51 protein-coding genes and 1 riboswitch (1 of these 52 running past the window's edge) are annotated in these 56,360 nt (G+C 65.2%); of the genes, 34 read left to right on the top strand and 17 right to left on the bottom strand.

The window, feature by feature from the left end; translation table 11 throughout:
• The first annotated feature begins 50 nt into the window (after positions 1-50).
• From aceE to AZ34_RS10965, 6 genes are all read left to right on the top strand, one after another.
• The gene (gene aceE / locus AZ34_RS10990; protein ID WP_051509700.1) at positions 51-2,780 is read left to right on the top strand and encodes a pyruvate dehydrogenase (acetyl-transferring), homodimeric type; all 2,730 of its coding nucleotides are present in this window, start codon (positions 51-53) and stop codon (positions 2,778-2,780) included.
• Positions 2,781-2,810: 30 nt separating this feature from the next.
• Positions 2,811-4,166, top strand: a complete 1,356-nt coding sequence (gene aceF, locus AZ34_RS10985) for a dihydrolipoyllysine-residue acetyltransferase (RefSeq protein ID WP_035608025.1) — start codon at positions 2,811-2,813, stop codon at positions 4,164-4,166.
• A gap of 20 nt (positions 4,167-4,186) precedes the next feature.
• Positions 4,187-5,995: a dihydrolipoyl dehydrogenase gene (gene lpdA / locus AZ34_RS10980; RefSeq protein WP_035611521.1), complete on the top strand. Its 1,809-nt coding sequence runs from the start codon at positions 4,187-4,189 to the stop codon at positions 5,993-5,995.
• Between the two features lie 224 nt (positions 5,996-6,219).
• Entirely contained in the window at positions 6,220-6,741 is a 522-nt protein-coding gene (locus AZ34_RS10975; RefSeq protein WP_035608023.1) for a sigma-70 family RNA polymerase sigma factor, read from the top strand.
• Entirely contained in the window at positions 6,734-7,666 is a 933-nt protein-coding gene (locus tag AZ34_RS10970) for a FecR family protein (RefSeq protein WP_035608021.1), read from the top strand. The genes AZ34_RS10975 and AZ34_RS10970 overlap by 8 nt, the downstream gene beginning before the upstream one ends.
• A 246-nt stretch (positions 7,667-7,912) precedes the next feature.
• Positions 7,913-10,150: a TonB-dependent siderophore receptor gene (locus AZ34_RS10965; RefSeq protein ID WP_231495512.1), complete on the top strand. Its 2,238-nt coding sequence runs from the start codon at positions 7,913-7,915 to the stop codon at positions 10,148-10,150.
• A 27-nt stretch (positions 10,151-10,177) separates the two neighbouring features.
• On the opposite strand, the gene AZ34_RS10960 is transcribed toward AZ34_RS10965, so the two are convergent.
• The gene (locus tag AZ34_RS10960; protein ID WP_051509699.1) at positions 10,178-11,224 is read right to left on the bottom strand and encodes an alpha/beta fold hydrolase; all 1,047 of its coding nucleotides are present in this window, start codon (positions 11,222-11,224) and stop codon (positions 10,178-10,180) included.
• A gap of 120 nt (positions 11,225-11,344) precedes the next feature.
• A complete protein-coding gene (locus AZ34_RS10955; protein WP_051510149.1) occupies positions 11,345-11,884 on the bottom strand; it encodes a C40 family peptidase in 540 nt (179 codons plus the stop codon).
• 82 nt (positions 11,885-11,966) lie between these two features.
• On the opposite strand from AZ34_RS10955, the gene AZ34_RS10950 reads away from it, so the two are divergent.
• The 3 genes from AZ34_RS10950 (at position 11,967) to AZ34_RS10940 (ending at position 14,402) form a co-directional block, all read left to right on the top strand.
• Positions 11,967-12,968, top strand: coding sequence for an MDR family oxidoreductase (locus tag AZ34_RS10950; RefSeq protein ID WP_035608019.1), 1,002 nt, complete (start codon positions 11,967-11,969; stop codon positions 12,966-12,968).
• A 25-nt stretch (positions 12,969-12,993) separates the two neighbouring features.
• A complete protein-coding gene (locus AZ34_RS10945; protein WP_035608017.1) occupies positions 12,994-13,641 on the top strand; it encodes an isochorismatase family protein in 648 nt (215 codons plus the stop codon).
• A gap of 65 nt (positions 13,642-13,706) precedes the next feature.
• Positions 13,707-14,402, top strand: a complete 696-nt coding sequence (locus tag AZ34_RS10940; RefSeq protein WP_081767177.1) for a DUF1566 domain-containing protein — start codon at positions 13,707-13,709, stop codon at positions 14,400-14,402.
• Between the two features lie 82 nt (positions 14,403-14,484).
• Here AZ34_RS10940 and AZ34_RS10935 read toward each other — a convergent pair whose 3' ends face one another.
• Both AZ34_RS10935 and AZ34_RS10930 read right to left on the bottom strand, forming a co-directional pair.
• Positions 14,485-15,183, bottom strand: a complete 699-nt coding sequence (locus AZ34_RS10935) for a fumarylacetoacetate hydrolase family protein (protein WP_035608015.1) — start codon at positions 15,181-15,183, stop codon at positions 14,485-14,487.
• 13 nt (positions 15,184-15,196) lie between these two features.
• Positions 15,197-15,496 carry an antibiotic biosynthesis monooxygenase family protein gene (locus AZ34_RS10930; protein ID WP_035608013.1) on the bottom strand — a complete coding sequence of 100 codons (300 nt, stop codon included), beginning with the start codon at positions 15,494-15,496 and terminating at the stop codon, positions 15,197-15,199.
• Between the two features lie 71 nt (positions 15,497-15,567).
• On the opposite strand from AZ34_RS10930, the gene pgeF reads away from it, so the two are divergent.
• Positions 15,568-16,380: a peptidoglycan editing factor PgeF gene (gene pgeF, locus AZ34_RS10925; RefSeq protein ID WP_035608011.1), complete on the top strand. Its 813-nt coding sequence runs from the start codon at positions 15,568-15,570 to the stop codon at positions 16,378-16,380.
• On the opposite strand, the gene AZ34_RS10920 is transcribed toward pgeF, so the two are convergent.
• On the bottom strand, positions 16,312-16,626 hold the full coding sequence (locus AZ34_RS10920; RefSeq protein ID WP_035608009.1) for a hypothetical protein: 315 nt from the start codon (positions 16,624-16,626) through the stop codon (positions 16,312-16,314). The genes pgeF and AZ34_RS10920 overlap by 69 nt on opposite strands.
• Positions 16,627-16,956: 330 nt before the next feature.
• On the opposite strand from AZ34_RS10920, the gene AZ34_RS10915 reads away from it, so the two are divergent.
• From AZ34_RS10915 to phbB, 7 genes are all read left to right on the top strand, one after another.
• Entirely contained in the window at positions 16,957-18,618 is a 1,662-nt protein-coding gene (locus tag AZ34_RS10915; protein ID WP_081767330.1) for an alpha/beta fold hydrolase, read from the top strand.
• A 141-nt stretch (positions 18,619-18,759) separates the two neighbouring features.
• Positions 18,760-19,179 carry a GtrA family protein gene (locus AZ34_RS10910; RefSeq protein ID WP_051509697.1) on the top strand — a complete coding sequence of 140 codons (420 nt, stop codon included), beginning with the start codon at positions 18,760-18,762 and terminating at the stop codon, positions 19,177-19,179.
• Entirely contained in the window at positions 19,176-20,135 is a 960-nt protein-coding gene (locus AZ34_RS10905; RefSeq protein ID WP_051509696.1) for a glycosyltransferase family 2 protein, read from the top strand. Before AZ34_RS10910 ends, AZ34_RS10905 begins: the two co-directional genes overlap by 4 nt.
• On the top strand, positions 20,135-21,568 hold the full coding sequence (locus AZ34_RS10900; RefSeq protein ID WP_197026533.1) for an ArnT family glycosyltransferase: 1,434 nt from the start codon (positions 20,135-20,137) through the stop codon (positions 21,566-21,568). The genes AZ34_RS10905 and AZ34_RS10900 overlap by 1 nt, the downstream gene beginning before the upstream one ends.
• A gap of 9 nt (positions 21,569-21,577) precedes the next feature.
• The gene (locus tag AZ34_RS10895; RefSeq protein ID WP_035608007.1) at positions 21,578-22,282 is read left to right on the top strand and encodes a response regulator transcription factor; all 705 of its coding nucleotides are present in this window, start codon (positions 21,578-21,580) and stop codon (positions 22,280-22,282) included.
• On the top strand, positions 22,279-23,556 hold the full coding sequence (locus tag AZ34_RS10890) for a sensor histidine kinase (RefSeq protein WP_035608005.1): 1,278 nt from the start codon (positions 22,279-22,281) through the stop codon (positions 23,554-23,556). Before AZ34_RS10895 ends, AZ34_RS10890 begins: the two co-directional genes overlap by 4 nt.
• Before the next feature lie 221 nt (positions 23,557-23,777).
• A complete protein-coding gene (phbB, locus tag AZ34_RS10885; RefSeq protein WP_035608002.1) occupies positions 23,778-24,515 on the top strand; it encodes an acetoacetyl-CoA reductase in 738 nt (245 codons plus the stop codon).
• Positions 24,516-24,568: 53 nt separating this feature from the next.
• On the opposite strand, the gene AZ34_RS10880 is transcribed toward phbB, so the two are convergent.
• Positions 24,569-25,543: a DNA-methyltransferase gene (locus AZ34_RS10880; RefSeq protein ID WP_197026532.1), complete on the bottom strand. Its 975-nt coding sequence runs from the start codon at positions 25,541-25,543 to the stop codon at positions 24,569-24,571.
• A gap of 280 nt (positions 25,544-25,823) precedes the next feature.
• On the opposite strand from AZ34_RS10880, the gene AZ34_RS10875 reads away from it, so the two are divergent.
• Positions 25,824-26,564 (top strand): hypothetical protein, encoded by a 741-nt coding sequence (locus AZ34_RS10875; protein WP_035608000.1) that lies wholly within the window; start codon positions 25,824-25,826, stop codon positions 26,562-26,564.
• 232 nt (positions 26,565-26,796) lie between these two features.
• Complete coding sequence (locus AZ34_RS10870; RefSeq protein ID WP_035607998.1) at positions 26,797-27,129, top strand: YnfA family protein; 333 nt, start codon at positions 26,797-26,799, stop codon at positions 27,127-27,129.
• Here AZ34_RS10870 and AZ34_RS10865 read toward each other — a convergent pair.
• The 5 genes from AZ34_RS10865 to oxc all read right to left on the bottom strand — a co-directional run bounded on the left by AZ34_RS10865 (position 27,104) and on the right by oxc (position 33,433).
• Entirely contained in the window at positions 27,104-28,375 is a 1,272-nt protein-coding gene (locus AZ34_RS10865) for a multidrug effflux MFS transporter (RefSeq protein WP_035607996.1), read from the bottom strand. The genes AZ34_RS10870 and AZ34_RS10865 overlap by 26 nt on opposite strands.
• Before the next feature lie 163 nt (positions 28,376-28,538).
• Positions 28,539-28,739, bottom strand: coding sequence for a hypothetical protein (locus AZ34_RS10860; protein WP_035607995.1), 201 nt, complete (start codon positions 28,737-28,739; stop codon positions 28,539-28,541).
• 58 nt (positions 28,740-28,797) lie between these two features.
• Positions 28,798-30,045, bottom strand: coding sequence for a formyl-CoA transferase (gene frc, locus AZ34_RS10855; RefSeq protein WP_035607993.1), 1,248 nt, complete (start codon positions 30,043-30,045; stop codon positions 28,798-28,800).
• A 319-nt stretch (positions 30,046-30,364) separates the two neighbouring features.
• Positions 30,365-31,630, bottom strand: coding sequence for a formyl-CoA transferase (frc, locus tag AZ34_RS10850; RefSeq protein WP_035607992.1), 1,266 nt, complete (start codon positions 31,628-31,630; stop codon positions 30,365-30,367).
• Between the two features lie 66 nt (positions 31,631-31,696).
• Positions 31,697-33,433: an oxalyl-CoA decarboxylase gene (gene oxc / locus AZ34_RS10845; protein WP_035607990.1), complete on the bottom strand. Its 1,737-nt coding sequence runs from the start codon at positions 33,431-33,433 to the stop codon at positions 31,697-31,699.
• Positions 33,434-33,660: 227 nt separating this feature from the next.
• Here oxc and AZ34_RS10840 point away from each other — a divergent pair, with 227 nt between their 5' ends.
• Positions 33,661-34,269 (top strand): Crp/Fnr family transcriptional regulator, encoded by a 609-nt coding sequence (locus AZ34_RS10840; protein WP_035607988.1) that lies wholly within the window; start codon positions 33,661-33,663, stop codon positions 34,267-34,269.
• A 121-nt stretch (positions 34,270-34,390) separates the two neighbouring features.
• Here the strand turns inward: AZ34_RS10840 and AZ34_RS10835 are convergent, their stop codons facing one another.
• The 6 genes from AZ34_RS10835 to zapB all read right to left on the bottom strand — a co-directional run bounded on the left by AZ34_RS10835 (position 34,391) and on the right by zapB (position 39,954).
• Positions 34,391-35,920, bottom strand: coding sequence for a tripartite tricarboxylate transporter permease (locus AZ34_RS10835; protein ID WP_035607986.1), 1,530 nt, complete (start codon positions 35,918-35,920; stop codon positions 34,391-34,393).
• A gap of 33 nt (positions 35,921-35,953) precedes the next feature.
• Positions 35,954-36,484, bottom strand: a complete 531-nt coding sequence (locus tag AZ34_RS10830; protein WP_035607984.1) for a tripartite tricarboxylate transporter TctB family protein — start codon at positions 36,482-36,484, stop codon at positions 35,954-35,956.
• Between the two features lie 107 nt (positions 36,485-36,591).
• Entirely contained in the window at positions 36,592-37,614 is a 1,023-nt protein-coding gene (locus tag AZ34_RS10825; protein WP_197026531.1) for a Bug family tripartite tricarboxylate transporter substrate binding protein, read from the bottom strand.
• Positions 37,615-38,048: 434 nt separating this feature from the next.
• Positions 38,049-39,008 carry a methionyl-tRNA formyltransferase gene (locus AZ34_RS10820; RefSeq protein ID WP_035607983.1) on the bottom strand — a complete coding sequence of 320 codons (960 nt, stop codon included), beginning with the start codon at positions 39,006-39,008 and terminating at the stop codon, positions 38,049-38,051.
• A gap of 374 nt (positions 39,009-39,382) precedes the next feature.
• Positions 39,383-39,727 (bottom strand): cell division protein ZapA, encoded by a 345-nt coding sequence (locus AZ34_RS10815; RefSeq protein ID WP_035607981.1) that lies wholly within the window; start codon positions 39,725-39,727, stop codon positions 39,383-39,385.
• Positions 39,724-39,954: a cell division protein ZapB gene (gene zapB, locus AZ34_RS10810; RefSeq protein ID WP_035607979.1), complete on the bottom strand. Its 231-nt coding sequence runs from the start codon at positions 39,952-39,954 to the stop codon at positions 39,724-39,726. The genes AZ34_RS10815 and zapB overlap by 4 nt, the downstream gene beginning before the upstream one ends.
• Positions 39,955-40,004: 50 nt before the next feature.
• A riboswitch (cobalamin riboswitch) is annotated at positions 40,005-40,242 on the top strand.
• 73 nt (positions 40,243-40,315) lie between these two features.
• Between zapB and AZ34_RS10805 the strand changes: the two genes are divergently transcribed.
• The 14 genes in view from AZ34_RS10805 to AZ34_RS10740 are tightly spaced (at most 59 nt apart) and all read left to right on the top strand, a layout consistent with a single transcriptional unit that may run on beyond the window.
• Entirely contained in the window at positions 40,316-42,124 is a 1,809-nt protein-coding gene (locus tag AZ34_RS10805; protein WP_035607977.1) for a TonB-dependent receptor domain-containing protein, read from the top strand.
• A 12-nt stretch (positions 42,125-42,136) separates the two neighbouring features.
• Complete coding sequence (locus AZ34_RS10800; protein WP_035607974.1) at positions 42,137-43,495, top strand: cobyrinate a,c-diamide synthase; 1,359 nt, start codon at positions 42,137-42,139, stop codon at positions 43,493-43,495.
• On the top strand, positions 43,492-44,058 hold the full coding sequence (locus AZ34_RS10795; protein ID WP_035607971.1) for a bifunctional adenosylcobinamide kinase/adenosylcobinamide-phosphate guanylyltransferase: 567 nt from the start codon (positions 43,492-43,494) through the stop codon (positions 44,056-44,058). Before AZ34_RS10800 ends, AZ34_RS10795 begins: the two co-directional genes overlap by 4 nt.
• Positions 44,055-44,975 carry an ABC transporter substrate-binding protein gene (locus AZ34_RS10790; protein ID WP_035607969.1) on the top strand — a complete coding sequence of 307 codons (921 nt, stop codon included), beginning with the start codon at positions 44,055-44,057 and terminating at the stop codon, positions 44,973-44,975. Before AZ34_RS10795 ends, AZ34_RS10790 begins: the two co-directional genes overlap by 4 nt.
• Positions 44,972-45,982 (top strand): FecCD family ABC transporter permease, encoded by a 1,011-nt coding sequence (locus AZ34_RS10785; RefSeq protein ID WP_035607966.1) that lies wholly within the window; start codon positions 44,972-44,974, stop codon positions 45,980-45,982. Before AZ34_RS10790 ends, AZ34_RS10785 begins: the two co-directional genes overlap by 4 nt.
• On the top strand, positions 45,979-46,815 hold the full coding sequence (locus AZ34_RS10780; protein WP_051509694.1) for an ABC transporter ATP-binding protein: 837 nt from the start codon (positions 45,979-45,981) through the stop codon (positions 46,813-46,815). Before AZ34_RS10785 ends, AZ34_RS10780 begins: the two co-directional genes overlap by 4 nt.
• A 54-nt stretch (positions 46,816-46,869) precedes the next feature.
• A complete protein-coding gene (locus AZ34_RS10775; RefSeq protein ID WP_035607964.1) occupies positions 46,870-47,547 on the top strand; it encodes an energy-coupling factor ABC transporter permease in 678 nt (225 codons plus the stop codon).
• Positions 47,548-47,580: 33 nt separating this feature from the next.
• Positions 47,581-48,150 (top strand): cob(I)yrinic acid a,c-diamide adenosyltransferase, encoded by a 570-nt coding sequence (cobO, locus tag AZ34_RS10770; protein ID WP_035607963.1) that lies wholly within the window; start codon positions 47,581-47,583, stop codon positions 48,148-48,150.
• Positions 48,151-48,154: 4 nt separating this feature from the next.
• Positions 48,155-49,084: an ABC transporter substrate-binding protein gene (locus AZ34_RS10765; RefSeq protein WP_081767175.1), complete on the top strand. Its 930-nt coding sequence runs from the start codon at positions 48,155-48,157 to the stop codon at positions 49,082-49,084.
• Positions 49,085-49,135: 51 nt separating this feature from the next.
• Positions 49,136-50,209, top strand: coding sequence for a cobalamin biosynthesis protein CobW (gene cobW / locus AZ34_RS10760; RefSeq protein ID WP_035607961.1), 1,074 nt, complete (start codon positions 49,136-49,138; stop codon positions 50,207-50,209).
• Positions 50,210-50,239: 30 nt separating this feature from the next.
• The gene (gene cobN, locus AZ34_RS10755; protein WP_035607959.1) at positions 50,240-54,109 is read left to right on the top strand and encodes a cobaltochelatase subunit CobN; all 3,870 of its coding nucleotides are present in this window, start codon (positions 50,240-50,242) and stop codon (positions 54,107-54,109) included.
• Positions 54,106-55,260 carry an ATP-binding protein gene (locus AZ34_RS10750; protein ID WP_035607957.1) on the top strand — a complete coding sequence of 385 codons (1,155 nt, stop codon included), beginning with the start codon at positions 54,106-54,108 and terminating at the stop codon, positions 55,258-55,260. The genes cobN and AZ34_RS10750 overlap by 4 nt, the downstream gene beginning before the upstream one ends.
• A gap of 59 nt (positions 55,261-55,319) precedes the next feature.
• On the top strand, positions 55,320-56,003 hold the full coding sequence (locus tag AZ34_RS10745; protein ID WP_081767174.1) for a vWA domain-containing protein: 684 nt from the start codon (positions 55,320-55,322) through the stop codon (positions 56,001-56,003).
• A 39-nt stretch (positions 56,004-56,042) separates the two neighbouring features.
• Positions 56,043-56,360 carry the 5' portion of a DUF1636 family protein gene (locus AZ34_RS10740; protein WP_051509693.1) on the top strand. It continues 168 nt past the right edge of the window, so 318 of the gene's 486 nt are visible here — the first part of the coding sequence; its start codon is at positions 56,043-56,045; its stop codon lies off the right edge, out of view.

Below are 56,360 nucleotides of genomic sequence, written 5' to 3'. Positions count from 1 at the left end.
GAGCGCGCTGGTTTTTTCCCGAACGTACGACTGATGAGAGGAGCCTCGCCATGTCAGCCCTGCCCCAGAACCGTCTTGATGCTGCCGATCTCGACAGCCAGGAAACCCTTGAGTGGAAACACGCGCTGGAAGCCGTGATCGAGCAGGAGGGCGCGGAGCGCGCCCACTTCCTGCTGGAGCAATTGCTGGAGCACGCGCGCGAGCACAGCATCGACATGCCTTTCTCGGCTACCACGGGGTATGTCAACACCATTGAACCGGATCAGGAAGCCCGTAGCCCGGGCAACCTGGAGCTCGAAGGCCGCCTGCGCGCCTACATGCGCTGGAATGCCATGGCCATGGTCGTCAAGGCTAACCGCCTGGACCCGGCCGATGGCGGTGACCTGGGTGGGCACATCAGTTCCTTCCAGTCCCTGGCCCACATGTTCGCGGCCGGTTTCAACCATTTCTGGCACGCCGACAACACGGACGAGGGCGGTACCCATGGCGGTGACCTGCTCTACATCCAGGGCCACAGCGCGCCCGGCATCTATGCCCGCGCCTTTCTGGAAGGTCGCATCTCCGAGGAACAGTTGTTGAACTTCCGCCAGGAAGTGGATGGCAAAGGTCTGTCCAGCTACCCGCACCCCAAGTTGATGCCGGAGTTCTGGCAATTCCCCACGGTGTCCATGGGCCTGGGGCCCATCATGGCCATCTACCAGGCGCGTTTCCTGAAGTATTTGCACGCCCGCGGCATTGCCGACACGAGCCAGCGCAAGGTTTGGGTCTTCTGCGGCGATGGCGAGATGGACGAGCCGGAAAGCCTGGGCGCGATCGGCCTGGCCGCGCGCGAGAAGCTGGACAACCTGGTCTTCGTCGTCAACTGCAACCTGCAGCGCCTGGACGGCCCGGTGCGTGGCAACGGCAAGATCATCCAGGAGCTGGAAGGCGAATTCCGCGGCGCGGGCTGGAACGTCATCAAGCTGATCTGGGGCAAGGAGTGGGACGCGCTGCTGGCCAAGGACAAGGACGGCGTGCTGCGCAAGGTCATGATGGACACCCTGGACGGCGACTACCAGGCCTTCAAGGCGAATGACGGTGCCTACGTGCGCAAGAACTTCTTCGGTCGTGATCCGCGCACGCTGGAGATGGTGTCGCACATGAGTGACCAGGAAATCTGGAACCTGCGTCGTGGCGGACACGACGCACAGAAGGTCTACGCGGCCTTCCACAAGGCGCACACCACCACCGGCGGCCCCACCGTGCTGCTGGTCAAGACCGTCAAGGGCTACGGCATGGGCAAGGCGGGCGAGGGCAAGAACACCGCGCACCAGACCAAGAAGCTTGGCGCCGACGACGTGCGCTACATGCGCGACCGTTTCAACATCCCGATCCCCGACAGCGAACTGGACAAGGTGCCCTTCTACAAGCCGGCCGACGACACGCCGGAGATGAAGTACCTGCACGAGCGCCGCAAGGCCCTGGGCGGTTACCTGCCCAAGCGCCGCGCCAAGAGCACCGAGACCTTCGCCGTGCCATCCCTGGAGACCTTCAAGGCCGTGCTGGAGCCGACCGCCGAGGGGCGCGAGATTTCCACGACGCAAGCCTACGTGCGCTTCATCACGCAGCTGCTGCGTGACCAGGCTCTCGGCCCGCGCGTGGTGCCCATCCTGGTGGACGAGGCACGCACCTTTGGCATGGAAGGTCTGTTCCGCACCGTGGGCATCTACAACCCCGAGGGCCAGAAGTACACCCCGGTCGACAAGGACCAGGTGATGTACTACCGCGAGGACAAGGCCGGCCAGATCCTGCAGGAAGGCATCAACGAAGCGGGCGGCATCTGCTCGTGGATCGCCGCGGCGACGTCGTATTCGACGAACAACCGCATCATGGTGCCGTTCTACATCTATTACTCGATGTTCGGCCTGCAGCGCGTGGGCGACTTGGCCTGGGCAGCTGGAGACATGCAAGCGCGAGGCTTCCTGCTGGGAGGAACTTCGGGCCGCACCACGCTGAACGGCGAAGGTCTGCAGCACGAGGACGGTCACAGCCACGTCCTCGCCTCGACCATCCCGAACTGCGTCAGCTACGACCCGACCTTCGCGCACGAAGTCGCCGTGATCATCCACCACGGCTTGAAGCGCATGGTGGAGAAACAGGACAACGTGTTCTTCTACATCACGTTGCTCAACGAGAACTACGCCATGCCCGGGCTCAAGGCCGGCACGGAAGAGCAAATCATCAAGGGCATGTACCTGCTGCAGGAAGCCGACAAGAAGATCGCCGCCAAGAAGGGCGCGCCGCAGGTCAACCTGCTGGGATCTGGCACCATCCTGCGCGAGTCCATGTTCGCCAAGGAATTGCTCGAGAAGGACTGGGGCGTGGCCGCCAACGTGTGGAGCTGCCCGAGCTTCAACGAACTGGCCCGCGACGGCCAGGACGCCGAGCGCTGGAACCTGCTGCACCCGACCGAAAAGGCCCGTGTGCCTTTCGTGACGCAGCAATTGGAGCCGCACGCTGGCCCGGTGATTGCCTCCACCGACTATGTGAAGAACTACACCGAGCAGATCCGTCCCTACCTGCCCAAGGGCAGGACCTACAAGGTGCTGGGCACCGACGGCTTCGGCCGCAGCGATTTCCGCAGCAAGCTGCGCGAGCACTTCGAGGTCAACCGCCACTACATTGTGGTGGCCGCGCTCAAGACCCTGGCCGACGAAGGCACGGTGCCGGCGGCCAAGGTGGCCGAGGCCATCGCCAAGTACGGCATCAAGACGGACAAGATCAATCCGCTGCACGCCTGATCGCAAGCACCCACAGAGGAAGACGTAGACATGGCTCTCGTAGAAATCAAGGTACCCGACATCGGTGATTTCGAGTCGGTGGCGGTCATTGAACTGCTGGTCAAGCCTGGCGACACGGTCAAGGCGGAGCAGTCGTTGATCACGGTGGAGTCCGACAAGGCCTCGATGGAGATTCCGTCGAGCCACGCGGGCGTGGTGAAGGAACTGAAGGTCAAGATTGGCGACCAGGTCAAGGAAGGCTCGGTGGTGCTGATGCTGGAAGCTGCAGGTGCCGCCGCCGCGCCGACACCCGTCGCTCCGGCCCCTGCCGCATCCGCCCCCGTTGCCCCAGCGCCCGCGCCGGCCGCCGCGGCGACGCCGACGCCTGCGATCGCGGCCCCCGTGGCGGCACCCGTCGCATCGGCTCCCGCTGTTGCTGCGGCCGCGCACGACCCCTTGGCCCAACAGGCGAAGGTCGGCGCTCTGCCTCATGCCAGCCCCTCCATTCGCAAGCTGGCGCGTGAATTTGGCGTGCCCCTGGCCGAGGTCAAGGGCTCCGGCCCCAAGGGCCGCATCCTTGAGGAAGACGTCAAGAACTTCACCAAGGCCGTGATGAGCGGTGGCGTGCGCACCCAGGCCATGGGTACCGCGCCTGCGGGCGGTGATGGTGCTGGCCTGGGCCTGCTGCCTTGGCCCAAGGTGGACTTCGCCAAGTTCGGCCCGATCGAGCGCAAGGACTTGTCGCGCATCAAGAAGATCAGTGGCGCCAACCTGCACCGCAACTGGGTGATGATCCCGCACGTCACGAGTTACGAGGACGCGGACATCACCGAACTCGAAGCGCTGCGCGTGCAGCTCAACAAGGAAAACGAAAAGGCGGGCATCAAGTTCACGATGCTGGCTTTCGTGATCAAGGCAGCGGTTGCCGCGCTCAAGAAGTTCCCTGAATTCAACGCCAGCCTCGACGGTGACCAGTTGGTGATCAAGAACTACTGGAACATCGGCTTCGCGGCCGATACGCCCAATGGCCTGGTGGTGCCCGTGCTCAAGAACGCCGACCAGAAAGGCCTGGTGGAAATTTCCGCCGAGATGGCCGAGCTGTCCAAGAAGGCGCGCGACGGCAAGCTGGGCGCGGCCGACATGCAGGGCGGTACCTTCAGCATTTCCTCGCTGGGTGGCATTGGCACAACCTACTTCACGCCGCTGATCAATGCGCCGGAAGTGGCCATTCTGGGCCTGTCGCGCGGTGCCATGAAGCCGGTCTGGGACGGCAAGGCCTTCCAGCCGCGTCTGGTCCTGCCGCTCTCGCTGTCCTACGATCACCGCGTGATCGACGGCGCGGCCGGTGCCCGTTTCAACGCCTATCTGGCCCAGGTGCTCGGCGATTTCCGCCGCGTGCTGCTGTGATCACGGAGGGCGACACAACCATGGCACTCCTGGAAATCAAGGTACCCGACATCGGTGATTTCGAGTCGGTGGCGGTCATTGAACTGCTGGTCAAGCCTGGCGACACGGTCAAGGCGGAGCAATCGTTGATCACGGTGGAGTCCGACAAGGCCTCGATGGAGATTCCGTCGAGCCATGCGGGCGTGGTGAAGGAATTGAAGGTCAAGATCGGCGACCAGGTCAAGGAAGGCTCGGTGGTGCTGCTGTTGGAGGCCGCCGGTGTAGCGGCTGCCGCGCCTGCACCTACTGCTGCTGCTGCGCCGACGCCCGCTGCACCCGCCGCCGCGGCGGCGCCTGCCCCCGCACCCGTGGCGGCCAGCTTCGGCGGCAGCGCCGACCTCGACTGCGATGTGCTCGTGCTCGGTGGCGGCCCCGGCGGTTACTCGGCCGCCTTCCGCGCGGCCGACCTCGGTCTCAAGGTCGTGTTGGTTGAGCGCTATGCCACCCTGGGCGGTGTCTGCCTGAACGTGGGCTGCATTCCGTCCAAGGCCCTGCTGCACGTCGCGGCCGTGATGGACGAGGTCAGCCACATGGCCGACCTGGGCGTGGACTTCGGCAAGCCGGTGCTCAACATCGACAAGCTGCGCGGCCACAAGGAAAAGGTCATCGGCAAGCTGACCGGTGGCCTGGCTGCCATGGCCAAGATGCGCAAGGTCACGGTGCTGCGCGGGTATGGCTCTTTCGCGGGCGCCAACCACCTCGAAGTGGAAGAGACCTCGGGCACGGCCCAGCAAAAGACCGGCAAGAAGCAGGTCGTGGCCTTCAAGAAGGCCATTATTGCCGCCGGTTCCCAGGCCGTGCGTCTGCCTTTCATGCCTGAGGACCCGCGTGTGGTGGATTCCACGGGCGCGCTGGCCCTGAGCCAGGTGCCTAAGAAGATGCTGATCGTTGGCGGCGGCATCATCGGCCTGGAAATGGGCACGGTCTACAGCACCCTGGGCGCGCGCCTGGACGTGGTGGAGATGATGGACGGCCTGATGCAGGGCGCTGACCGTGACCTGGTCAAGGTCTGGGACAAGATGAACAAGCATCGCTTCGACAATGTGATGCTCAAGACCAAGACCGTGGGGGCGCAAGCCACCCCGCAAGGCATCAAGGTCCAGTTCGAAGGCCTGGACGGCTCCAAGAGCGAAGGCGTCTACGACCTGGTGTTGCAGGCCGTGGGTCGCACGCCCAATGGCAAGAAGATCGCGGCCGAAAAAGCCGGCATCGCCGTCACGGACCGGGGTTTCATCAACGTGGACGTGCAGATGCGCACCAACGTGCCGCACATCTTCGCCATCGGCGACATCGTGGGCCAGCCCATGCTGGCGCACAAGGCCGTGCACGAAGGGCATGTGGCGGCGGAAGTCATCGCCGGGGAACTGCAAGGCAACCCGGAACTGGCCAGCAGCGCCTTCGACGCCCGTGTGATCCCCAGCGTGGCCTACACCGACCCCGAAGTGGCCTGGGTGGGTCTGACCGAGGACCAGGCCAAGGCGCAGGGTGTGAAGGTCAAGAAGGGGCTTTTCCCCTGGACGGCCTCGGGCCGTGCCATCGCCAACGGGCGTGACGAGGGCTACACCAAGCTGCTGTTCGACGAGGAGACGCACCGCATCGTCGGCGGCGGCATTGTCGGCACGCACGCGGGCGACATGATTGGCGAGATTGCCCTGGCCATCGAGATGGGTGCTGACGCGGTGGACATCGGCAAGACCATCCACCCGCACCCCACGCTGGGCGAAAGCATCGGCATGGCGGCCGAGATTGCGCACGGCAGTTGCACGGACGTGCCGCCGCAGCGGAAATAGACACGATCCAAACGCGCGTTTCAAAACAAGCCCGGGCGGGTAACTGCCCGGGCTTTTTCTTTTTTCGTTCCAGCCTGCAGGGCGCACCGGCACTGTAAAACTCCTGGGAACAGCGTCATTGCTTCTCCGACGATTTTCGGGTTTAATTTGAGAATAATTCTCAATTAACATGGTGTGCTGCGGGCTCCCATACCCGTCAGCCGCCGTGATCTGAAGCGCGCATCGTGTCTGCAAGCCCTGTTGATCTCATCGCCGAGCTGTACAGCAGCCATCGCGGCTGGCTACAGGGTTGGCTGCGCAAGAAAGTGGGATGTCTGCATCAGGCGGCTGACATCGTGCAGGACACTTTCGTCAAGCTGCTGGCCCTTCCGCAACTGCCCGTTCTGCGCGAGCCACGCGCCTATCTGTTGGTGACGGCGAACCACTTGCTCATCAACCAGTTCCATCGGCGCAAGCTCGAGGAGGAGACCTTGCGCACGATGGCGATCCTCGCCGAGGACAATTGCATGCGCAGTCCCGAGGAGATCGCGTCGACACGCCAGTTGCTGAGCCAGACCTTGCTGCTGCTGGTGCGAGAGCTGGACGAGAAGCCGCGTCGCGCTTTCTTGATGGCGCGCGTCGACGGCATGTCGTACGCGGAGATCGCCGCCAAGCTGGACGTTTCCGAAAGCAGCGTCAAACAGTACCTGGCCAAGGTGCTGGTCCATTGCCATGCGCGTCTCCACGCGATGAACGCCCATGACTGAAACCGCGTTGTCTTCCGATCCGTTGGCGACCATCCGCAGCCGCGCCGCGGAATGGATCGTCCAGATCGAAGGGGCTGGCAGCGAGCAGGAGCGCGCCGCCCACTTGGAGGCTTGCCATGCATGGCGTGGCGAAGATGCGCGGCATGAGCAGGTATTCCAGCAGATGCAGCGCATGTGGAGCTCGGTGGATGCGCCGCCGCCACGCGGCAAGAAGGCATCGGCCGTGTTGGCCATCGCGATCCTGACATGCGTGACATGGGCATGGCTACCGACCGACCGTTGGCTGGCCGAGCAGCGCACGGCCCGGGGCGAAGTGCGACGTCTGACATTGGCCGATGGCAGCGTTCTGACGCTGGACAGCGCCACGGCGCTGGATGTGCGCATCGACGCGCACGGCAGGGTAATTCGCCTGCATGCTGGCAGGGTCTTGGCCGAAGTCGCCAAGGACGAGGCTGGTCGCGCCTTCGTGATCACGGGTCGTGACGGGACGGCGCATGCGCTGGGCACGCGCTACATCGTCGATCAACGCGACGCGGACACGCGCGTCGAGGTCTTGGAGTCCAGGGTCGCAGTGGCCAGTCGTCAGCGTCCGAACCAGTCCATCGTGTTGCAGGCGGGTGAAGGTGTCCAGTACACCGATCGCGCGCTCGGCCCGAAAACCTCCGTCCCGACGACGGCGGCATTGGCCTGGACGAACGCACGCCTGGTCTTCAATGAGGCGCCGCTGAAGCAGGTCATCGCGGAGCTGGCTCGCTATCGGCCTGGTGTCCTGACGATACAGGGCGATGAAAAGCTCCAGTCACTGCGGTTCACTGGGGTGCTGCCGCTGGACGACACCGACGCCGCCTTGCGCATCGTTGCCCAGAACCTGCAGCTCAAGATCAGCAAGCTCACCCCCTATATGGTGTGGGTGGAAGCGCCGTAAAAATTTTTCCCGTTGGGGACTGCCCGAATGCCGGTGTCACCGGTCATTGTTGGTGAGACAGCCGTTTTCACCAACTTTGAGGAGTTTTTTGTGCGCCCTGCATTCCGCCGTCCCCCGTTTTGGCTTGCCTGCCTGGCCTTGTGTTTGGGCCTCGCCGCGCCAACTTGGTCTCAGTCGTCAAGCACCGGGCAGGCCGTCTTCCAACTGCACCTCCCTGCCCAATCGCTGGACAGGGCCCTGACCGAGTTGGCCGCCAAAACCGGTCTGCTGATCGGCGCCGACAGCAGCCTGCTTTCCGGCAAGCAGGCGCCGATGCTGGAGGGCAGTTACACACCCGACGCCGCGCTGAGCAAACTGCTCGAAGGCAGTGGTCTGGAAGCCGTGCCCGGCGCCAACGGAAGCTATCAACTGCGCCAGGCGCCGCCGAGCAGGCCGCGTTCTCTGCCCGAAGTCCGTGTCTCAGCCACCGAGGGCGGCGTGGCGTATGTGGCGCCTCAAAGCGCCACGGGTACCAAGACGGGCGTGCCTCTGATCGAAACGCCGCAGTCGGTGTCCGTGATCACGGCGGATCGCATCGAAGCCATGGGTGCGTCCACGGTCAAGGATGTGCTGGCCTTCACTCCGGGCGTTGAGATCGCCCCCTACGGTACCGACTCACGCTACGACTGGATGGTCATCCGCGGCTTCGATGCCTATGCGCCTGGCTTCTATCAGGATGGCCTGCAACTGCGCAACACCGGCAATTGGGCCATCTGGCAGACCGAGAACTACGGGCTCGAACGCATTGAAATTCTGCGTGGCCCATCCTCCGTGCTCTACGGCCAGAATGGCCCAGGCGGCTTGGTCAACGTGGTCAGCAAGCAGCCGCTGGATGAAAGGCGCAATGAAATCCAGGTGCAAGCCGGTAGCCATGCGCGCAAGCAACTCGCGGGAGACTTCACCGGCCCGCTCAATGAGGATGGCTCGGTGCTGTACCGCGTGGTGGGGTTGGCGCGCGACGCGGAGATGCCGGAGGGGGGCATGCCTGATGACAGGTTCTATCTGGCGCCCTCGCTGACGCTCAAGCCGTCGGCCCAGACCTCGCTCACGCTCCTGTCCCAGATCTTGCGCAGCCGGGCCGGCACCTATGTGCGCAGCTTGCCGGAGCAGGGTTCCCTGGTGAGGACGCCGGCGGGGACAAAACTGCCGACCGACACCTACCTGAGCGAACCCGATTTCAATCGACTGAATCAAGACCAGTGGTCACTCGGGTATCTGCTGGAACACAAGCCCAGCGATCGCATGACCTTGCGCCAGAACCTGCGATACGCGCGCCTGGACATGGACTATCGACAGGTATCCTTGGGCAGCTTCGTCACCTACAACGCGGATGTCAGCGATCCCATCAACTACCGTGAAATGACGCGTAGCGTTTACGCGAGTCGGGAAAAATCGGACCTGTTCACGATCGACAACCAGGCACAGTTGGAATTCGACACGGGCGAGCTGCGACATACCCTGTTGGCTGGTTTCGATTACCAAAACGGTCGTTTTGACCAGACCAGCTATTTCAGCGGCACGGTGGACAACATCGATCTCTACAACCCCGTGCATGATGGTCTCGTGACGCTCGGCGCGCCGGACATGGACCAGCGGACCAGGCTGATACAGGCGGGTTTCTATCTGCAGGACCAGGTGAAGTGGGGGAACTGGGTGGCCACGGTGGCAGGGCGTCACGACCGCGCCACGATCGAGTTGGCTGACCATCTGAACGATACCCGTTCGTCCCAGGTTGACCGCAAGTTCAGCACTCGCGCAGGCCTGGTTTACCTGCATCCGAGTGGCTGGGCGCCGTATGCAAGTTACGCCACCTCCTTCGTCCCGAACACGACCATCAATCCGGACACGGGGGATGCCTTTGATCCGGAAACCGGGCGTCAGATCGAAGCAGGTATTCGTTACCAGCCTGTCAACCACAAGGCCATGTACAGCGCCGCGATTTTTGATTTGCGCCGCCAGGACTACGTCACCACCGATCCATCGACCAATCAGCCCAAGCAGACGGGGGAAATCGTCGTGCGTGGTCTCGAGCTCGAAGCCTTGGTGACCCCATACGCTGGCTTCAACCTGACCACGGCCTATGCCTACACGCCGAAGGCCGACGTCACCCAGAGTGAGAACCCTGCCGAAGTCGGAAAGCAGGCCACGGCAGTTGCCACACACCGTTTTTCGCTTTGGGGCGATTACAGGTTCGAAGCTGGTCTCAAGGCCGGCTTCGGGATGCGTTATGTCGGTCCGACTCGCGGCATCAACGAAAGCGCCGCGACGCAGGTTCCAGGCTACACGCTCATCGACGCGATGGTCGGGTACGACATGGATCGATGGAGCCTGGCCTTGAATGCCAGCAACCTGACTGACAAGGAATACATAGCCAATTGTGGTTACGGCAGCTGCTACTACGGCACTCAGCGACGGGTCGTGATGACCTCAATGTACCGCTGGTGAACGCTGCCCGCTGGAAAACCCGGACACTCAGGGCTTCTTGCCGTACAGGAAATCCGTCAGCAGGGCGATGAAGTACTCGGGGTCTTCCAGGTGCGGCGTGTGTCCCACGTCGGGTAGCTCGCGCAGCTGCGCGCCGGGGATGCGGGCCTGCGCGTCCTTGCCGAGCTTGGAGAAGTCGCCGTAGCCCTTGATCACATCGGCAGGGTAGTAGCGCTGGCCCGGCACCGTGCGGTCTTTCAGTCCGATGATGAGCAGGGTGGGCGCGAGCAGGCGCGGCATCTCGTTCAGGATGGGGCCTTCCAGGATCATCTGCTGCGTGCGTGCCGCCACCTGCGCGTGGCGCGGGTATTCGCTGCTCAGCTGCAAGCGTGCGAATTGCTCCACGTAGCGCTCGAAGGGGGGGCGCCAAGTGGCGAATTGGGCCTTGAGTTCCCGCCGGTAGTGGGCCGGCGTGAGCAGCATGTTCTGTCGCGCCATGGGCTCCGTGCTGACCGGGGGCAGTGTGGCGTAGTCCTCCAGCCCCATCGGATTTTCCAGGACCAGGGCGCTCACACGCTCGGAATAGCGACGGGCGAAATGCACGGCCAGCATGCCGCCCATGCCGTGGCCGATGACGGCCACTTGCGGAATCTGCAGGTGGTCCAGCAGGCGCAACGTGGCCTGGGCCTGCAGGCCAAAGCGGTATTGCATCTCCGGCTTGGAGGAGCGACCGAAACCGACCTGGTCCGGCACGACGAGGCGGTAGCCGTAGTCGCTGAGGGTGCGCAGCGTCTGTGCCCAGTAGTCACTGCTGAAATACTGGTCGTGCAGCAGCAGCAGGGTTTGACCGTTCGGGTTCTTGGGACGCACGTCCATGTAGGCCATGCGCACGGTCTCGCCTTCCAGCGCGAGCTGCAGCATGGTCACGGGATAGGGGTAGGACCAGCCTTCCAGGGTGATGCTCAGGGGCTCGGCGTTCAGGTAGCTTGGGTCGGCCGGCTGCAGGAAATTGAGCAATTGAGCGCGCGCTGGCAGCAGGGCGCAAGAAGCCAGCAGGGACGCGAGAAAAAAGTTGCGGATGGAGAGTCGAAACACGGCAAAGCTCGGTTTGAAAGAAAAAAGAATGGCGCGCAGACAGCCACTGTGGCGGGTGTGCTGGAGGCCGTGAGCATATCCCCGTGAGCGGGGCCGCAGCCCAGGGGCGCCGCAGAGGCGTTAGCTCGGCGGGCTCACGCGCCGCGCAGCGTTGAAGCGATCATCCCAGTAGCGCACGCGCATGTTCTCGATGCGCACACTGGCGCCGGCCTTGGGGGAGTGGATGAAACGATCGTCGCCCACGTAGATGCCGACGTGACTGTAGGCTTGCCCCACGGTGTTGAAGAAGACCAGGTCCCCGGGTTGCAGGTCGCGCCGGGTGATGGCGCGCGTGGCCCGGGCCTGCTGCGCTGACTGGCGCGGCAGCGTCAGTCCCCAGGTCTGCTGGTACACCGCGCGCACGAAACCGCTGCAATCGAAACCAGCGTCGTAGCTGCCGCCCCCGTAGCGGTAGGGCGTGCCCAGCGCGCCCATCGCAGCCACCACGATTTCGGCGCGGCGGTCCTCGGCACCGTCATCGGCATGGGTGTAACGATGGTCCTCATAGGATGAACGCGCCGAACTGCCCGGGCCGGCGCAGGCCTGCAGCAGGCCAACGGTGGCCAGGGTCAGCACGAAGCCGCTGAGAGTCAGCGACGGGCTGGGGGAAGTCGTGGGCATGGTGCGCGCAGGCATCCGGTTAGCATAGGGTGTTGAACCGATCCTGCCGCATTCCAAGGCTTTTTTATGAGGAGAAAAGAACATGTTCCGGGCTTTTTTGTTGGAGCAGGCCAACGGCCAGCCGCAAGGCTTCAGCGCTCGCCTGGCAACCCTTGAAGACGCGGACCTGCCGCCTCTGAACGAGGGCGACGTGACCGTGGCCGTGCAGTACTCCACGCTCAACTACAAGGACGGTCTGGCGCTCACGAACAAAGCCCCCGTGGTGCGCGCATGGCCCATGGTGCCGGGCATTGACGGTGCGGGCATGGTGCTTGAATCGCGCCACCCGGATTGGCGCGTCGGTGATGTGGTCGTCCACAACGGCTGGGGTGTCGGCGAGACCCAGTGGGGCTGCCTGGCCGAGAAAACGCGTCTGAAAGGCGCCGGGCTCGTGCGTCTGCCACTGGCCTTCTCGCCCCGTCAGGCCATGGCCATCGGCACGGCAGGCTACACCGCCATGCTGTGCGTTCTGGCCTTGGAGCAGCATGGCGCGACACCCGCAAGCGGCGAGGTGCTGGTGACGGGCGCCACCGGTGGCGTGGGCAGCGTGGCCGTCGCCCTGCTGAGTCGGCTGGGTTACCGCGTCACCGCGGCAACTGGCAAGGCGGCGCAAGCGGATTACCTCAAGGCCCTGGGTGCGAGCGCCATCATCGACCGCGCCGAACTCGCCGCGCCCGGCAAACCCTTGCAGAAGGAGCGCTGGGCCGCCGTGGTGGACGCCGTCGGCTCGCACACCCTGGTCAATGCCCTGGCCCAAACGCGTTATGGCGGTGTCGTCACCGCCTGCGGCCTGGCGCAGGGCATGGACCTGCCGGGCACGGTTGCCCCCTTCATTCTGCGCGGAGTGACGCTGGTCGGTATCGATTCGGTGATGGCGCCGTTGCCGCGGCGCCAGCGGGCCTGGGACCGGCTGGCGCGCGACCTGGACCCAGTCATGCTCGAACGCATGACCGAGGAAGTGCCGCTGTCGGCGGCGCTGGAAAAAGCCCAGCAGTTGATGGCTGGTCAGGTGCGCGGGCGCATCGTCGTCAAAATCGCGGATTAAGAAAATTTTCAGGAACAGACACAACATGCTGCTCGAACACGACGATTCCCAGCTCCTGCTGATTGACTACCAGACCAAACTGCTGCCCGCCTTGCACGAAGGCGCCCTGGCCCTGGCCAACGCCCGGCGTCTCGCCCGGATGGCGCGCCTCTTCAAGGTACCGGTTTGGCTGACTGAGGAAAATCCCCAGGGACTCGGAACCACGGACGCCGACCTGCAGGCGCTGGTGGTCCAGGCCCAACAGGCTGGCGGCGGCAAGGTCTTCCCCAAGATGAGTTTCAGCGCCGTGGCCGACGGCCTGGGCGAGCTGCTGCGTCCGCCCGCAAGGGCGCAACAGCCCCAAGGCGGCAATGCGCGCAGCCTGCCCAAACACTTGCAGAAGAAACCCGATTCCGCACCGGAGCGCGGCACCCTGGTGCTGGCGGGCTGCGAAACCCATGTCTGTCTGTTGCAGACGGCACTGGCGTTGCTGGAGGAAGAGTTCGACGTCTGGGTCGTGAGCGACGCATGTGCCTCTCGCACCGAACGCAACCGCGACGCGGCTTTCGATCGCCTGGCCGGCGCCGGCGCGGAACTGGTGACGACCGAGATGGTGGCCTTTGAATGGCTGCGCACGGCCGAGCATCCAGCCTTCGCGGAAACCTTGCGCATCGTCAAGGAAACGCTGGTATGAAGCGAGACAATACGGCGGTGTGACTGCCGCGTGGCGAACAATCGCCCGACAGAGGAGTGCCCTGCATGAACAGAATCGTCAATCCAGGATGGCCGCAGCGCAGCCGGCATCTGCTGTTTGGCCTGTTCTTGAGTCTCTGGATCGGAGGGGTGTCCGTCCAGCCTCGGGCCCAGGCGGTACCTGAGCGCATACCGCCGACCTCAGTCGACGCGTCGACACCGACGCAAGGCAAGACGTCTAACGGCCAGGCGGAGACCCAATCCGAGGGCCCAGGGGCGCAAGCCGGACCGGCCTTGATGCTCAGCGCCGACGGTGCTTACGTGCTTGACACCCAGAACAAGCTGGCCTGGCTGCGCTGCGTGGAGGGCATGACCTGGAACGGCCACAACTGCGTCGGTGAAGCGCGCCTGATGACCTACACCACCGCGCAGGCACTCGCCGCGGCAAGGGCCAAGGCCGATGGCGTGGCTTGGCGATTGCCGCGCATCCATGAACTGCGCCGCCTGAAGGAAGACGCCGCCAGCATCACCTTGTTCCCCTCCGATCCGCGCAGCTGGACCTGGAGCGGCAACGCCAGCATCAACGTCGCGCAGACCAATCCCTACAACTACGGCAACATCGCCAGCGGCAGCACCAACCAGGAAGAGCGCCTGTCCGCCCGCATGGGCTGGGCCGTGCACTTGGGCAACGGGGCGTCGCGCGGAGATGTCTCGCGCGGCACTGCGCTGGTCGTGCGCCTGGTGCGTCCTTACCAGCCCTGAACCGCTGCCGAGAGCCGGGGTAGACCTAGGTGCAGCCTCGCTGGCCTAGGTGTCGGGGTGGCGTCGCAACCGGCAGGGGAGCTCAGACCACCTGCAGGCGGATGGGTGTGAGCCCGCCTACGTGGCCTTCCAGAAGGTCGCCTGGCCGGACCGCTGCCACGCCTTCGGGGGTTCCGGTGTAGATCAGGTCACCGGGCTTGAGCAGCCAAGCCCGGCTCAGGTGCTCGATGATCTCGCCCAGGTTCCAGATCAGCTTGGAGACATCGCTGTGCTGGCGGGGCTGGCCGTTGACCGTTAGGGCGATCTCGGCGCTTTCGATCTGGGCAGCCACCGTTGCCGCAGGTGTGATGGCCCCGATGGGGCAGGCCGCCTCGAAGGTCTTGCCGATGCACCAGGGGCGCCCCAGTTTTTTCTGCTCGCCCTGCAGGTCGCGGCGTGTCATGTCCAGGCCCACGGCATAGCCCCAGATGTGCTGGCGGGCCTCGGCGGCGGGAATGTTCATGCCGCCCTGGCCGATGCAGGCCACGAGTTCGATCTCGTGCTGGAAATCCTGGGTCAGGCTGGGGTAGGGCAGTTGCGCGGTTTGTCCCGGCTCCACGACCAGGCAGCTGTCGGCCGGCTTGATGAAGAAGAAGGGCGGTTCACGGCCCGTGTAGCCCATTTCCTGGGCATGGGCCACGTAGTTGCGGCCCACGCAGTAGACGCGGTTGACCGCAAAGCGCTCGGCACGGCCGACGACGGGCACGGAGACAGGCGCGGGGGCGGGGATGACGTAAGGCATGAGGCCGATTCCTTCAACTCTTCGACAGCAGCGTGAAATGTTCCACGTGGGGTGGCTGGGCGAAGAAAGGCCCGACGATGGCGCGCCACTCGGCGAAGGCGGGAGATTGGCGGAAATGCACGGTGTGGTCTTCCAGGGTCTCCCAGAAGATCATGAGGATGTAACGCTCGGGGCTTTCCATGCCCTTGTTGATCTTGTGGCCGCGGTAGCCACGCGATTTGCTGATCACGGTGGCCAAACCACGCTGGATGGCTTCATCGAATGCGGCTTGCTGGCCGGGCTGGATGCGGATGTCGGCGAGTTCCAGAATCATGGTCTTAAGGCTCCTGCGCTCATGGCTTTTTCCGGTTTGGATGGCCCGCATTCTCGCTTATCCTGCGCGTCATGACTCCCGCTACCCGCCCTGGTCCCCATCCCGAATGGCTCAAGCCCCAATGGCCCGTGCCCGCCACCGTGCATGCCTTGTGCACCACGCGCGCGGGCGGACAATCCGCGCCGCCTTATGACAGCCTGAACCTGGGCGACCATGTCGGGGACGATGTGCTCACCGTGGGGCGCAACCGTGCCCGACTGGCCCAGGCGCTGCAAGCGCACCCAGTTTTCATGCAGCAGGTCCATGGCAACAAGGTCTTGCGGTTGGACCGATTCACCTCCCAGGGCAACGTGGCGGACGCGTGCTGGACGCAGGAGCGCGGCGTGGTCTGCACCGTGTTGATCGCTGACTGCCTGCCCGTGCTGCTGACCGACAAGCAGGGCCGCTTCGTGGCGGCCGCCCATGCGGGCTGGCGCGGTCTGTCCGGTGAGGGCGGTGATGGGGTGCTGGAAACCCTGGAGCGTGCCGTGCTGACCCAGCTGCGTACGCAGGGGCAGCGGATGCTGCCCAGCGATTTGTTGGCCTGGCTGGGGCCTTGCATCGGCCCCATGGCCTATGAGGTGGGGCCGGACGTGCGCTCCGCCTTCGAGGCCTGGGACCGCCAGGCAGCTTCCTTGTTCCGGCCCGTGCCCGGCAAGACCGGTAAGTGGTTGGCCGACCTGCCTGGGTTGGCGCGCCAGCGCCTCCACGCCCTGGGGGTGCAGCAGATTTATGGCAACAACGGCTCGGACAACTGGTGTACCGTCACCCAGCGTTCACGGTTCTTTTCGCACCGGCGTGACCGCGTCAGCGGGCGCATGGCGGCTTGCATCTGGTTGGCTTGAGGCCGGTTCGGCGCCAGACTTCGACTCCAGCGGGTTCGCGTCGGCGGCCTCGCTTTCACGCAGACGCCGCAGTTTCTTGCGCAAGGGCGTGCCCAGGATGTAGAGCAGCAGCAGCACCGGGCCCACGCCGTAGAGCACAAAGGTGACGATGGCGCCCAGCAGGCTGCCGATCGGGCTGCTGGCCTCGGCCACGGCCATCATCAGGGCCACGTAGAGCCAGGCGATCGCGATCAGGGGCAGGAACATGGCGGCTATACCCGAGGAAGGAAGGAGGCCGTGCCTTGGCATGGCGGGCGGTGCCTGCAATACTGAGCACCGGACAGAAAAAGCGGCGCGGTGCCGTGCGGGATGCGAGGAGCAAACATGAACGGGGCCGAAGGCGAGAACGCGCGAGGGCAAGAGCATACCGCCGATGCCATGGCGGCCTGGACTGCGTGGATGCAGGCTGCGGCACAAGCCGCCCAGCAGGCACAAGCGCAGGCGGCCGCCTTGACCACCGCCCTGACCCAAGGAGTTCCAGCGGGGCTGCAGGGACTGTTCCCCTGGTCGCCGGGCTGGCCACCTGCATCGACACCCATGCCTGCGGTCGCCGCTGCACCCGGCATGGGCACCTGGGCGCCCGGTCTGCCGGCTTCTGCGTTTCCCCTGCACGAGCTGCCACGCATTCCTTCCGACACCCTGCAGTCCTTGCAGCAGCAGTATCTGAATGATTGCTTCCAACTCGCGCGCGAGGGCTGGCAGGAAGACTCGGCCCAGGCCCTCCATGCACTGAATGCTCGCTTGCTTACCCAGATGGCCGAGGCGGTCCAGGCCGACGCCAAGACCCGCGCCCGCATCCGTTTTGGGGTTGACCAATGGGTGGCCGCCAGCGCTCCCGGCAATTTCATGGCCTTCAACCGGGACGCCCAACGCAAGGCCATCGAAACCCAGGGGCGCAGTGTCGCGCAGGGTCTGCAGAACCTGTTGCATGACCTGGGCCGGGGCCAGGTGAGCATGACGGATGAAAGCCAGTTCGAGGTGGGTCGCAATGTCGCCACCACGGCGGGCGCGGTGGTGTACGAGAACGAGCTTTTCCAGTTGCTCGAATACCAGCCCGTGACGGAGCAGGTGCACGCCCGGCCGCTGTTGCTCGTGCCGCCCTGCATCAACAAGTTCTACATCCTGGACCTGCAGCCCAGCAATTCCCTGATCCGCTATGCGCTGACGCAGGGCCATCGCGTTTATGTCATCAGCTGGCGCAACCCTCCTGTCGATCCGGCCGACCCGGATCACGTCAGCCTGGCGACCAAGACCTGGGACGACTACGTGGAGCAAGCCGTCATTCGCGCCATCACCGTGACGCGGGAGATCGCGGCGCCGAAGCTCAAGGGAGGTGGAGGCAGTGCCCAGGCCGATGGCGACGGCCTGGGCCAAATCAATGCCCTCGGCTTTTGCGTCGGTGGCACCTTGCTGGGTACGGCCTTGGCAGTGCTGGCCGCGCGCGGACAAAAACCGGTGGCCAGCCTCACCTTGCTGACGACCTTCCTGGATTTTTCCGACACGGGCGTGCTGGACGTGTTCATCGACGAGGCCGCCGTGCGCCTGCGCGAGCAGCAGTTCGCGCAGGGGGGCGTGATGCCGGGGCGCGATCTGGCGGCGACCTTCAGCTTCCTGCGGCCCACTGAACTGGTCTGGAACTATGTGGCGCGCAACTACCTCCAGGGCGAGACGCCGCCGCCTTTCGATCTGCTGTACTGGAACGGCGACAGCACCAATCTGCCGGGTCCCTGGTACGCTTGGTATCTGCGCAATACCTACCTCGAGAACAATCTGGTTCAGCCTGGGCGGCTCACGGTGTGCGGAGAGAAGATCGACCTGCGCCGCCTGGACCTGCCGGCCTACATCTACGGCTCGCGCGAGGACCACATCGTGCCCGTGAGCAGCGCCTACGCAAGCACTCAGGTGTTGGGCGGACCCTTGCGTTTCGTGATGGGGGCCTCGGGCCACATCGCGGGCGTGATCAACCCGCCCGAGAAAAAGAAGCGCAGCCACTGGACACGCGCGGATGGCCAGTTGCCGCCACGGCTGGATGACTGGCTGGCAGGTGCGCAGGAACAGGCAGGCAGTTGGTGGCCCGATTGGGCCGCTTGGCTGCGGCAACACGCCGGTCCGCAGGTTCCGGCGCCAAAGAAGTATGGCAAGGGCAGGTACAAGGCCATCGAGCCGGCGCCCGGTCGCTACGTGCGGCAACGTGCTTGAGCGGCGGCGCCGAGCATGAGCGGCCGTCCTAGGCGCGGGCAACTCCACGCCTCGGATTTGATGAATTCTTGATGATTTTCTGATGAAGTTTTGAGCGGCCCTCACCTATCCTGACCCGAGATTTTTTTCGGGACACAGGACATGGTTGAGTTCTTCAGGCTGGGCTGGGGTTTCGGGTTCGCCCGGTACCGCCCCATGCGTTTTGTTTGCGCGGGCGGCATCGCCACCGTGAGTCATTGGCTGCTGATGGCCGCTCTGATCGGGTTGGGCCAGCCCGAACTGCTCGCGACCGTGGTTGGCAGCGTTTCGGGCGCGTTGGTCAACTTCTTTGCTCAGCGCCACCTGACCTTCCGCGATCGCCCGGTCACGCACATGGCCGTTTGGCCTTATGCCTGGACCTGCCTGTTGTCTTGGCTGATCAATGCCTGGGTGTTCCATCTCTGCTTTGCCTGGGCGGGCTGGCCGGTTGCCGTCGCCCAAGGTCTGGCCACGCTGATGGCGGCCTGGGCCAGCTATTTTCTTTACGGTAGGCTGGTCTTTCGCCAGGGAGGCCAATCATGAGCACAGGCATTTTGCTCAGTGTGGTCATCCCTTTCTACAACGAAAGAGAGGTACTGCCGGAATGCCTCAAGCGTGTGGCTGCGGTGCTGGCGGGCTTGGATGGCAAGACCGAAATCCTCTTTGTGGACGACGGCAGCCGGGACGGCGGGGGTGACTTTCTCCTAACTCAGCATCTGTCCGGCATCGACCTCAGGCTCATACGTTTGAGCCGCAATTTCGGCAAGGAAGCCGCGATGACCGCCGGCATCGAGCACGCGCGCGGTGATGCCCTCGTCATCCTCGACGCGGATCTGCAGGACCCACCGGAATTGATGCCGGACATGATCGCGAGGTGGCGGCAAGGGTGCGACGTGGTGCTGATGAAGCGGCGTAGCCGCGCGGGCGAGAGCGCGTTCAAGCGGTTGAGCGCGCACGTGTTTTACCGTCTGCTCAAACGGGCCTGCGGTTTCCATGTTCCCGAGGATGTGGGCGACTTCCGTTTGCTCAGCCGCAAGGCCGTGGACTCACTCAAGTCACTGGGCGAAAGTAACCGCTACATGAAGGGGCTCTTCGCCTGGGTCGGCCTGCCAGTCGCCGTGATCCTCTACGACCGTGCACCGCGCCACGCGGGGTGCAGCAAGTGGAACTACCTGTCCCTGATGCGCCTGGCCTGGGACGGCGTGACTTCGTTCACGACCTTGCCGCTGCGGCTGTCCATGCTGGCGGGGGTGGTGGCGGCCTTGCTGGGCAGCCTGTTCGGTGCCTGGATCGTTGGCAAAGCCATCGTCTTTGGCGACCCGGTTCAGGGTTACCCGTCTCTGATGGCCATCATCACATTCCTGGGGGGGGTGCAATTGATGGCCTTGGGCATCGTGGGTGAGTATGTCGGCAAGACCTACATGGAGAGCAAGCGTCGCCCGGTCTACGTCATCGATTTCCAGACCCGGACGTGTGACGGTGAAGTCTGGGGGCAATGATGAATTCCTCCAACGGATTGTCGCAGCGGCTCTTCTGGCTGCTGCTGGGGGGCATGCTGCTTTTGCGGCTGGTGATCGCGGCCATGCTGCCGATGATGGAGACCACCGAGCCTCGTTACGCGGAAATGTCCCGGCTGATGCTGGAGAAGCAGGACTGGATCACGCCTTGGTATGACGCGCAGACCCCGTTCTGGGGCAAGCCGCCGCTGTCGTTCTGGGCGCAGAAGATCGCGATCGACCTGCTGGGTGTCAATGATCTGGCGCCGCGACTGCCTTCATGGCTGTTTGGTTTGCTTTTGCTGGTCGTGGTGGCCTGGCTGGCGCGGGTCCGGCAGGGAAAGCCAGCCATCTTGCCCACGATGCTGCTCTTTGCGTCGATGGCCTTGCCGTTCGTCAGCATGGGCGCGGTGATGACCGATGTTTATCTGGCCTTGGGCGTGGGCCTGTCCCTGGCGGCGTTTGCCAGCCTGTTGAATACGCCCAGCGCCTTGCCGGGTTGGCTGTTCTTCGTCGGGATCGGCGTCTCCATGTTGGCCAAGGGACCGGTGGGCGTGGTGCTGACTGGTATTCCAATCTTCATGTGGACCGTGACGGGCGGCGGTTGGCGGCGTCTGTGGCGCTTGCTGCCGTGGTTCCGGGGCAGTGTCCTGAGCGCCATGATCGCCTTGCCCTGGTACGGCCTCGCGGAACTGAAGACGCCCGGTTTCCTGAACTACTTCCTGTTGGGTGAACATATCCTGCGTTTTGTCGAACCAGGTTGGGCGGGTGATCTTTACGGTGACGCGCATGAACGTCCCAAGGGCACGATTTGGCTGTTCTGGATGCTGGGCGCGTTGCCCTGGAGCCTGGTTTTCGTCTGGCGCTACGGGCGTGATGCCTGGCGAATCCGCCGTTTTCCCTGGCCGGCAGATGGACAGGGGCGCTTCCTGTTCTTCTGGGCGCTGGCACCCATGCTGTTCTTCACGCTGGCGGGCAACATCCTCCCGGCCTACGTGCTGCCCGGCCTGCCCGCGGCGGCGGTGCTGATGCATGGGTATTTGCGGCCTTCCGGCAAGCAACTGGCCAGCGGCGCCCTCGTTGCACCCCTGGTGATCGCGCTGGCTGTGGTGGTTCTGATGGCCCGGCCAGCGCAGTGGACCTCAGAGCGCGCGAATGTGCAAGCCTATGCGCGCGCGGCAGGCTCAGCGAGCCTGCTGGCCTATCTGGAAAAAGTTCCTTATTCCGCCAGTTATTACAGCCATGGCGCGGTGGAGCAGGTCAGCCTGTCGGGTCTGGACGACTGGTTGGCGCGCGGGCAGGGTGAGCGTTACCTGGTTGTGCATGACCGGCATCTGCCTTTGTTGCGCGAGCGCACCGACATTCGCGCCGTGGCGCTGTCGCGCAGCAAGACGATGGTGCTGTTCAAGATCACCGGCGCTGCGGGGGATAGATAATCCGCTCGTATGTCCGTGCGCAGTGTATGTCGTTTGCTGGTGGTTGAAGATCAGAAGGATTTGGCCGAGAACATCGCCGAGTACTTCGATGGGCCCCGTTACCTGCTGGATTTCGCCAGCAATGGTCTGACGGCGCTGCATCTGCTCGCGACCTGTGACTACGATGTGGTGATCCTCGATCTGATGCTGCCCGGCATCGCAGGGCAGGAAATCTGTCGGCGCATCCGCCAGGACCTGCGTTCCAACGTGCCCGTCATCATCACGTCGGCCCGCGGCGCGCTCAGTGACAAGGAAGAAGGGTTTCTGGGCGGCGCGAACGACTACATGGTCAAGCCCTTTCACCTGCGCGAGCTGGAGTTGCGCATCGAGTCCCTGTTGCGGCGCGGTGCGGGTGTGGACATCGCGCTGCAAGTGGATGCCTTGAAATTCAACCCCGACACGGGCATTGCCGAGCTGGATGGGCGGCAGATCAGCCTGGGCGGCATCCCCGCGCGCATCTTCGAGCACCTGATGCGCAGCCACCCGCGCAGCGTGAGCCACCAGGACATGCTGACCCACATCTGGGGGGAAGCGGAAGCCGACGCGAACACCATCCGCACGCACATCTACGCCTTGCGCCGCTTGTTTCAGGAGGGTTTCGGGCATCCATTGATCGCCACCGTGCATGGGCGCGGGTACCGGCTGGCCTTGCCGGAAGAGGAGAAATCCGGATGAAGCTCTCCCTGGCCATGCGCATCCAGCGTGCTTTCTTCATCATCATGGCCGTGGTGGTGCTGGCTTCCTATTTCATGTTTGACCGGATTTATGAGCAAACGGAAGACCTGGTTATGCAAGCCGAAATGCGCAAGCAGCGGGACGGCTTTCTTTCCGAACTGGATAACCCGGAATATTCCGAGTGGCGCCAGGACGCAGACCTGATGATCTTTTTGGGGCAAGGCCAAGCGCAAAGCCGCTTGCCTCCCGAGGTTCGTGGATATCCGGTGCCCTTCTTGGCGGAAATTGAAACCGCCGAGAAGGAGCAGGTGGTCATGATCGAGCGCGTGACCCATCCCCCGGGTGTGCTGTACATGGTGCGCGACACCTCGGCGGTGGAGGCGTTGGATGATGAGCTGGAACTTTGGCTGACCTTGGCGATCGCCCTGGTCATGCTAGGCATCGGGTTCGCTCTGGCGCGCGTGTCGGTGAAGAAGATACTGCGGCCCTTCGAACGCCTGACCTCGCAGTTGCAGGCCTTCGATCCGAAGATTTCGGTGCCGCGTCTGCCGCAGGACTATGCCGAGCGCGAGCTGCAGGAAATCGCCAGCAGCTTCAACCGATTCTTCGACAAGCTGGAAGAGCATGTCGCGCGCGAGAAGGCATTTGTGCGCCTGGCCAGCCACGAACTGCGCACGCCCCTGGCGGTGATCTCGGGCGCGCTGGATGTCATCGCGAAGCGCGGCAATGTGTCTGCGGAAGATCGGAAAACTTTCAATCGCATCCGCAAATCCACCGAGGATATGAAATCCGACGTGGAGATGCTGCTCAAGCTCGCGCGGGGCGAAAACGAATCCGTCCCGTTGATCGAGGTGCCACTGCGGGAGCTTGCGGAACTCGTGATCTCCGACCTGGAGGACGAGCGCCCGGACTGGTCCGGCCGGACCGTGCTGGCGGCCACGCCTGACGCACGGGTGAAGGCGGACGAATCGCTGTTGCGCGTTTTGTTGCGCAATCTGATCCAGAACGCCCTCAGGCACACGGAGGGGCCGGTGGAGGTGGTGCTGAACGGCAAGGCCATCCATGTACGTGATGTCGGTGGTGGCATGCCCGCGCACGAGCAGGCCCGCTTGCGTTCACAGGAACTGCGGGGCATGCCCAGTCAGAGTGAGTCCGGCTCAGGGCTGCTGCTCATCAGGCTGATATGCGAGCGACTGTCCTGGCGTCTGCATTTGGACAGAAGCGATGGACAGGGCACCCGGATCAGCGTGTTTTATCGGCACGAGCCGACTTGAACAGCCGATTCGCGCTCAACCATTTGTTGCCACCTGGCCTGCGTGTAGGGCAGAGCGGGGCATTCCGTGCCATCTGGGATCTGCAGGCTCCGGTCTTTGCGGTTTCTGAAATTCCCACAGAACCAGACCCGTGTTTCCCTGGGGGGTGAATGCTCTGGATTTGGGTACAGTTCTTGCCGACACCCAGACTCAAAGCGCATCGGACATCAGAGGAGGACACCATGCAACAAAAAGTCGCTTACGTGACCGGCGGCATGGGCGGCATCGGCACCGCGATTTGCCAACGCCTGCACCGCGACGGTTTCAAGGTCATTGCCGGTTGCGGCCCCACGCGTGACCACGCCAAGTGGTTGGCGGAGCAGCAGGCCCTGGGCTACGAATTCCATGCATCGGTTGGCAACGTTGGCGTCTGGGAGTCCACGGTGGAAGCCTTTGCGAAGGCCAGGGCCGCGCACGGGCCCATCGACGTGCTGGTCAACAATGCGGGTATCACGCGTGACCGCATGTTCCTCAAGATGACGCGCGAGGACTGGGACGCGGTCATCAACACCAACCTCACCTCGATGTTCAACGTGACCAAGCAGGTCGTGGGCGACATGGTGGAAAGAGGCTGGGGCCGCATCATCAACATCAGCAGCGTCAACGGCGAAAAGGGCCAAGCCGGCCAGACCAACTATTCCGCAGCCAAAGCCGGCATGCACGGCTTCACGATGGCGCTGGCGCAGGAACTGGCTGGCAAGGGCGTGACGGTCAATACCGTCAGTCCTGGGTACATCGGCACCGAGATGGTCAAGGCCATCCGGCCCGATGTGCTGGAAAAGATCGTCGGCACCATCCCGGTCAAGCGCCTGGGCGAACCCGGCGAAATCGCCTCCATCATCGCCTGGCTGGCGAGCGATGAAAGCGGGTACTCGACCGGGGCTGACTTCTCGGTCAACGGCGGCCTGCACATGGGCTGAGTCGCGTTCGGCCTGTCCAGTGGGCGCTGGCGGGCAGAGAGCGCATTGGCGCACTACTCGCCGAATCTGAACTTGCTGGCCTCTAGATACTCTTCCAACAGTTCCATTCCGACCCACCGACGGCCCAGCCGCTCCGCGACCATCCCGGCGGTGTTCGAACCCGCAAACGGATCGACAACGAGGTCACCCTCATCAGTCAGCAGCTTCACGAAGAACTCCGGTAACGCTGTCGGAAAGCGTGCGGGGTGAATCTTGATGCCTGCCTCCTTGCAACGCATCGTGTATTCATCGTTGGCCGAGTTGTTGCCTGCGATCAGCATCTCATTCGGAATCTGGTCTTCGAAGACGTTGGATGGGATTGCTCCGCCTGATTCGATCTTGTCGAAGGATGACGTGATGCTGTGGCCCGAGGGGCGCACCGTTGTCTTCACTCCTTTCTTCGCCAGCCGCAGCATGTCTGCGCTGTAGGGCTTCAATACCTTACGGTTATTGGCCTTCGGAAATGGGGTCTTAGATAACCACCAGACGTGCTCGACGGAATCCTTGATACGCACGCGGCGTACTGTCACCCACTCCGCTGGCACTGGCATCTTCGCGGGGTTGTACCAGTAGCATTCCTGGGCGAGATAGAAGCCGAGATCCTCGACAAGCGCAATCATGAGCTTGTAGTGATACAGCGAGCGAGTCGGCGAGCCGGGATTCCAGCTACCGCCGATGTTGAGCACGAAGCTCCCGTCATCGGCCAACACCCGGTGAATTTCCCGCGCAAACGGCAAGAACCAATCCACATAGTCGGCCTTGCTGACGTTGCCGTATTCCTTCTTGAAGTGGAGTGCGTAGGGCGGCGAGGTGAAGGCGAGATTTACCGAGCCGTCGGGCAGCGCCATGAGCAGTTCGCGCGAGTCGCCTAGGTAGGCAGCGCCTGCCTCCGTCTCATAGAACGGCTCTAATCCCTGCATCAACGCCCTCGGGTGCGTTTGGTCAGTGGAAAAAAGGTTGGGTTGTGGGGCGTCAACGAACTTGGTCATTCAGGGCAAGCGAAAGCCACTGCTAGCATGCAGTCTCTGTAGTGTATCAAAAATACATTGACAATGTCAACCCAATTTCAAAATTTGTCGATTGATCCCGCTGAATGGGTTAGTCAGGCTGAAGCTGCGCGCCTTCGCAACGTCTCACGCCAAGCTATCGCCAAGCTGGTTAGTAATGGCCGCCTGCGCACGCTTGAGATGGGGGGGCGGAGCTTCGTCAGCCGCGCCGACGTGCTCACCTTTGAGCCGAATCCTCCCGGTCGGCCTAAGGGAGTCGTGCATGAGTGAAGCCGACCTATCCACCGTCCGCGAACTGCTCGCGCGGTGCTCCCCGGAGGAGCGGGGCGCGCTGTTTCGTGAGTTGCGCAAAACACATCAAATCCACGAGTTTGAGGCTGTCATCGGTGCCCCAGCGGAGATGATCCTTGAGGCTGTCCACCGTGCCCCTGAGCTGACTCGTCGGATGCTGCGGGGTGTAATTGCTGATGCTGCATTTCGTACCTTTGTTGTTCCTGCGATCACATCGCATGGCTGGCGCGACGTGACACCTGAAGGCAACTTCGCGTATGACTACAAGCTGGATGATGGCGGTGGGGCGGTCACTGTGCAAGTGAAGCTACAGCGAAGTGAGCGCGGCGCGCCAGTCGTGAAGAAGGGCGAGCGGTTTGGCTTCGGCCCCGAGGTCTTCATGACCGAGACGCAGAAGACTCGTACCGGGAGCGATGGCGAGGAGAACCAAACACGCCCGTACCGATATGGTGAGTTCGACATTCTTGCGGTATCGATGCAGCCGTCCACGGGCAAATGGGACCGCTACCTTTACACGCTGGGACGCTGGCTCCTGCCGGGGAAACGGGCGGGCGATATGGCTACCCTTCAACCAGTGACGAAAGAGCCGGGCGATTTTTGGACCGATGACTTCAGGACCGCCGCGCAGTGGCTTCGGACGGAGGATGGCGGGAAGCGTATGACGCTTGTGCCGAAGGCTCCGACCAAGAAAGCGAAGCGCCCGAAGGCCTAGGTGGGTTAGGCTAGGCTTGGGGGGATTTCGGACCAGCGAGCGGCCCCAAAGGCTTCTGGTGCGGTCGGGCAGAAAGGTCGAAGCAGGTGGGCTTGAGCTTTCTCCCGGTCTCAGAAACGGGTGCGGCCGAGGGGGTGCGGGGGTAAGTTGTGGCGAGTTAGTCGGAGATGGGGCTCGGATTTCTGCAGCATTTTTGATGAGCGGGTAGAGCGCTCGTTCACGATCGCCGCCCGTGCCCGAATTCAAAACCCTGGCTCTGTTCTTCCTCACCGCGCTGGTCGAGATCGCCGGTTGTTATCTGTCCTGGCTCTGGCTGCGTGAGGACAAAAGCGCCTGGCTGCTACTGCCAGGCGCGTTCTGCCTCGCGTTGTTCGCCTGGTTGCTCACCTTGCACCCCACGGCGGCGGGGCGGGTCTACGCAGCCTACGGCGGGGTCTACATTTGCGCCGCGTTGCCCTGGCTCTGGGCCGTGGACGGCATTCGGCCCGGGCTCTGGGACCCCGCGGGGGGCGGTGTCGCGTTGGCCAGCATGGCCATCATCATGTGCGCGCCGAGGCCTTCGTAGGCACTTCCACGACCGCGTTCTCGCGCTTGCCTTTGCGCAGCGTGGTCTGAGCGAACAGCCAGGTCATGGCTGAGGCGCCCGCGATGCAGGCGATCATGGGCAGGCCAGCGCCGTTGGCCACTTGGCCCGATATGGCGATCATCAGTGCGCCGGTGCCGAATTGCAGTGTGCCTAGCAGGGCCGAGGCCGTGCCGGCAATCGGCCCATGGTCTTCCAGCGCGAGGATGGCCGAAGCGGGCACGATCAGGCCCAGGAAGCCAAAGCCGATGAAGAGCAGCGCCAGCATCACCGGCAGGGCTTCCACGCCCAGAGCGAATAGCAAGAGCAGGGTGAGCATCACGGCCGCGTGACCATGCGCGGCCATGCGCACCATGGGTTTGAGGCCGAACCGTCGGCTCAGCCGGCTGGTCAGCTGCGACATGCCGATGAAGGCCGCCGCGTTAGACGCAAAGGCGATGCTGAACTGCCGAGGCGTGAGCCCGTAGTGGTTGATCAGCACGAAGGAGGAATTGGCAAGGTAGGTGAAGAAGGCGGAAATGCCAAAGGCTCCGATGAAGACCACGCCCAGGAAGTGGCGGTCTTTCAGCAGCTTCCGGTAGCTCTGCCACACCACGGACCAGTTACCCGAAGCGCCGGCCCCACCAGGGGTCGAGCGCGCGCTGCGTTCCGCTTCCCGCACGGCCAGGGGACGTGTTTCCCGTAACTGGGTGGCCATCAGCAGCAAGCCCAGCAGGCCGGCGCCCAGCATGCCCCAGAAGCTGCTGCGCCAGCCCAGGGCCTCGATCAGGAGGCTGCCGATCAGGGGGGCGAGGATGGGTGCGACGCTGAAAACCAGGATCAGCATGGACATCATGCGCACGGCTTCGTGGCCGGTGTAGAGGTCGCGCACCACGGCACGCGGAATCACCGTGCAGGCGCAGGCACCCAAGCCCTGGAAGAAGCGCATGAAGAGCAGGAATTCCACATTGGGCGCGAAGGCGCAGCCGATGCTGCCGATCGCGAACAGGGTCAGGCCGAAGTACAGCGGGGGTTTGCGGCCCACCATGTCCGAGACCGGCCCATAAATGAGCTGGCCGACGCCCAGCGCGATGAAGAAGAGCATCAGGCTGGCCTGGACGGCGCCGATGGAAGCTTGGAGGTCTTGCCCGATCAGGGGCAGGGCGGGGAGGTAGAGGTCGATGCCCAGCGGGCCGACGGCGGACAGCAGGCCCAGGACGAGGGCCGTGCGCAGGAAACTCTGGTGCATGGGGGAGCGAATAGACAGCGGGGGCGGATTGTGGCACGCCCTGGGCAAGTCTGCTGGCGGTTGGCCCGCCGCCGCGGCAGGGGGGCTCGTCGCTTGCCACCGTCCTCGCGACGTTTCCGGACCGCACCCTTGGGGCGAAGCCCTGGCGCTCCAGCGGCCGGGCCTATTTGCGCCGCAGCTCCTCGCGCTCGCGCTGGTAATCGTCGTAGGTCTTGCCGCCGATACCCTCATTCAACTTGCGCATGCAATCCTCATAGGCACCCGGAGGCTGCTGAATGCACTGTTGGCGGGCGCTGGCCCGCGAGCCCTCGTACCAGGCCTGCGTGGTGCAGGCTGCCAGCAGGGGTGCGCAGGCCAGCACCATGAGGAACGCCCTTCGCGAGGGCGACGAGGCGTGCGGGGTGGGTGGCCAGAGCCTCACCTCAGATCACCTTCGCGGTCCGGAGCTCCTCGATGCGTGCCTGGCCGTAACCCATCTGCGCCAGCACCTCCTCGGTGTGCTCGCCCAGCAGGGGTGAGCGTGTCACGTCCACGGGGCTGTCCGAGAGTTTGATGGGGTTGCCCACGGTGAGGTATTTGCCGCGCACGGGATGGTCCACCTCCACGATGGTGCCGGTGGCACGCAGGGATTCGTCCTCGGCGATTTCCTTCATCGAGAGGATGGGGCCGCAGGGTATGTCGTGCTCGTTGAGGATGTCCATGGCCTCGAACTTGGTCTTGGTCTTGGTCCATTCCTCGATCCGGGCGAAGATCATCTTCAGGTGAGGCAGTCGAGCCTCGGGCGTGGCGAAGTGCGGATCGGTGATCCAGTTCTCCTCGCCGATGACCTTGCAGATGGCTGGCCAGACGGCGCCTTGCGTGATGAAGTAGATGTAGGCGTTCGGGTCCTTCTGCCAGCCCTTGCACTTGAGGATGGAGCCGGGCTGGCCGCCGCCCGAGGCATTGCCCGCGCGGGGCACGGCCTCGCCGAACTCGATGTCGGGGTACTGCGGATATTCCTTGAGCACGCCCGTGCGCTCCAGGCGCTGCTGATCACGCAACTTGACGCGGCAGAGGTTGAGCACCGCGTCCTGCATGGCGGCGCTGACCTTTTGGCCGCGGCCGGTTTTTTCTCGTTGGAAGAGGGCCGTCACGATGCCCAGGGCCAGATGCAGGCCGGTGCCGCTGTCGCCGATCTGCGCGCCCGTCACCATGGGCAGGCCGTCCGGGTCGCCCGTGGTGGAGGCCGCGCCCCCCGTGCATTGCGCGACGTTTTCATAGACCTTGCAATCCTCGTAAGGGCCGGGGCCGAAGCCCTTGATGGAGGCCAGGATGATGCGCGGGTTGATTTCCTGGATCCGCTCCCAGCTGAAGCCCATGCGATCGAGCGCGCCTGGCGCGAAGTTCTCGACCATGACGTCGCATTGTTTGATCAGGTCCACCAGCACGTCCTTGCCCTTCGGGTCCTTGGTGTTGAGCGTGATGGACCGCTTGTTGTGGTTGAGCATGGTGAAGTACAGGCTGTCCGCGCCGGGAATGTCACGCAGTTGCCCGCGCGTGGCGTCCCCTTCACCCGCTTTTTCCACCTTGATCACGTCCGCCCCAAACCAGGCCAGCAGCTGCGTACAGGTGGGGCCCGACTGCACATGCGTGAAATCGAGGATGCGGACTCCTTCGAGCGCCTTGGTCATGAAAAAACTCCAGAAGTTGAAAACTCTTGTGATGAAAGCGGCATTCTTTTAATTGTTGCTTGGAATGCGCGTGCCATCGTGCCGATGGACCGGTGGTCATCGGCATGTCAAATATTCCAAATGATTATAGGGAGCACCCTTGCGCGCGCAGCCTGCGCGCTGGTGATGTTCCATGCAGAACACTTTTGCTTTTTTGGGAGTGCTCCTGCGCAGTGAAAAGGGGTTTCGGTACGGGAAAAATGGGACAAATAGCAGCCCATGAAAAAACGGCGCCGCTCCCGGAGGAGTGGCGCCGTTTCAGGCTCGGCGACGAGGAGGGTCAGACTGCCTTGTTGCTGTGCATCTTGCCGATCTGGTCCTTGCTGTAGCCCAACTCGGCCAGCACCTCGTCGGTGTGCTCACCCAGCAGCGGGGATGCCTTGACCTCGGGCTTGAGGTCGGAGAACTTGATCGGGCTGCCCACGGTCCAGTAGCTGCCGCGCACCTTGTGCGGCACTTCCACGATGGAGCCAGAAGCGCGCAGCGACTTGTCGTGCAGCAGTTCCTTCATCGACAGCACCGGTGCGCACGGGATGTCGTGCTTGCGGAAGATGTCCACGGCCTCGAACTTGGTCTTGTCCTTGATGAAGTCCTCGATGGTGGCGAAGATGTCCATGATGTGCGGCTGGCGCGCCTTGGCCGTGGTGTAGTTGGGGTCCGTCTTCCATTCCGGCTTGCCCAGCGCGTCACAGATGGGTTCCCAGGCATGGCCCTGGATCGTGAAGTAGATGTACGCGTTGGGGTCGGTCTCCCAGCCCTTGCACTTCAGAATCCAGCCCGGCTGGCCGCCGCCGCCCGCGTTGCCGCCGCGCGGCACCACGTCGCCGAACTTCTCGTGCGGGTATTGGGGATACTCCTCCAGGTAGCCAACCTTGTCCAGGCGCAGCTGGTCGCGCATCTTGACGCGGCAGAGGTTGAGCACGGCGTCCTGCATGGAAACGGACACCTTCTGGCCCTTGCCGGTCTGCTGACGGCCGATGATGGCGGTCAGGATGCCGATGGCCAGGTGCATGCCGGTGTTGGAATCACCCAGGGCCGCAGCCGATATGGTCGGGCCTGCGTTTTCGCCCTTCCACCAGCCCGTGGTGGAGGCTGCGCCGCCCGCGCACTGCGCGACGTTCTCGTACACCTTGAGGTCTTCGTAGTGGTGGCCTTCCGAGAAGCCCTTGACCGAAGCCAGGATCATGCCGGGGTTCAGTTCCTGGATGCGCTGCCAGGTGAAGCCCATGCGGTCCAGAGCGCCGGGGCCGAAGTTCTCGACCATCACGTCGGACTTCTTGATCAGCTTTTCCAGCACTTCCTTGCCCTCGGGGGTCTTGGTGTCCAGCGTCAGCGAGCGCTTGTTGCTGTTGAGCATCGTGAAGTAGAGCGCGTCGGCGTCGGGGATGTCACGCAGCTGGCTGCGTGTTACATCGCCAGCGCCCGGGCGTTCGACCTTGATCACGTCGGCGCCGAACCAGGCCAGCAATTGCGTGCAGGCGGGACCGGCTTGCACATGGGTGAAGTCGATGATCTTGATGCCCTTGAGGGGTTTGTTTCCGGACATTTTCTGCTCCTTCTGAGATAAGTCCCGTCGATGCGGAACGGGTTTGAATGGGTGTTGTGCTTGGAATTACTTCTTCAAGGCGGCGGCGGGGTTCAGGCTGGTGATGCGACCGCTTTCCGTGCCTGCCGTCTCGTCGATGATGGCGTTGATCAGCGTGGGCTTGCCGGACTTGAGGGCGTCCTCGATGCCTTTGCGCAGTTCGGCCGTGGTCTGGGCGTACACGCCCACGCCACCAAAAGCCTCCATCAGCTTCTCGTAACGCGCGTCCTTGACGAACACGGTCGGTGCCACGTCGGCGCCACCGGTCGGGTTCACATCGGTGCCGCGGTAGACGCCGTTATTGTTGAAGATCACCACGCAGACGGGCAGGTTGTAGCGGGCGATGGTTTCCACTTCCATGCCTGAGAAGCCGAAGGCGCTGTCACCGCAGACGGCGACGACGCGCTGATTGCTCTCGACGGCCGCGGCGACCGCGAAGCCCATGCCGATGCCCATCACGCCCCAGGTGCCCACGTCCAGGCGCTTGCGCGGCTTGTACATGTCCACGATGGAACGGGTGAAGTCCAGCGCGTTCGCGCCTTCGTTGACCAGCAAGGTGTCGGGATGGGCCTTGAAGATGTCGCGCACCACGTTGAGCGCGCTGTGGAAGTTCATCGGCTTGGGATCCTTGGCCAGGGTCTCGGCCATCTTGGCGATGTTCTTGGTCTTCTTGTCGTTGATGGCGTTCGTCCAATCGGCCGGTGGCTTGGTCCAGCTGTTGCCGATGCCGGCCAGCATGGCCGAGACACAGGAACCGATGTCACCCGCGATGGGCGCGTCGATGCGCACGTTGCTGTCGAACTCGGTGGAGGCGATGTCGATCTGGATGAATTTCTGGCCGCCCCAGTCTTTGTGGTCCTTGCCGCCCCAGGTTTTGCCCTTGCCGTGCGACAGCAGCCAGTTCAGGCGCGCGCCGATCAGCAGCACCACGTCGGCCTCGGGCAGCACGAAGGAGCGGGCGGCGGCGGCGGACTGCGGGTGCGTGTCGGGCAGGATGCCCTTGGCCATGGACATGGGCAGGTAGGGGATGCCGGTCTTCTCGACCAGGGCCTGGATGTCCTTGTCGGCCTGCGCGTAGGCCGCGCCCTTGCCCAGCAGGATGAGCGGCTTCTTGGCGCCCTTGAGCAGGTTCAGGGCGCGAGTGATGGACTCGGGCGCGGGAATCTGACGCGGGGCGGGATCGACGACCTTGATCAGCGAGGCCTTGCCCGCGGCGGCGTCCATGGTCTGCGAGAACAGCTTGGCCGGCAGGTCCAGGTAGACGCCGCCCGGACGGCCGGAGACGGCGGCGCGGATGGCACGGGCAATGCCCACGCCGATGTCCTCGGCGTTCAGAACCCGGAAGGCGGCCTTGCACAAGGGCTTGGCGATGGCGAGCTGGTCCATTTCTTCATAATCGCCTTGCGACAGGTCGACGATCTCGCGCTCGGAGGAGCCCGAGATCAGGATCATGGGCCAGCAGTTGGTGGTGGCATTGGCCAGGGCGACCAGGGCGTTCAGGAAGCCGGGGGCGGACACCGTCAGGCACACGCCGGGCACGCCTTTGGCACCGTTCATGAAACCGGCGATCGCGGCGGCATTGCCGGCGTTGGCTTCGTGGCGGAAGGAAATCACCCGCATGCCCTCGGCCTGCATCATGCGGGTCAGGTCGGTGACCGGGATGCCGGGCAGGCCGTAGATGTTGCTGATGCCGTTGAGCTTGAGCGCATCGATGACGAGGTGAAAGCCATCGGTCAGCGTGCTGGTTTGGGCGTCGTTGGACATGGTGCGTCTCTCTGCTGTGTAGCTGTAAAAGTTATCGTCGGCCATTGCACGGGCGGCGCGCCGCGCAATGCGGTGGGTGAGTGAAGGTGCAACGCGAGGTTATGATAGAAAGCTGTTTTGGAGGCTCCATTGACCACGGTCAATTTCGCAATAAACACCCGGGTCGATCGGAGTAGCGCTAACCCGGAGCCCGCGCCGGCCGGACAGGGCGCGCGCGCGTTGTCAGCATGAGCAGCATTGAGAATCACCCGGAAAAGAACATCATCCGGGTCCAATTGCGCCAAAACCAGGTGCTCAAGGATTTGGGCTCCGATGCGCATGAAGCGCTGGAACCCCACTTGACCGTGGTGGATTGCGGCAAGGGGGATTTCCTGCTGCACCAGGGCGTCCACGAGATGGAGCAGTATTTCATACTCGATGGCGTGCTCAAGCGCGTCGTGGCCAATCCGCAGGGCAAGGAAATGATCCTGCGCTTCGCCGCGGAGCGCGAGATGGAAACCAGCTACGCCGCCTGGATGCTCAAGACGCCCACGCCCTACAGCATCGTCTCCGTCACCAAGGCGCGTGTCGTCAAATTGCCCATGCCGGAATGGATCGCCTTTCTGGAGCAGCATGTCGAGGAAAAACGCCTGTTCGAGCACAGCGTGATGAGCCATATGAGCGAAATCATGGCCCACACCATCACCTTGCACCTGCTGGACGCGCCCGGACGGGTGCATCGCTTCCTGCGCAAACATGGCGAGCTGTTCGACCGCATTCCCAAGAAAGAGCTGGCGGCCTACCTCAATCTCTCGGCCGAGACGCTGAGTCGCCTGAAGCAGCGCGGCAAGATTTGATCATTCTGCATGACGCCTGAGGCTGTATCTCGCGCCTCTGCATGAAAAAGGCCCGCTTCGCCTGGAAGCGGGCCTTTTGTTTCGCCCTTGGATGATGGCGCCGGTGACGCCGCAGGCCGTGTCAGTCCACCGGACGTTCCGCAGTGAAGGCCGGCTGCTTGGGCTTTCTGACCAAGGCGAGCAGCTTGGAGATCAGCGGCCAGAACAGCATGACCAGCGCCAGGGCCGTGATGCCGCCCACCAGCGCATTCGAGAACATGATGGACAGGTCACCCTGCGACAGCAGCATTGCCTGCCGGAAGGCGTCTTCCGCCTTGTCGCCGAGCACCAGGGCCAGCACCAGTGGCGCGAGCGGATAGTCCAGCTTCTTGAACACGTAGCCGATCACGCCGAACAGCAGCATGAACCAGATGTCGAGCATGGCGTTGTGCACCGTATAGGCGCCAATCGCGCAGATCACGATGATCACGGGAGCGATGATCGAGAAGGGAATGCGCAGAATCGAGGCGAACAGCGGCACCGTGGTCAGAACCACCACCAGCCCGACCAGGTTGCCCAAGTACATGGAGGCGATCAGGCCCCAGACGAAGTCCTTCTGCTCGACGAACAGCAGCGGACCCGGCTGCAGACCCCAGATCAGCAGGCCACCGAGCAGCACCGCCGCCGTCGGGGAGCCAGGGATGCCCAAGGCCAGCATAGGGAGCAGGGCGCTGGTACCCGCAGCGTGGGCTGCGGTTTCGGGTGCGACGATGCCTTCGAGTTCGCCAGTGCCGAATTTGTCGCCATTCTTGGACATCTTCTTGGCCACGCCGTAGCTCATGAAGGAGGCAGGCGTCGCGCCGCCGGGCGTGATGCCCATCCAGATGCCGATCAGCGAACCGCGCAGCGACGTGGCCCAGTACGCGGGCAGCTTCTTCCAGGTCTGGAACACCACCTTCGGGTCGATGCGTGCGCTCTTGCCGTTGAAGGCCAAACCTTCTTCCATGGACAGCAGGATTTCACCGATGCCGAACAGGCCGATCACCGCGATCAGGAAGTCGAAGCCGCGCATCAGCTCATGGAAGCCGAAGGTCAGGCGCAACTGGCCGGTCACGGTGTCCATGCCGACGCAGGCCAGGGCGAAGCCCAGGGTCATCGAGGCGAGGATCTTGAACGGAGAGCCCTTGCCCATGCCCACGAAGGAACAGAACGTCAGCAGGTACACCGAGAAGAACTCCGGCGGCCCGAACTTCAGCGCGAACTTGGCCACCAGCGGCGCCAGGAAGGTGATCATGATCACCGCGATGAAGGCTCCGATGAAGGAGGAAGTGAAAGCCGTCGTCAATGCTTCGCCGGCATGGCCTTTCTGCGCCATGGGGTAGCCATCGAAGGTGGTTGCGACAGACCAGGGCTCGCCAGGGATGTTGAACAGCACCGAGGTGATGGCGCCGCCGAACAGCGCGCCCCAGTAGATGCAACTCAGCATGATGATGGCCGAGGTGGGATTCATGCTGAAGGTCAGCGGCAGCAGGATGGCCACGCCATTGGCACCGCCCAGGCCCGGCAGCACGCCGATCAGCACGCCCAGGACAATGCCTACCACCATCAGCAGGAAGTTCATGGGCGATATGACCGTCGCAAACCCATGGAACAGTGCGTTGAGTTCTTCCATTTTCTTGTGTCTCCGAAATTGATCCGCTTATGTTCAATAACCCAGGAAGCTCAGCGGATCCAGCGCGCCCTTGTGCAGCGGCACTTTGAACCAGACCTCGAACATCAGGAAGAACAGGGTGTTGACGGCAAGGCCGACGATGACGCTCTTGAGCCAGCCATACTTGCCCAGGTACACCATGAAAAGAATGATGTAGACGGCTGACGCCACGTAGATGCCGATCAGATCGACTGCGCCCACATACACGATGGCGGGGACGAGCACGGCCAGCACGCGACCCAGGGACTCGCGATCCACGAAGGCTTCCGCGTTCTTTTCCTTGGCCTTACCCTTGGCCAGCAGGGTTTGGACGAACACGCCGAGACCCGAAATGCACAGGATCACGCCTATGTAGAAGGGGAAGTAGCCCGAGCCGGGGCCGTCATCACCCCACTCGGCGCCGAGTTTGCGGCTGCCGTAGATCACGAGGGCGCCCAGGAGAAAGATCAGCACCGCGACCACGGCGTCCACCGTGCCGGTGGTGGCGAGGGCGCGGCCCTCCTCCGAAGATTGATTGGATTCCATGACGAAATGACTTCTGACGATTACTGACTCAAAAAAGAACCGGGCCTTGCAGACTCTGTTGTTGGTCTCTCAAGGCCCGGTGTAGTGGCTACATCCGTGGGGCCGGTTTACTTGGCCAGGAAGCCAGCCTCGGACATCAGCTGGCGGTGGTTCGCTTCGGCGGCCGTCAGCCACTTGGCGAAGTCCGCGCCGCTCATGGTGGTTTGGTTGAAGGCACCCTTTTCCATGGCGTCCTTCCACTCAGGCGTCTGACGCACCTTGGCCAGCAGGTCCACGTAGTACTTGAGCTGGTCGCCGCTGATGCCCGGCGCGGCGAAGATGCCGCGCAGCATCACGTAGTCGGTCGGCACCCCGGCTTCCTTGCAAGTCGGGATGTCGGCCCAGCTCTGGGTGTCCGTCACCTTGGCCTTGTAAGGCAGGCGTTCGCTGTCGAATACGCACAGCGCGCGCAGCTTGCCGGCGCGCCACTGCGCAACGGCTTCAGCCGGGTTGTTCACGGTGGAGTCGATGTGGCCGCCCACGAGTTGAACGGCCACTTCACCACCCCCCTTGAAGGGGATGTAGATGAACTTGGTGCCGGTGGCCTTTTCCAGCCCCACGGTGATGATCTGGTCTTCCTGCTTGGAGCCGGTGCCGCCCATCTTCATCTTGTTGGGGCCCGCAGCCTTGACGGCGTCAATGTATTCCTTGGCGGACTTGTAGGGCTTGTCGGCGTTGACCCACAGCACGAACTGGTCCAGCGCCATCATCGACACCGGCGTCATGTCCTTCCAGTTGAAGGGCACGCCCGTGGCCAGCGGCGTCGTGAACAGGTTGGAGAGGGTGATGATGATCTTGTGCGGATCGCCCTTGGCTTCCTTGACGGACAGGAAGCCTTCAGCGCCTGCGCCGCCCGACTTGTTCACCACGATGAGCGACTGCTTCATCAGATCGTGCTTGACGATGATGCCCTGGATCAGACGGGCCATCTGATCGGCGCCACCACCCGTGCCTGCGGGAACCACGAACTCGACCGGCTTGGTCGGTTCCCAGGCTTGGGCCGCCATCGGTGCGGCCAAGCCCGCGACCGCGATCACGGCGGTGGCCACGGCGGCTACCTTGGTTTTGAGTCTGGCTTGAAAGCTCTTCATCAGTGTCTCCTGTTGACGTTGCACCGTCGTGGACGGTATTCGGACGTGGATTTCTTCTTCGATAGCCCTATCGAATGGGCTCATTCGCATGAGCATCAGTCGATGAGGCGTACTCTAAATTTTGGTGCTGAATTCCTCTTGATTGCGGTCAACTTTCTTTATTTTTCAGAGCCCCCCTAGGGTTTCCGTGATTGGGGCTTTTCCGAGGAGCATGCGGCAAGAATGCGGTCCACGCAAGGGCAAACACCAGGGAAACAGGGTTCACGTCACCAAACAAAAAGGCAGACCCCTCTTGCGAGGGGTCTGCCTGGGCGTGCGGGTCGCGATCAGCGGGGAGGGGCCGCACTCAAAGCTGCGTGATCGGCACCGTCACCTGTTTGACATTTGCAATAGGCGAAAAATCATCTTCCGATGTGCCATGCCGATCCGGAGATTCAGCATGCTGCACGTAGCCCGTGTTCTCGGGCGAACGTGGTGGCGTCCACCTTCTTGCCGCTGACGCCGTTGACCACGGCCTTGACGCGCAGCACCTCAATCTCGCCACCCTGGGCCGCGATGGAAAAGGATTGCTCACCCACGGCCACGATGTCGCCCGGCTTGCCGCGCACCGCGCCAAAGGTGCGAGTCACATGCTTGCGGCAGTCGTAGATCGTGACTTTCATGGCCTGGCCTTCGGCGCCGCTCATCTCGCACCAGGCCCCTGGCGCCGGATTGCAGGCGCGTATCAGGTTGTAGACCTGATCCACGGGCCGTGCCCAGTGGATGCGTGCTTCCTCGGCCTTGAACCAGCCCTCGTAACTGGCCTGGCTTTCGTCCTGCGCCGTCTCGGTGTGCCGGCCTGCGACGACCAGGTCCGCTGCTTCCAACAGGGCTTGCACGCCCATCGGGAACAGCTTGTTGAAATAAACCTCGCCCAGCGTTTCGTCGGCCTCGATGGCGCATCGCTTCTGCAGGATCACAGGGCCTTCGTCCAAACCATCGGTGGGGCGGAAGATGGTGAGCCCGGTTTGGGTTGCGCCCAATGCAATGGGCCAGTTGATGGATGAGGGGCCGCGGTGGCGCGGCAGCAGCGAGGGGTGGTACTGGATGGTTCCGTGCCTGGGTATGTTCACGAAACTCTGCGGTGCGAACTGCAGCACGTAGGCCATCACGCCCAGGTCAGCGTCCAGCGCGCGCAGCGCGGCCTGTGCTTCGTCGCTCTTGAGGCTGGCGAACTGGAACACGGGCAGGCCCGCAGCCTCGGCGGCCTCACGCAACGCGTCCGGTTTCTCGCCAGCCGCCTCGGGTTTGCAGAACACACCAACGATCTGGTCGCCATGGGAGGCATGGCGTGAAAGAAAGGCCTGCAGCACGGCCTTGCCGAAATCCTGTTGACCGATGAGGGCGATGCGCATGGGTGGGCGAGGGGAGGTTCGAGGGGCAGAACCGCCGTCCATGGACGGGTGGCGGCGCGGGAAGAGGGGTGTCTGCAATGGCCCCACCGGACCGGCATCCTGAACCAGGGGTTCAGGTGGGCGAGGTCAACCCAGCCTTGGGTTCATCTGACGCGAGACGATCACGCTGGCGGGGCAATGTTCCAAGCCCTTGCTCAATGAGCATTGGTTCAAGGAAATATAAAGCCCGGCAGGCATTGCAGACAGTCGCATTGTAGGCGCAGCGTGAGCCTTCTGTCCGGTTGGGTCGACTCGGTCGGTTCGCGCTGTCCCTGTGTCCATTTGGCTCGCTCGGCAATGGCCAGTGTTCCACCGGCCCGGTCGCGAACCTGCGTTCAGATCAACCTGCCATCCTCGCCCAGGGCCTGGTCGAGCCGGGTGATCAGGGTATTGATGGCCGCAGCGTCGCGCGCGTCCAGTCCGCTGGCCGAAACCAGGGAGTCGGGTTCGCCCTGCGCGGGCCGCAAGGGGGCCGCAGCCGAGTTGCTGCCCAGGTCAAACGCCAGATTCAGCGCCGCCAGCACGGCGATGCGCTCGCGCGCCTTGATCTTGCCCGCGTCGCGGATCTTGCACATGGCGTCGTCCACGCGCTGCACGGCCTGGCGCAGGCGCTCCTCGCCGCCTTCCGGTGCGCCGAGCAGATAGCTTTGCCCCATGATCTGAACTTCGAGCTGTTTCATGGACTGTCCTTCAGGCCTTCCTGGTCACCCGGCTCGGCAATGCGTTCGAGCAGCGCGTCCACGCGCGTGCGGGCCGCCAGCAGGCGTTGCTTGAGCTGATCACGTTCCGCGCTGAGCTCCTCGACCTGGTCAAGCAGCAGTTCATTGGTGCGTTGCAATTCCTCGTAACGCACGAGCAGGCGCTCGACACGTTCGACCAGTGCTTCGATGGGGGTGGGTTCTGACATGGATCGGCGATGAAAGTGTTCCCATTCTAGGGTTTGCGAGGGATTTCGAACGTAGAATCTCCGTCGTTGGTGCTCGCGGCGTGGTTCACAGGCCGCAGTTCAACGGGAAGCAGGAAGGCGAGCCGTCACGCGGCAAGCCCAACCTGCGCTGCCCCCGCAACGGTAAGTGGACGCGCCGCGAGGCGCCGCTTCCCTCATTGGCCACTGGCTGCCCTGAACAAGCAGCCGGGAAGGCGAGGGAGGTTGTTTCCACCAGCCCGGATACCGGCCAACGAGGTGGATGCGCGTCTTTGCGCGCATCCGTGACGTCCATGCCCTGGCGGGGAGGCCGGGGAAGGACTTCGTATCCGTTCTCCTTCACATGAAAACTTGTGTCCCATACCGGCGCCCGGCTGCGTTCGCGCTGGCTGCTGTCTTGTCGGCGTCCCTGCACGCCCAGCCGGCTGAACTCAGCCCCACCATCATCACCGCCACCCGCACCGAATCGCGTGCCGATGAGGTCCTCAGCGATGTGGTCATCATCACCCGCGACGATATTGAAAAGGGCACGGGCCGCACCGTGGCCGAGTTGCTGGCCCGCGTGGCTGGCGTGCAGTTGTCGTCGAATGGCGGCTTGGGCAAGACGTCGAGCATCTTTATCCGTGGCACGGAGAGCCGCCATGTGCTGCTGCTGGTGGATGGAGTGCGCATGGGTTCGGCCACGGCTGGCCAAGCCAACTTCGACAATATTCCGCTCGAAAGCATCGAACGCATCGAGGTCCTCAAGGGGCCCGCTTCGGCGCTGTACGGCAGCGACGCCATCGGTGGCGTGATCCAGATCTTCACGCGCCAGGGGCGTGAGGGCTTCTCGCCTTATGCCTCGGCGACCGTGGGCAGCGCTGGCCGGCGTGAAGTCAGCACCGGCCTGGGCGGAGGTGCGGAAGAGGTGTCGTACAGCCTGGGTGTGCAGACTCTGCGCGAAGAGGGCTTCTCGTCCACCAGTTCAAGCGTCGGCAGCAGCCACAACGCGGATCGCGATGGTTTTTCCCAGGACAGCGTGAACGCTGCCCTCGACTGGCGTTTCGCTCCGGGCTGGAAGTTCGACACGCGTTTGCTCTACGCCGACGGTGTGAACAACTATGACAGCGGCAGCGGCAGCTATGACACGCATGCCGACGTTCAGGCGCAGAGCTATGGCATGGGACTGGAAGGCCGGCTGTTGCCGAACTGGAAGTCGCGCTTCGCCTATGGCGGCAGCGACGACAAATCGACGAACTACACAGGCAGCGCTCCGACACGCTTCGATACACATCAGGACCAGTGGTCCTGGCTCAACGAGATCGGCACGCCACTGGGTTTGCTGCTGGTGGGGATGGAGCGTGTGGAACAGCAGGTGAGCGGCACCACGGCCTACACGGTCGATCAGCGCACTACGGACTCGGTTTTTGCCGGCCTCAATGGCGAGGCTGAAGACCATGCGTGGCAGTTCAATGTGCGCAGGGACGACAACTCGCAGTTTGGCGATGCGACCACAGGGTTCGCGGGCTACGGCTACAAACTCACCAGTCATCTGCGCGCTCATGCCTCCTACGGCACGTCGTTCAAGGCACCGTCCTTCAACCAACTGTACTACCCTGGCTTCGGCAATACGACAACCCAGCCTGAAGAGGGACGCAACCGCGAGGTCGGTCTGGCTTACACGCCGGGCACGCAGGCTTACCAAGCGGTCTACTTCGACAATCGCATCAGGGGTTTCATCACGACCCAGCCAGCGGTCGCGAACATTCCGCGAGCGCGCATCAAGGGGTGGACGCTCAGCTACAACGGCCAATTCGACGCGCTGGACCTGCGGGCCACGCTGGACCTGCTGGATGCGCGCAACGAGGTGACCGGCAAGAAGCTGCGGCGCCGCGCCGATGAGCAACTGGTGTTGGGCGCGGACCACCGCGTTGGCGCTTGGAAGTACGGCGCCACGGTGCTGGCTGCATCGGAGCGATATGACAATGACGCGAACACCGTCGAACTGCCCGGCTACGCCACGCTCGATCTGCATGTGGACTACGCCCTGAATCCTGACTGGTCCGTGCAGGCACGTCTGAACAACCTGGGTGACAAGGAGTACCAGACGGCCAACGGCTACAACCAGCAAGGCCGCGCGGGCTACCTGACCCTGCGCTGGGCACCCCGTTAAGCTCGGAACTCCATGACTGCCCCCTCACGCTGTCCCGCCTTGCTGATCGCCGCCCCGGCCTCCGGCCAGGGCAAGACCACGGTCACGGCGGCCTTGGCGCGCCTGCACGCGCGTCAGGGACGGCGCGTGAGGGTCTTCAAGTGCGGTCCGGACTTCCTGGACCCGTTCTGGCACACGCTGGCCAGCGGCGCACCCGTGCACCAACTCGACCTCTGGATGACGGGCGAGGCCGACTGCCGCGCGCGCCTGCACCAGGCGGCGCGGGAGGCCGACCTGATCCTCGTCGAAGGCGTGATGGGGCTGTACGACGGCCAGCCCAGCGCGGCCGACCTGGCCCGGCACTTCGGCCTGCCGGTGCTGGCCGTGATCGATGCCTCGGCCATGGCCGGCACCTTCGGGGCGCTCGCCCATGGCCTGCAGCATTACCAGGACGGCTTGCCTTGGGCAGGCGTGCTGGCCAACCGCGCGGGCAGCGCGCGCCACGCGGGCATGTTGCAGCGGGGCTTGCGTGAGCCCGAGCACTGGCTGGGGGCCTTGTCGCGCAACCCGGCCCTGGTCCTCCCCGAGCGCCACCTGGGCCTGGTGGCCGCGACAGAGCTTCATGATGCGTTGCAACGGCTCGACGCTGCTGCCGACGCGCTGGCCGACACGCCGCTTGGGCGCATGACGCTGGACGAGCTGCGACTACGCTGGCGCGTGGATTTCGCCCCGCCAGCCACGAACCCGCCCATGCCCGCGCTGCTGCAAGGCCGGACCGTGGCCGTGGCCCGTGACGCGGCTTTCTGCTTCCTCTACGCCGCCAACCTCGAATGCCTGCAGGCGCTGGGCGCACGCCTGGTATTTTTCTCGCCGCTGACCGACAGCGTCTTGCCCGTTTGTGATGCCGTCTGGCTGCCCGGTGGTTATCCGGAGTTGCACGCCGCGCGTCTGGCTGCGAACCACGGCCTGCGCGACAGCCTGCGTGCCCATGTCGCGGCGGGTCGGCCGCTCTGGGCCGAATGCGGCGGCATGATGGCCTTGTTCGAGCGGCTGACCGATGGCGAGGGCCTCACGCATGCACTCTGGGGTCTGCTGCCCGGCAGCGTCACCCTGCAAAAACGCCTGGCCGCGCTGGGGCCGCAGGCATTGCAGATCGACGACGCGGAACTGCGCGGCCACACCTTCCATTACTCGACCTGTGACACGCCGCTGCGGCCGCGCTGGCGCACCCGTCCGCCGGGGGGCGGGCCGGTGGCCGGGGAGGGCGAGGCGGTCTACCAGCAGGGCAGCATCGTCGCCAGTTATTTCCATGCCTGGTTCCCTTCGGCGCCCCCGCTGGTGGCGCGCCTGTTCGGCGCGGGCCAGCAACAGTCCGAGGCGCTGGCCGCATGAATACGCCCCTGACCCTCGCCCGCAGCGAACTCATCCTCGGCGGCCAGCGCAGCGGCAAGTCGCGCCGCGCCGAACTGCTGGCGCGCGACTGGCTGCAACAGCAGGCAGACCACCACGCCGTGCTGATCGCAACCGGTTTGGCGTATGACGAGGAGATGCGCGCCCGCATCCTCCGACACCAGCAGGACCGCGCTTTGCGCGTGCCCGGCCTGCGCACGGTGGAAGAACCCTTGCGAGTGGACCAGGCGATCACGTCGCACAGCCGCGCCGACACGCTGCTTGTGGTGGACTGCCTGACCCTGTGGCTGACCAACCATCTGATGCCCGCCGACGGCATCGCGGGCGAAGCACCGGTGGATGCGCTGTTGCAGGCGCTGCGCACCGCGCCCGGGCCGGTCGTGCTGGTGGGCAACGAGATCGGCCTGGGCGTGATTCCGCTCGGGCGCGAGGTGCGCCAATTCGTGGACACCCTGGGCCGGCTCAACCAGGAGGTGGCCGCCCTCTGCGCACGGGTGACCTTCATGGCCGCAGGCCTGTCCCTCACGCTGAAAGACAACGCATGACATTGCGCCTCGCCCTGGCTCTCTTGGTGGCCATGCCGCTGGCCTGGTTCAGTCCTGCGCAGGCGCTGGAGATCACCGACCAGCGCGGTGTCACTGTGCGCTTCGCGCAGAGCCCGCAGCGCATCGTCAGCCTGCTGCCCTCGCTGACCGAAAGCGTTTGCGCCCTGGGCCAGTGCCAGCGACTGGTCGGTGTGGACCGCTACTCCAACCATCCCGACAGCATCGCGCGCCTGCCCCGGCTCGGCGGCGGACTGGACCCGAGCATCGAGGCTGTGGTGGCCTTGAGGCCGGACGTGGTGCTGATTTCCCTGTCCTCGCGCGCGGGCGAGCGCCTGGAGGCCCTGGGGCTCAAGGTTGTCGCGCTGGAACCCAAAACCCATGCCGATGTGCGTCGTGTCCTGCATGAATTGGGCGTGCTGCTGGACGTGCCCGCCACCGAACCCGAGCGGCTTTGGCGCGAGATCCAGGATGGGGTGGACGCCGCCGCGCGCAGCCTGCCGCCGGCCGCGCGCGGCCTGCGCGTGTACTTCGAGGTCAGCCGTGGACCGTATGGCGCGGGCGAGGTGTCCTTCATCGGCGAGACCCTCGCGCGCCTGGGCATGAAGAACGTGATCCCGGCCGAGCTCGGTCCCTTCCCGCGCCTCAACCCTGAGTTCGTCGTCCGCGCCGACCCCGACCTCATCATGATTGGCAACCGCAGCATGCAGGCGCGGGTGCCGTATCCGGGTTGGGACCAGATGCGCGCGGTGCGCCGCCAGCGCCTGTGCGTCTACGGCGTGGAGGACTCCGACGTCGTCGTGCGGCCTGGCCCGCGCATGGCCGAGGCCGCCCGCATCATGGCGCGCTGCATTGTCGATAAGCTGGCCTTGCCGGAGTCCGTCGGCCCGGCTGCTTTGTCCAGTGGGGGGCGCCCATGAGGCACAAGGCCTCCGCCCTCGGCCTGGGCCTGCTGCTGCTGTCGGCCCTGCTGCTCGCGCTGGGCGCCAGCGTGGGCAGCACCGGTTTCGAGAGCGTGCTGCGCGCCGCGCAGGACCCGGTGGCCGCGCAGATCGTCTGGCAGATCCGGCTGCCGCGCACCCTGGGCGCCTGGTTGGCCGGCGCGCTGCTGGGCCTGGCCGGCGCCGTGGCGCAGGGGCTGTTTCGCAATCCACTGGCCGATCCTTTCCTGCTCGGCAGTGCCTCGGGCGCCTCGCTGGGCGTGGCCTCGGCGATGGCCGTGCTGGGCAGCACCTTGGGCAGTGGCTCGACCCTGGCCTGGGTCACCCGCCTGGGGCTCACGGGCGCGGCCTTTCTCGGTGCGGTGCTTGCAGTACTGCTGACCCTGCAGCTCGCGCGCGGCGTTCAGCACACCTTGCGCCTGCTGCTGGCGGGCGTCATCGTGGGTGTGGTGCTGGGCGCGGCGAAGGACCTGGTCACGCTGGCCGCGCCCGATATCGTTCCGGCCATGCTGGGGTTCAACCTGGGCAGCGCGAGCTTCGTGGGCTGGTCCGGCTGCGCGCTGATGGCCGCCCTCGGGGGGCTGTGTGCCCTGGCCGCCTGGGTCTGCGCGCGCGCGCTCGACGGCCTCAGCCTGGGCGAGGCCACGGCGGCCAGCCTGGGCTTGCCGCTGGTCCGCATGCGCGTGGTGCTGGTCGCCGTGCTCGCGCTGGCCACGGGCACGGCCGTGGCACAGACCGGCCTGATCGCCTTCGTGGGTCTGGCCGCACCTCACCTGGTGCGCTCCATCGTCAAGACCACGCACGACCGGCTACTGCTGCTGGCGGCTGGCATGGGCGGCGTGCTGCTGATGGCGGCAGACATCCTCGCGCGTTGGCTGATCGCTCCGCAAGAGCTGCCCGTGGGCGTGCTCACGGCGGTGCTGGGCGGCAGCTACCTGCTGTGGCTCATGCACCGGCGCACCCGGGGCGGGGGAGGGCTGGCATGATCTTGCGCAATGACACCGATGCCCCGGTGCCGGCAAAAACTGTCCCGGGCGCTCCTGCCCTGAGTGCGCGCGGCCTGAGCGCCACGCTGGCCGAGTCGGACGTCCTGCACGCCATCGATCTGGATCTGTCCGCCGGGCGCTGGACCAGCATCGTCGGCCCCAATGGCGCCGGCAAATCCACGTTGATCAAGGCCTTGGCGGGTTTGCTGCCCCAGGCCCGAGGCGAGGTCTGTTTGCTGGGTGAACCGATGCCCAGCCTGCCGGCCCGCACCCGGGCGCGCCGCCTGGCCTGGTTGGGCCAGAACGAAGGCGCCAGCGATGACCTGTTGGTCCACGACGTGGCCATGCTGGGCCGCCTGCCGCACCAAGCCTGGCTGGCGCCGCCCAGCGCGGCCGACCATGCGGCCGTCGAACGCGCCTTGCGCGCCACCCAGGCCTGGGACTGGCGCGATCGGCCGCTGGGCCAGCTTTCGGGTGGGGAGCGCCAGCGGGTGCTGCTGGCCCGTGCCTTGGCCGTCGAGGCCGATGTCCTGCTGATGGACGAGCCACTGGCCAATCTGGACCCGCCGCACCAGGCCGATTGGTTGGCCGTGGTGCGCGCGCTCGTGGCGCAGGGCCGCACCGTGGTCAGCGTGCTGCATGAAATCAGCCTGGCCCTTTGCGCTGAAGAGCTGGTGGTCATGGCCCGGGGACGGGTGAGCCACCATGGCACGAGCGGTGACGCATCCACGCACGCCGCGCTGATGGAGGTCTTCGATCACCGCATCGCCATCCATGCCTTGGCGGGGCAGTGGGTGGCGCTGCCCGTGACGGGCCGGGAGCAGCCCCGCTGACAACCCTGCGTTTTTCCGTTCTACCTGCTTCAATTTTCACCAAGGAGTCAGACCATGCATATCGAACCCGGACTGGTCGATGGGACCAAGATCTTCCTGAGTTACGCCACGGGCACCGCCGCTGCCGTCTACGCAGGCAAGCTGGCGCTGGACGCGCTGCGCAAGGACGGCCCGCTGTCCCTGCTCGCGCGCAGCCTGCTGTGCGTGGCCCTCGTGTTCTGCTTCTTCGAGGTGCTGCCCCACCATCCTGTAGGCGTGTCGGAGGTGCATTTGATCCTGGGCACCACCTTGTTGCTGGTTTTCGGCGTGGCGCCCGCCGCCCTGGGGTTGGTCGGAGGCCTGGCGATCCAGAGCCTGTTCTTTGCGCCGCAGGACCTGCCGCAGTACGGCATGAACGTCACCACCTTGCTGCTGCCTCTGTTTGTCACGCATGTTCTGGCGCGCCGTATCGTGCCCGAGCACATGGCGTATGTGGACCTGAGTTACCAGCAGGCCTTCAAGCTGTCCGTGGCCTACCAGGGCGGCATCGTGGCCTGGGTGGCCTTCTGGGCGCTGTACGGCCATGGGTTCAATGCGGAAAACTTCGTCCAGATCGGCAGTTTTGGCGCCGCCTACATGACCGTGGTGCTGCTGGAGCCCCTGGTTGACCTGGGCGTGCTGGCCTTGGCCAAGACCGTGCAGCGCCTCAAGGGCAGTGCCTGGGTCGAGCAACGCCTCTACCAGACCGCCTGAGCCGCCGTTCCAACTGCCTCACAGGACGACACGATGGAGATCGAAGCCCCCCCCGTCTCGCGCGACACCCCCAAGCCGCAAGGCGAGCGCCGCGGCCTGGTGCTGTTGCATACCGGCAATGGCAAGGGCAAGAGCACGGCCGCCTTCGGCCTGGCCTTGCGCGCACATGGCCGCGGCAAGGCCGTCAAGGTCTACCAGTTCATGAAAGTGCCGACGGCGCGTTTTGGCGAGCACCGGCTGTTCGAGCAACTGGGCATACCCATCGAAGGCCTGGGCGATGGCTTCAGCTGGAAGAGCCGCGACCTGGACCACTCGGCCCAGCTCGCGCTGGACGGCTGGGCCAAGGCCGAGGCCACGATCCGTGCGGGTCAGCACTTCATGGTGGTGCTGGACGAGATCATGTACCCGCTGCGCTATGGCTGGATTCCGCTGGAATCCATCCTGGCCTGCCTGCGCGAGCGGCCGGCCCAGGTGCATGTGGTGCTGACGGGGCGCAACGCGCCCGCCGAACTGGTGGAACTGGCCGACACCGTGACCGAGATGACGCTCGTCAAGCACCACTTCAACGCGGGTGTGCCAGCGCAGCGCGGCATTGAAGACTGAAGACATGTTGGCCCCCACGCTTGCCACTGCGTGTGCTGCGCTGCCCCCCGAGGGGGCTGAGCACGCTGGGGGCGGCCCGGCGCGGACTCGGACCATCGCTCCCGCGCGTCTCAGACTGTCTCGCCTGTCCTCGCTGGCTGCATGGAGCTTGTTGTCTTGCCTGGCCTCGGCCCAGACCCCGCAGCGCATCGTCACGCTCGCGCCGTCCTTGACAGAGTCCGTCTGCGCGCTTGGGCACTGCGCCCAGTTGGTGGGCGCCGATCGCCATTCGAGCTGGCCCGACACCGTGTTGGCCTTGCCCAGGGTGGGTGGGCTCGAAGACGCGCAGATCGAGCGCATCGTGGCCCTGCGGCCCGACATGGTGCTGCTGGGCCCGCGCAGCCGCGCGGGTGAACGATTGCAGGCCCTGGGCGTGCCCGTGCTCACGCTGGACGGCCGCACCCACGCCGACCTGAAGCGCATGCTGCTCAAGTTGGGTGACGCTCTGGGCGAGCCAGCCCGCGCTGCCGAGCTGGTGGCGCGTATTGACGTCGAACTGAACGCTGCCGCTGCCCGTGTGCCCGCCGCCTTGCGCGGGCGCTCCGTCTACGTGGAGGTGGCGCCGGGCTCGGCTGCCAGCGACAAGAGCTTCATCGGCGAGACAGTGGCCCGCCTGGGCCTGGTCAACGTGGTGGGTGGTGAACTGGGCCTGTTCCCCCGCATCAACCCCGAACTGCTGCTGCGCCATCCGCCCGACATCATCATCGGCCCGCGCGCCACGCTGGCCCACGCGGCGGACCGCCCGGGCTGGAGCGCTTTGCCCGCCCTGCGCCAGCAGCAGCTGTGCCTGCTGGACGCGGACCGCATGGACCTGCTCTCGCGCCCCGGCCCGCGCCTGGGCGAGGCCGCGCAGATGCTGGTCGATTGCCTGATGGCCTTGCCCGCGCGCGAGTAACACTTCGCCTCCGCGTTGACCGACACCGAGTTTTTTCTTCTAGGACTTTCCATGACGACCCGAAAAATCCCCGCCACCATCGTCACCGGCTTCCTGGGCAGCGGCAAGACCACGCTGCTGCGTTACCTGCTGGCCAACGCCCAGGGCCGCCGCATCGCGGTCATCGTCAACGAGTTCGGCGAGCTGGGCATCGACGGTGAAATCATGCGCGGCTGCGGCATCGGCTGTGACGACAACGGCGAAGACAACGGCCAGCTGTTCGAACTGGCCAACGGTTGCCTGTGCTGCACGGTGCAGGAGGAATTCGCGCCCGTGATGGAAAAGCTGGCCGCGCGCCGCGACCAGATTGACCACCTGGTCATCGAGACCTCGGGCCTGGCCTTGCCCAAGCCCCTGGTGCAGGCCTTCCAATGGCCCGCGTTGCGCAACACATTCACGGTGGACGCCGTCATCACGGTGGTCGACGCGCCCGCCGTCGCGGCGGGCGACTTCGCCGACGACCCCGTGGCCGTGGACGCCCAGCGCCGCGCCGACGAGAACCTGGACCACGACTCGCCTCTGCACGAGCTGTTCGAAGACCAGCTGGCCACGGCCGACCTGGTGGTGGTGCACAAGACAGACGGGGTGAGCGCGGCCGAACTTGCGGGCGTGGAAGCCGCTATCCGCGCCGAGACCCAGCCCGGGGTGAAACTGGTGCACGCGCAGCATGGCCGCATCGACATCGACGTGCTGCTGGGCCTGGAGCGCGCGGTGGAAGACCAGATCGACCGGCGCAAGACCCACCACGACGAGGAAGAAGACCACGACCACGACGCCTTCGATTCGGTGCAGGTGGCGCTGGACGTGACCAGCCGCGAAGGCCTGCTTGCTGCCCTGCAGGACCTGGTGGCGCGCCACGAGATCTACCGCGTCAAGGGTTTCGTGGCCCTGCCCGGTGCAGCCATGCGCCTGGTGGTGCAGGGCGTGGGCGCGCGTTTTGACAGCTATTTCGACCGGGCCTGGGCCATGGGCGAGAACCGCCAGACTCGCCTGGTGCTGATCGGCTCGGCATTGGATGAAGCCCTGCTGCAGGCCGAGCTGGAAGCGGTTTTGGCCGCGCCTGCAAGCCCAGCCGTGACCGCCTGAGCGCGAGCCACCTGTCTCCGGACACCCGCCATGCACCTGCTTTCCACCCGCCCGGGCGGCCACGTCGACGACGGTGGCCAGGGCGTGGTGCGCGTGGCCCAGACGCCGGGGGACATCGTGGTGCTCAGCGCGGCCGACACCACACTGGCCTTGTTGTCCGATGCGGCGCGGGCCTTGCCCGACGATTTTCCGACCGTGCGCCTGGCCAATCTGATGTGGCTGCGCCAGCCCGCTTCGGTCGACCTGTACGTGGACGAGGTGCTGCAGCATGCGCGCGTGGTGGTCATTGACCACTTGGGCGCGGCGAGTGACTGGGCTTATCTGGTCGAGCGCGCACAGGAGCAGGCGCGCGCGCAGGGCCAATGGCTGGCCCTGTTCTCGGGGGACTTTGGCGAAGACCTGCAACTGCTCTTGCGCAGCACCGCCTCGCACGAGGACTGTCGCCACCTTTGGCGCTGCCTGCGTGAGGGGGGGCCGGACCATGCGCACAGTTTCTTCGCCCTGATCGCGCATGCCGCTTTCGGCCGGGGCGCGCGGCCCGCCGCTGCGGCCGCGCTGCCGTCGGCGCTGGTGGTCCCGCCCCAGGGTGCGGCGGCGGACCTGCCCTGGCGCGCGGGCGCGCCCGTGGCCTTGCTGGTGTACTACCGCGCGCACTGGCAGTCCGGCAACACGGCGGTGTTCGAGGCCCTGCAGGCCGAACTGTCCGCGCAGGGGCTCAACAGCGTGGCCGTGGCCGTGGACTCGCTCAAGAACCCTGCCAGCCTGGCCCTGCTGCGCGAGCTGGCGCAGCAGCACCGTGTGGGCGTGGTGCTCAACGCCACCAGTTTCGCGCTGAGCAGCCTGGATGCGGGGGACGGCGACAGCCCGCTGGGCAACGCGGCCGAAGCGCTGGCGGGCGATGCCCCGGTGCTGCAGCTCATCACCGCGGGTTGCGCGCAGGAGCAATGGCAGGCCGATCCGCATGGCCTGAGCCCGCGTGACCTGGCCATGCAGGTGGTGCTGCCCGAGGTGGACGGCCGCATCGTCACGCGCGCCATCAGCTTCAAGGGCCTGGCCTGGCGTTGCGAGCGCACCGAGATGGACGTGGCGCGTTACCAGCCCGAGCCCGATCGCATCGCCTTCGTGGCCGAACTGGCGCGGCGCTGGTGCGCGCTGCGCGACACGCCGAACGCGGACAAGCGCGTGGCGCTCATCCTCGCCAACTACCCCAACGACGACGCGCGTCTGGCCAATGGTGTGGGCCTGGACACCCCGGCCTCCACCGTGGCCTTGCTGCGCGCCATGCAGGGCGCCGGATATGCGACCGGTGATGTGCCCAAGACGGGCGACGCGCTGATCGCCGCCTTGGTGGCGGGCGTGACCAACAACCTTGATGCGAATGACGTCCGACCGGCGGGGCAGAGCCTGTCCTTGGCCGATTACATGCAAGACTTCAACCGCCTGGATGCCGCCAGCCGGGACGCTGTCACGGCCTTGTGGGACGCGCCCGAACACGACCCCATGGTGCGCAACGGCCGTTTCATGGTGGCTGGCTTGCGACTGGGGAATGTGTTCGTCGGCATCCAGCCCGCGCGCGGGCGCGACCTGGACCTGGTGGCCAACTACCACGATGCCGACCTGGTGCCCCCGCACGGCTACCTCGCGTTCTACTTCTGGCTGCGCCGCCAGTTCGCGGTGGATGCGGTGGTGCATGTGGGCAAGCACGGCAACCTGGAATGGCTGCCCGGCAAGAGCGTGGCCTTGGGCGCGACCTGTTGGCCCGACGCCATCCTGGGCCCGCTGCCGCATCTCTACCCCTTCATCGTCAATGACCCGGGCGAGGGCAGTCAGGCCAAGCGCCGCGCACAGGCCGTCATCATCGACCACCTGATGCCGGCGCTGACGCGCGCCGAGACCTATGGGCCGCTGCAGGCGCTCGAGCGCCAGATGGACGAGTACTACGAAGCCTTGGCGATGGACCCACGCCGCGCAAGGCTGCTGCGCGCGGACATCCTGCAACACGTGCTGCGCGACGGCCTGCACACCGAGCTGGGTTTTGCCCAACCCGTCGATGACGCTGGCCGCGAAGCACTGCTGCGGCGCCTCGACGCCTACCTCTGCGAGATCAAGGAATCGCAGATCCGCGACGGCCTGCACATCCTGGGCAGTTCGCCCCAGGGCCGCCAGCGCGTCGACACCCTGGTGGCGTTGGCGCGGTTTCCCGCCGGCACGGCGCCTGGACAACTCAGCCTGCTGGAGGCCCTGGCGCGCGATCTGGGCCTGGAGGGCGTGGACGGCTTCCAGGCGCTCAACCCTGACTGGTCCACACCTTGGCAGGGGCCGCGTCCCGCCGTGTTGCAAGACTTGAGCCGCGTCGCCTGGCGCCATGCCGGCCACACGCGCGAGCGTTTGGAGCTGCTGGCGCGCGAGCTGGTACAGCGCCATGTGCTGGGCGATGCGCAGGACACGACGGACGCCGGAGTCGGGTTGCAGGCCTGGCCCCACACAGCTCCTGTGCTGCAGCGCCTGCGCGCCGTGCTGCGCCCGCGCTTGGACGCCTGCGGCCCCGAGGAGATCGCGCAGTGCCTGGCCGGCTTGGACGGGCGGCATGTGCCCGCCGGGCCCAGCGGTGCGCCTTCGCGTGGCCGGCCCGATGTGCTGCCCACGGGGCGCAACTTCTATTCGGTGGACACGCGCGCCGTGCCCACGCAGACCGCCTATGCCATGGGCGCCGCCGCCGCCGAGCGTGTGGTCGAGCGTCATCTGCAGGACCATGGCGTGATGCCGGCTCAGGTGGGTCTCTCGGTCTGGGGCACCAGCACCATGCGCACCGGGGGCGAGGACATCGCCCAGGCCTTCGCGCTGCTGGGCGTGCGGCCGAAGTGGGCGGCAGGCAGCAGCCGGGTGGTGGACATCGAGGTGCTGCCCATGGCCGTGCGCAACCGCCCGCGCGTGGACGTGACGCTGCGCGTCTCGGGCTTCTTCCGGGATGCCTTTCCGAATGTGATCGACCTCTTCGACACGGCCGTGCGTGCCGTTGCAGCCATCGATGAAGACGACGAACCCGATGAGGTGAACCCCATCCGTGCGCGGGTGCGGCGCGAAGCGGCGCAGCGCCAAGCCCAGGGCTTGAGCGCCGAGGCGGCGCAGCGCGAAGCCACCTGGCGCGTCTTCGGTCCACGCCCCGGCGGGTACGGTGCCGGTTTGCAGGAGTTGATGGCGAGCGGGCGTTGGAACGACGGCGCGGACTTGGCTCAGGCGTATTTGCGCGCCGGTGCCTTTGCCTATGGACGAGGGCCAGACCAGGAAGGCCAAGGCGGTGGCCATGGCGTGCCGGCGCGCACCAGCTTCGAACAGCGCCTGCGCGGCCTTGACGCTGTCCTGCACAACCAGGACAACCGAGAGCACGATGTGCTCGATTCGGACGACTACTACCAATTCCAGGGCGGCATGGCCGTGGCCGTGGCGCAGCTGGCCGGCAGGGCGGCCGCCCTCTACCACGGTGACTTCAGCGTGCCTGGCGCGCCGCGCATCCGCACCCTGGGCGAGGAGGTGGCGCGCGTGGTGCGGTCGCGGGCCGTCAACCCCAAATGGTTGGAAGGCGTGCGCCGCCATGGCTACAAGGGCGCGTTCGAAATGGCGGCCACGGTGGACTACCTGTTCGCCTTCGACGCCACCACCGGCGTGGTGGGCGACCACCAGTACGCGCTGGTGGCCGAGGCCTACCTGCACAACGAGACCAACCGCGCCTTTTTGCAGCAACACAACCCGGGCGCCCTGCGCAGCATTGGCGAACGCCTGCTGGAGGCCATGCAGCGAGGCCTCTGGGTCGAGCCCGGCGAACACCGCGCGCGCATCCAAGACCATCTGCTGGCACTGGAGCGCCGGCTCGAAGAACACGGAGAAGGACCTTTGCCATGACCGACCACCCGCCCGCCGTCACCAGCACCTTGCGCCCTGCCTTTCCCTTCACCGCGCTGGTGGGGCAGCCGACCCTGCAACTGGCCCTGCAACTCGCCGCCATCGACCCGGGCATCGGCGGTGTGCTCATCAGTGGCCCGCGCGGCACGGCCAAGTCCACCGCGGCGCGTGCCCTGGCCGCACTGCTGCCCGGCGCACCCTTCGTGACGCTGCCGCTGGCCGCCAGCCTGGAGCAGCTGGTGGGCACGCTCAATGTGGAAGACGTGCTGCGCGACGGCCAGGTGCGCCTGGCGCCGGGCTTGGTGGCCCGCGCGCACGAGGGCGTGCTGTACGTCGACGAGGTCAATCTGCTGCCCGATGCCCTGGTGGACGCCTTGCTGGACGTGGCCGCCAGCGGCGTGAACACCGTGGAGCGCGACGGCATTTCCCACCAGCATGCCGCACGCTTTGTGCTGGTGGGCACCATGAACCCGGAGGAGGGGGATTTGCGCCCCCAGCTGCTGGACCGCTTCGGCCTGTCGGTGACGCTGGACAACCCGACGGATGCGCAACAGCGCGCTGCCATCCTGCGTGCACGCCTGGACTTCGACGCCGACCCGCTCGCCCTGGCCGAGCAGCATGCGCCGCGGCAGCACGCTCTGGGGGCTGCCCTGGTCGCGGCGCGCGCGGCCTTGCCGCGTTTGGCTTGGTCGGACGAGGTGCTGCGCCACGCCGCGGACCGCGCACTGAACGCGGGTGTGGATGGTGTACGCGCCGACCTCGTCATGCTGCGGGCCGCGCGTGCGCTGGCCGCACTGCAGGCCCGTGCCGTAGTGACGGTGGCCGACGTGGATGCCGTGGCCGAATTGGCGCTGGCGCACCGCAGGCTGGTCCGGGAGGGGCAGGGTGCGCGGGACGAGGTGGGCCGTGGCGCAGGGCCGCAGGCGTCCGGGCCAGCGGCGTCCGCCGTTCCGCAGACGCCTTCGCAGGGCGTGCATGCGGTGGCCCCGTCGGGCACCCCGCGTACCGAGACGCGCTCGCCTGCCGCGCGCCATGACCCGGCCTCCAAGGCCCAGCCCGCGCCTCAAGGCGATTGGGGCGCCTTGCCCGCCCAGCCCGAAGGCATGACGGCGGTGCCCCGCGTCGCGGGGTGGCCCGCAAAAAAAGCCTAGGCCACCCCAGCCGCCCAGCCCGAACAGGGCCGGGTGGCGGGCGGTGGCCACCCACGACGATGTTGCCTCCCCATACTTCTGCGAGCCCCCGTGCACCTGGCGCGCGCGCCCAGGGCGCGGCCATCGCCTGGTTGCCGACCTTGCTTGCCAAGGGGCCCACGCGCCTGGCGCGCCAGCACCTGCGTCACCCTGTCTTGCCCGAGCGGGCCGCGCGCCTGCACTGCATCGTGCTCGACACTTCCGGGTCCATGCGCCAGCGGGGTCGTCTGGCCTTGGCCAAGGGGCATGTGGAGGCCCTGCTGGAGCGGGCCGCGCGCCAGGGCGATGATGTGGCGGTGCTGCGCTTCGGTGGCCAGGGCGTCGAGCTGCTCGTGCCGCCTGGACCGGCGCGGCGTCCCGCGCGGGCGCGCCTGCGTCCGCTGGGCGGTGGCGGCGGCACGCCGCTGGCCCTGGCCCTGGACGAGGCGGATCGCCTGCTGGGGCGCGCCGCCCGAGCCTGGCCCGGGCCTGCGGGTGCACGGCCGGTGCAACGCTGGCTTTGGCTGCTCAGCGACGGGCGCACGCTGGAACAAGCACGCGCGCCCCGCGCCGCGCAGCGCGTGGTCATCGTGGATTTCGACGATCCGCGCCAGTCCGTGGGCCGCTGTGCCGCCTGGGCCGCCGCCTGGGGCGCCACCCACCTGCGTCCCTTTGAAGTCGTGCCCGCCGCTTCAGGCTGGCCCCTGGCCCCGGCTGCGGCTTGAACCTGTCCCCTCCATGTTTCCGTGTACTCCCGACCGACCATGACCTCCATCACCCCGAGCGGACCCGCCGTCACCGACCTCGTCGTCTGCACCACCTGTCGCCCGGCCGGCATTCCGCGTGAACAGACGGCGCCGGGCCAACTGCTGTACGAGGCCGTGCGGGCCGCCCTGGACGCCGAGGCCGAGCAGGGCGCTGAACCCGCGGCAGCTTCCGACGCTGGCCAGTCGGACGCGCTGCGGGGCCTCGCGCTGCGCGGCCTGGCCTGCATGAGTGGCTGCGACCGCGCCTGCACCGTGGCGCTGCAGGCACCGGGCAAGTTCAGCTACTACTTTGGTGACCTGCGCGCCGATGCCGAG

The sequence above is a fragment of the Hylemonella gracilis str. Niagara R genome, assembly GCF_000600295.1.
GTDB classification, from domain to species: Bacteria; Pseudomonadota; Gammaproteobacteria; order Burkholderiales; family Burkholderiaceae_C; genus Hylemonella; species Hylemonella gracilis_A.
This window is presented reverse-complemented; position numbering and strand designations above follow the sequence as displayed.

Bases quoted from the DNA above. Each gene is read 5' to 3' on its own strand.
- aceE (WP_051509700.1), top strand. From the start codon at position 51: ATGTCAGCCCTGCCCCAGAACCGTCTTGATGCTGCCGATCTCGACAGC.
- aceF (WP_035608025.1), top strand. From the start codon at position 2,811: ATGGCTCTCGTAGAAATCAAGGTACCCGACATCGGTGATTTCGAGTCG.
- lpdA (WP_035611521.1), top strand. From the start codon at position 4,187: ATGGCACTCCTGGAAATCAAGGTACCCGACATCGGTGATTTCGAGTCG.
- AZ34_RS10970 (WP_035608021.1), top strand. From the start codon at position 6,734: ATGACTGAAACCGCGTTGTCTTCCGATCCGTTGGCGACCATCCGCAGC.
- AZ34_RS10955 (WP_051510149.1), bottom strand. From the start codon at position 11,884: ATGCCCACGACTTCCCCCAGCCCGTCGCTGACTCTCAGCGGCTTCGTG.
- AZ34_RS10950 (WP_035608019.1), top strand. From the start codon at position 11,967: ATGTTCCGGGCTTTTTTGTTGGAGCAGGCCAACGGCCAGCCGCAAGGC.
- AZ34_RS10945 (WP_035608017.1), top strand. From the start codon at position 12,994: ATGCTGCTCGAACACGACGATTCCCAGCTCCTGCTGATTGACTACCAG.
- AZ34_RS10940 (WP_081767177.1), top strand. From the start codon at position 13,707: ATGAACAGAATCGTCAATCCAGGATGGCCGCAGCGCAGCCGGCATCTG.
- AZ34_RS10935 (WP_035608015.1), bottom strand. From the start codon at position 15,183: ATGCCTTACGTCATCCCCGCCCCCGCGCCTGTCTCCGTGCCCGTCGTC.
- AZ34_RS10930 (WP_035608013.1), bottom strand. From the start codon at position 15,496: ATGATTCTGGAACTCGCCGACATCCGCATCCAGCCCGGCCAGCAAGCC.
- pgeF (WP_035608011.1), top strand. From the start codon at position 15,568: ATGACTCCCGCTACCCGCCCTGGTCCCCATCCCGAATGGCTCAAGCCC.
- AZ34_RS10920 (WP_035608009.1), bottom strand. From the start codon at position 16,626: ATGTTCCTGCCCCTGATCGCGATCGCCTGGCTCTACGTGGCCCTGATG.
- AZ34_RS10915 (WP_081767330.1), top strand. From the start codon at position 16,957: ATGCCTGCGGTCGCCGCTGCACCCGGCATGGGCACCTGGGCGCCCGGT.
- AZ34_RS10910 (WP_051509697.1), top strand. From the start codon at position 18,760: ATGGTTGAGTTCTTCAGGCTGGGCTGGGGTTTCGGGTTCGCCCGGTAC.
- AZ34_RS10905 (WP_051509696.1), top strand. From the start codon at position 19,176: ATGAGCACAGGCATTTTGCTCAGTGTGGTCATCCCTTTCTACAACGAA.
- AZ34_RS10900 (WP_197026533.1), top strand. From the start codon at position 20,135: ATGAATTCCTCCAACGGATTGTCGCAGCGGCTCTTCTGGCTGCTGCTG.
- AZ34_RS10895 (WP_035608007.1), top strand. From the start codon at position 21,578: ATGTCCGTGCGCAGTGTATGTCGTTTGCTGGTGGTTGAAGATCAGAAG.
- AZ34_RS10890 (WP_035608005.1), top strand. From the start codon at position 22,279: ATGAAGCTCTCCCTGGCCATGCGCATCCAGCGTGCTTTCTTCATCATC.
- phbB (WP_035608002.1), top strand. From the start codon at position 23,778: ATGCAACAAAAAGTCGCTTACGTGACCGGCGGCATGGGCGGCATCGGC.
- AZ34_RS10880 (WP_197026532.1), bottom strand. From the start codon at position 25,543: ATGACCAAGTTCGTTGACGCCCCACAACCCAACCTTTTTTCCACTGAC.
- AZ34_RS10875 (WP_035608000.1), top strand. From the start codon at position 25,824: ATGAGTGAAGCCGACCTATCCACCGTCCGCGAACTGCTCGCGCGGTGC.
- AZ34_RS10865 (WP_035607996.1), bottom strand. From the start codon at position 28,375: ATGCACCAGAGTTTCCTGCGCACGGCCCTCGTCCTGGGCCTGCTGTCC.
- AZ34_RS10860 (WP_035607995.1), bottom strand. From the start codon at position 28,739: ATGGTGCTGGCCTGCGCACCCCTGCTGGCAGCCTGCACCACGCAGGCC.
- frc (WP_035607993.1), bottom strand. From the start codon at position 30,045: ATGACCAAGGCGCTCGAAGGAGTCCGCATCCTCGATTTCACGCATGTG.
- frc (WP_035607992.1), bottom strand. From the start codon at position 31,630: ATGTCCGGAAACAAACCCCTCAAGGGCATCAAGATCATCGACTTCACC.
- oxc (WP_035607990.1), bottom strand. From the start codon at position 33,433: ATGTCCAACGACGCCCAAACCAGCACGCTGACCGATGGCTTTCACCTC.
- AZ34_RS10840 (WP_035607988.1), top strand. From the start codon at position 33,661: ATGAGCAGCATTGAGAATCACCCGGAAAAGAACATCATCCGGGTCCAA.
- AZ34_RS10835 (WP_035607986.1), bottom strand. From the start codon at position 35,920: ATGGAAGAACTCAACGCACTGTTCCATGGGTTTGCGACGGTCATATCG.
- AZ34_RS10830 (WP_035607984.1), bottom strand. From the start codon at position 36,484: ATGGAATCCAATCAATCTTCGGAGGAGGGCCGCGCCCTCGCCACCACC.
- AZ34_RS10825 (WP_197026531.1), bottom strand. From the start codon at position 37,614: ATGAAGAGCTTTCAAGCCAGACTCAAAACCAAGGTAGCCGCCGTGGCC.
- AZ34_RS10820 (WP_035607983.1), bottom strand. From the start codon at position 39,008: ATGCGCATCGCCCTCATCGGTCAACAGGATTTCGGCAAGGCCGTGCTG.
- AZ34_RS10815 (WP_035607981.1), bottom strand. From the start codon at position 39,727: ATGAAACAGCTCGAAGTTCAGATCATGGGGCAAAGCTATCTGCTCGGC.
- zapB (WP_035607979.1), bottom strand. From the start codon at position 39,954: ATGTCAGAACCCACCCCCATCGAAGCACTGGTCGAACGTGTCGAGCGC.
- AZ34_RS10805 (WP_035607977.1), top strand. From the start codon at position 40,316: ATGAAAACTTGTGTCCCATACCGGCGCCCGGCTGCGTTCGCGCTGGCT.
- AZ34_RS10800 (WP_035607974.1), top strand. From the start codon at position 42,137: ATGACTGCCCCCTCACGCTGTCCCGCCTTGCTGATCGCCGCCCCGGCC.
- AZ34_RS10795 (WP_035607971.1), top strand. From the start codon at position 43,492: ATGAATACGCCCCTGACCCTCGCCCGCAGCGAACTCATCCTCGGCGGC.
- AZ34_RS10790 (WP_035607969.1), top strand. From the start codon at position 44,055: ATGACATTGCGCCTCGCCCTGGCTCTCTTGGTGGCCATGCCGCTGGCC.
- AZ34_RS10785 (WP_035607966.1), top strand. From the start codon at position 44,972: ATGAGGCACAAGGCCTCCGCCCTCGGCCTGGGCCTGCTGCTGCTGTCG.
- AZ34_RS10780 (WP_051509694.1), top strand. From the start codon at position 45,979: ATGATCTTGCGCAATGACACCGATGCCCCGGTGCCGGCAAAAACTGTC.
- AZ34_RS10775 (WP_035607964.1), top strand. From the start codon at position 46,870: ATGCATATCGAACCCGGACTGGTCGATGGGACCAAGATCTTCCTGAGT.
- cobO (WP_035607963.1), top strand. From the start codon at position 47,581: ATGGAGATCGAAGCCCCCCCCGTCTCGCGCGACACCCCCAAGCCGCAA.
- AZ34_RS10765 (WP_081767175.1), top strand. From the start codon at position 48,155: ATGTTGGCCCCCACGCTTGCCACTGCGTGTGCTGCGCTGCCCCCCGAG.
- cobW (WP_035607961.1), top strand. From the start codon at position 49,136: ATGACGACCCGAAAAATCCCCGCCACCATCGTCACCGGCTTCCTGGGC.
- cobN (WP_035607959.1), top strand. From the start codon at position 50,240: ATGCACCTGCTTTCCACCCGCCCGGGCGGCCACGTCGACGACGGTGGC.
- AZ34_RS10750 (WP_035607957.1), top strand. From the start codon at position 54,106: ATGACCGACCACCCGCCCGCCGTCACCAGCACCTTGCGCCCTGCCTTT.
- AZ34_RS10745 (WP_081767174.1), top strand. From the start codon at position 55,320: ATGTTGCCTCCCCATACTTCTGCGAGCCCCCGTGCACCTGGCGCGCGC.